The organism is Streptomyces sp. CB02980 (genome assembly GCF_014451325.2).
GTDB lineage: Bacteria > Actinomycetota > Actinomycetes > Streptomycetales > Streptomycetaceae > Streptomyces.
The window spans coordinates 113,193-170,863 of sequence record NZ_JACSCH020000003.1 but is presented as its reverse complement, the minus strand read 5'-3'; the positions used below and the strand labels follow the sequence as shown (position 1 = coordinate 170,863).

Genomic DNA, 57,671 nt, shown 5'->3' with positions numbered 1-57,671 from the left:
GCCCTTCACCCGGTCGGTGTCCAGGTCGCAGTTGGTGACGAGCGCCCCGTAGAAGGGGATGCACAGCTGACCGCCGTGGGTGTGCCCGGCGAGGAGCAGCTCGTACCCGTCGCCCGTGAAGGCGTCGAGCGCGCGCAGGTACGGGGCGTGGACCACGCCCACCGAGAAGTCGGCCGACTCGTCGGGGCCGCCGGCCACCCGCTCGTACCGGTCGCGCTTGATGTGCGGGTCGTCGAGGCCGGTGAACGCGAGGTCCGCCTGCGGGAGCTTGAGCCGGCCGCGGGTGTTGGTGAGGTTCACCCAGCCGGCCGCGTCGAAGCCGTCCTTGATGTCCTCCCACGGGTTGTGGACGGCGTCGACGACCGGCTTGTTGCCGTTGAGGCCGTGCCGGCCCTGCGCCCTCTCAAGGAGGTAGCGGCCGGGGTTGCGGAGCCGGGGCCCGTAGTAGTCGTTGGAGCCGAAGACGTACACGCCCGGGAACTCCATCAGCGGGCCGAGCGCGTCCAGGACCTCCGGTACCGCCTCCGGGTCGGAGAGGTTGTCGCCGGTGTTGACGACGAAGTCCGGGCGGAGCCCGGCGAGGGACTGGAGCCAGGCGCGCTTCTTGCGCTGGCCGCTCACCATGTGGATGTCGGAGACCTGAAGGACCCGCAGATCGGCCATGCCGGGCGGGAGCACCGGGACCGTCACACGGCGGAGCCGGAACGAGCGGGCCTCGAAGCCCGCCGCGTAGACGATTCCCGCGGCTGCCGTCGCCGTGAGGCCTGCCGTGATCTTCAGGGGGATGCCGTACCGTGCGCGCATCCCCCCATCGTCGCAGACCCTCCGGGCGTAAATGCGCGGGCGGGTGGGGCGCCACACCTGCCACACTTGACCCCATGACCACGCTGAAGGCGAAGCTCCAGGCCGACCTCAACGCCGCGATCCGGGAGCGCGACGAACTGCGCTCCTCGACCCTGCGGCTGACCATCACCGCGATCACCAAGGAGGAGGTCGCGGGCAAGACCAAGCGCGAACTCTCCGACGACGAGGTGCAGAAGGTGATCGCCAAGGAGGCGAAGAAGCGCCGCGAGGCCGCGGAGGCCTTCACCCAGGGCGGTCGCCTGGAGTCGGCCGAGCGGGAGAAGGCGGAGGGGATCCTCCTCGACGCGTACCTGCCGAAGCAGCTCAGCGACGAGGAGATCGACGGGATCGTCGCGGCGGCCGTCGCGGAGGCGAAGGCGGCGGGCGCCGAGGGCCCGCGCGCCATGGGCGCCGTCATGAAGATCGTGAACCCGAAGGTGGCCGGCCAGGCTGACGGCGGCCGCGTCGCCGCCTCCGTGAAGAAGCTTCTCGCGGGCTGACCTCCGGGAGTCGCGGCAGGCGGTACGAGGAAGGGCGCCCCACCGAGGTGGGGCGCCCTTCCCGTTGCCCGGGTGACGTCAGGGTTGTCGCCTGCGCGACGTCAGCGGTTTCCGCGGCCGCCGTTGCCGTTCCCGCCGCCCAGCAGGTCCGGCGGGATCGTGATGGGCGGGAACGTGTTGTTCGGGGGCTTGGCGCCGCCCGGCTTGCCGTCGCCCGGCTTACGGGGCTTGTTCGGCTTGTTCGGGCCCTCGTCACCCTCCTCCGGGTCCTTGGGCTTCTGGGCCCGCGGTACGGAGATGGGGGCGAAGCCCGGCGTCTCGGAGGCGTTGAGGGCCCCGGTCATCGCGATCTTCCAGATGGGGCCGGGGAGGCAGCCGCCACAGACCTTGTCGTAGTACTCGCCGCCGATGGTGATGCGGTACATCGACTGCTTCTCGCCGACGTCGTCACCGACCCAGACGGCGGTGGAGAGGTTCGGGGTGTAGCCGACGAACCAGGCGTCCTTGCGGTCGTTGGTCGTACCGGTCTTGCCCGCGTTGTCGCGGTCGCTGAGGCCGGCCTTGGTGCCCGTGCCGTCCTCGACGACGCCCTTCAGCATCTGGTTGATCAGGTCGGAGGTGCGCTCGCTCATCGCGCGGGTGCACTTGGTGTCCGGCACGTTGAGCTTGTCGCCGTTGGCGGCCTTGACGGACTCGATGGCGATCGGGGTGCAGTGCATGCCGCGGTTGGCGAAGGTCGCGTAGACGGTCGCCATGTCGAGCGGGGTGCTCTCCACACTGCCGAGGGTGGCCGAGGGGCTCTGCTTGATGGGCTTGCCCAGCTCGCGCTCGTAGCCGACGTTCTTCGCCATCGTCAGCGTCTCGCACAGGCCGGCCATCTGCTCCAGCTTGGCGAAGTACGTGTTGATGGACTTACCGAGGGCGCTGGTCATGTCGTACATGCCCTTCTCCGACGTGACCTCGTTGTTCACCTCCCAGTTCGCGTACCCCGCCGGCTTGCCGTCGCAACGGGTGTAGTCGCTCTCCGGGATGTTGATCTGCGCCGGGGTGTCGAAGCTCTGGGCGGGGCTCAGGCCCTTCTCGAGCGCCGCCGCGGCCGTGATCGGCTTGAAGGTCGAGCCGACCTGGAAGCCGTACGTCGTGCCGCCCATCTTGCTGCCGACGGCGAGGTTCAGCGTCGTCTGGTGCTGCTTCTGGTCCAGGCCGTACGGGCGGGACTGGCCCATCGAGAGGATCTTGCCGGTGCCGGGCTGGACCTGCACGACCGAGGCGGCGACCGGGTCGTCCTTGTTGATCTTCGCGACGGCGGCCTCGTTGGCGGCGGCCTGCGCGCGCGGGTCGAGCGTGGTCTTGACGGTGAGACCGCCCAGGTTCCACAGCTTCGTCCGCTCCTCGGCGCTCTTGCCGAAGACCGGGTCGCTGAGGATCGTCTTGCGGACGTAGTCGCAGAAGAAGCCGGCGCCGTCGACGGCGGTGATGCAGCCGTTCTTCGGGGTCTTGACCTTCAGCTTGAGCGGAGAGGCCTTCGCCTTGTCCGCCTCGGCCTGGCTGATGTCCTTCACGTCGGCCATCCGCTGGAGGACCACGTTGCGGCGCTTGGTGGCTTCCTGGATGTCGTTGATCGGGTCGTAGCGGCTGGGCGACTGGACGAGACCGGCCATCATCGCCGCCTCGCCGAGGCTCAGGTCGGCGGCGTGCTTGGAGAAGTACCGCTGGGAGGCGGCCTCGATGCCGTACGCCTGCTGCCCGAAGAACGTGATGTTGAGGTAGTTCTCCAGGATCTTCTTCTTGCCCAGCTCCTCCTCGACCTGGATCGCGTACTTCAGCTCGCGGACCTTGCGGCCGATGGTCTGCTGGGTGGCCTGCGCGACCTTCTCGGGGTCGTCACCGGCCTCCTCGACGAAGACGTTCTTCACGTACTGCTGGGTGAGGGTGGACGCGCCCTGCGAGACCCCGCCCGACTGCGCGTTGCGGTTGATCGCGCGCAGCACGCCCTTGAGGTCGATCGCCCCGTGCTCGTAGAAGCGGCCGTCCTCGATCGCGACGATCGCCTTCTGCATGTACGGGGAGATCTTGTCGAGCGGGACGACCGTCCGGTCCCGCGAGTACACCGTGGCGATCAGACCGCCCTCGGAGTCGAGGATCTTGGTGCGCTGACTCAGCGGTGGGGTCTTCAGGTTGGAGGGGATCTCGTCGAACCCCTCCACCGTGCCCTTCGCGGCCAGGCCCAGTGCGCCGGCCGCGGGCAGGGCGATGCCCGCCAGCACGGCTCCCGCGAGCACACTGACACCGAGGAACTTGGCGGCCTGCTGGGTCCCGGTCAGACCACCGCCGGAGCGCTTCTTTGCCATGGGGGCAGCCTACGTTCTCATTCGCCGGACACACGTATATGCCTTGGCCTAAGCTGCTCCCAACTGTCACAGCAGTGTGGTCTGGCATCAAGACCCGGGTGTGACTTCGGCATGAATCCCCGTGACCCCGAAGCATGGGGACCTCGTGTCCGATTCCGGCTCATGCGTCACACGGTGCCCGAAGTGGCACCGTCGAAGAAGGGCGTATCCAGGTGATATGTCCGCTATCACACGCATGTCCTTCGATCACTCCCCTGGGTGATCTGACGCGCACGCATAGTCCGTTCGGGCCATCCAAGATTGGGCCCGAAGGGGGTGTTGCGCTGTGCCCACCTTCCGTAACGTCCCAACTGGCAGCGGTGAATATGCCGCTGCCGCCGTGGGGGAGCCTCGATTCGGGAGAGGACGGCGCCGGTATGGGCTGGGTAGCTGACTGGAGTGCGCAGGCGGCCTGCCGCACTACCGATCCGGATGAACTTTTCGTACAGGGAGCGGCACAGAACAGGGCAAAGGCGGTGTGCACCGGATGCCCGGTGCGGACCGAGTGCCTCGCCGACGCCCTCGACAACCGCGTGGAGTTCGGCGTGTGGGGCGGCATGACGGAGCGCGAGCGCCGCGCCCTGCTGCGCCGCAGGCCGACCGTCACCTCGTGGCGCCGGCTCCTTGAGACCGCGCGCACGGAGTACGAGCGGGGAGCGGGCCTGCTGCCCGTGGCGATCGAGGACGACGCGACGTACGAGGCGTACGCCGCGGTCGGCTAGGCCCGGCGGACCGGGCCTCGACGGGTCGGCCTCGAGTGGCCGGGCCCGACAGGACGGCCTCGAGTGGCCGGGCCGCGACGGGTCGGCCTTGAGGGGTCTGGCCTCGACAGGGGTCCGTAGGACGAGGGTTACCGCCCGGCCGTGAGCCGGTCGCCGATGGCCCGCAGCCCGGCGAGGTCGTGCACATCGCCGGGCAGGGCCGCCACTTCGGTCACCGCCACCTCGGGGTGAAGCGCGGTGAAGCGGTCACGCGTGCGCTGCTCACGCGCGAGCACCCGCATGCGCTCGGCATGCAGGCGCAGAAGTCCCGCGGTGAGATGTCGTACGTCGTCTGTGTCGTCTCCGTGCTCTGTGTCGTCTCCAGCTGATTCCTGTGCCGGGTCGGCTGTGGGGGCAGCCTGGGGTACGGGAGGTGCGGTGGTGGCGGCGGTGGCGAGGTCTGACGGCTCGGGCTCGGTGGCCGGGGAGCCACTTCGCTCAGTCTTCCCGGCCCCCTGATCCACAATGCGCCCCTCGTCAAGATTTTCCGCCGCGGCCCGCGCCCGCTCGGCCGAAAGCCGGGCGGCGGCGCTGCCATGCACGCGGTTGAGGACGAGACCCGCCAGCGGCATCTCCTCGGCGGCCAGCCGCTCCACGAAGTACGCGGCCTCCCGCAGCGCGTCCCGCTCCGGCGTGGCCACCACGAGGAACGCCGTGCCCGGGGCCTGGAGCAGCTTGTACGTGGCGTCGGCGCGGGTCCGGAACCCGCCGAACATCGTGTCCATCGCCGCGACGAACGTCTGCACGTCCTTGAGGAACTGACCCCCCAGCAGCTTGCCGAGGGTCCCCGTCATCATCGACATGCCGACGTTCAGGAACTTCATCCCGGCCCGGCCGCCCACCTTCGCCGGCGCCATGAGCAGCTTGATGAACTTCCCGTCGAGGAACGACCCGAGCCGCTTCGGCGCGTCCAGGAAGTCCAGCGCGGAGCGGGACGGCGGGGTGTCCACGACGATCAGGTCCCACTCGTCGCGCGCCCGGAGCTGCCCCAGCTTCTCCATCGCCATGTACTCCTGCGTACCGGCGAATCCGGCCGAAAGAGACTGGTAGAAGGGGTTCTCCAGGATCGCCCGCGCCCGGTCGGGCTCCGCGTGCGCCTCGACGATCTCGTCGAAGGTCCGCTTCATGTCCAGCATCATCGCGTGCAGTTCGCCGCCGTCGGAGCCCTTGATTCCGTCGACCTTGCGCGGGGTGTTGTCGAGGGAGTCGATGCCCATCGACTGGGCGAGACGGCGGGCCGGGTCGATGGTGAGGACGACGACCCGGCGGCCGCGCTCCGCCGCCCGCACGCCGAGCGCCGCCGCCGTCGTCGTCTTGCCGACCCCGCCCGCGCCGCAGCAGACGATGATGCGGGTGCCGAGGTCGTCGATCAGCGGGTCGAGTTCGAGCACGGGAACGGCGTCGAGCCCGTGCGCCTCGGAGTCCACGTCGAGGCCGTCGCGGGCCCGGTCCACGTCGAGGCCGTCGCGGGCCCGGTCCGCGTCGAGGCCGTCGGGGGCCCGGTCCGTGGCGCGACCGTCCGGGGCCGGGGCCGTGCCGCGGCCCGGGGACTTCTCCGTCACGCGCCCACCCCTTGCTTCCGCAGTTCCTTCGCCAGCCGGTAGAGCCCCGCGATGTCCGCCCCGTCCCCCAGGAACGGGAGCTCGTACGAGGGGACGCCGATGTCGTCGAGGACCGCCCGCTGCGCCCGCTCCAGCTCCACCCGCCGGGCGTGCTCGGACGCCTGGTCGAGGAGCGGCTCGACGAGCGTCGTACCGCCCGCGACGCCCACGGAGGCCAGCGTCCTGGCGATCGCGTCCCGGTGGTCGCCGGAGGCGGCCCGTACCGCCGCCTCGTCGAGGACGTGCGGCCGGACCATGTTCACCACGACCCGCCCCACCGGCAGTTCGGCCGCGCGGAGCTCCGCGATGCCGTCCGCGGTCTCCTGGACCGGCATCTCCTCCAGGAGGGTCACCAGGTGCACGGCCGTCTCGGGGGACTTGAGGACCCGCATGACGGCCTGTGCCTGGTTGTGTATGGGGCCGATCCTCGCCAGGCCGGCCACCTCGTCGTTGACGTTGAGGAAGCGGGTGATGCGGCCGGTGGGCGGCGCGTCCATGACCACGTGGTCGTAGGTGTGGCCGCCGTGCTTCTCGCGCCGACGGACCGCCTCGCACGCCTTGCCGGTCAGCAGGACGTCCCGTACGCCCGGCGCTATCGTCGTCGCGAAGTCGATCGCGCCGAGCTTCTTCAGGGCCCGCCCCGCGGTGCCCAGTTTGTAGAACATCTGGAGGTAGTCGAGGAGCGCGCGCTCGGCGTCGATCGCCAGCGCGTACACCTCCCCGCCGCCCGGGGCGACGGCGATCTTGCGTTCCTCGTACGGAAGGGCCTCCGTCTCGAAGAGCTGTGCGATGCCCTGTCTGCCTTCGACCTCGACGAGAAGGGTGCGCTTGCCCTCCGTCGCGAGGGCGAGCGCGAGGGCGGCGGCGACCGTCGTCTTACCGGTACCGCCCTTGCCGCTGACGACCTGGAGCCTGCTCACGCTGTCGAGCCTAACCACTGGCGGCCGCGCCCAATCAGGAGGCCGCCCGGAGAAGCCCCCCGGGGGGCGGCTTCAGGGCAGCCTCGGAGAGCCGCCCCGCGTCAGCGGATACAGTCGGGCCCATGACCAAGTGGGAGTACGTCACGGTGCCGCTTCTGGTGCACGCGACCAAGCAGATTCTGGACACCTGGGGCGAGGACGGCTGGGAGCTCGTCCAGGTCGTGCCCGGGCCGAACAACCCCGAGCAGCTCGTGGCCTACCTGAAGCGGGCCAAGTCGTGAGCGGGGCCGTCGAGGCGAAGCTCGCCGAACTCGGCCTGACCCTGCCCGCCGTGGTGCCGCCGCTGGCCGCCTATCAGCCGGCCGTGCAGTCGGGCGTCTACGTCTACACCTCGGGCCAGCTCCCGATGGTGGGCGGCGAACTCCAGCTGACCGGCAAGGTCGGCGCCGAGGTCACCGCCGAGGAGGCCAAGAAGCTCGCCGCCACCTGCGCGCTGAACGCCCTCGCGGCCGTGAAGTCGGTCGCCGGTGACCTCGACCGGATCAAGCGGGTCGTGAAGGTCGTCGGCTTCGTCGCCTCCGCCTCCGACTTCACCGGGCAGCCGGGCGTCATCAACGGCGCCAGCGAGCTGCTGGGCGCGGTCCTCGGCGACAAGGGCGTGCACGCGCGCAGCGCCGTCGGCGTGACCGTGCTGCCGCTCGACGCCCCGGTCGAGGTCGAGGTCCAGGTCGAGCTCGTCGAGGCCTGAGCCGAGGCCCGACCCTCCGTCGTACGACCTTCCGTACGACTCGGCTGTACGACCTTCCGTACGACTCGGCTATACGACCTTCCGTACGACTCCGCCGTGCGGCCTTCCGTACGCGCCACAGAGCCGGTTCTTCCGCGCGGGCCCGCAAGGGTCCACGCGGCGAGAACCGGCTCTCGTGCATTCAAGTACTTGCGCATAGCATCCGGCCATGTCGAATGGTCAGTGGTACCCGCCCGAGTGGCCCGACCGCATCCGCGCCCTCGCCGCCGGTGAGCTCACCCCGGTGACCCCGCGCCGCGCCGCCACCGTCCTGTTGCTGAGGGACGGGGCCGCCGGGCCCGACGTCCACATGCTGCGCCGCCGCGCCTCGATGGCCTTCGCGGGCGGCGCGTACGCCTACCCCGGCGGCGGGGTCGACCCGCGCGACGAGCACCCGGTGCGCTGGGCGGGGCCTTCGCTGGAGACCTGGGCGGCCCGGCTCGGCCTCGACGACCCCGCGCAGGCCCAGGCCGTGGTCTGCGCCGCCGTACGCGAGACGTACGAGGAGGCGGGCGTCCTGCTCGCCGGGGAGACCGAGGACGCGGTCGTCGGCGACACGACGGGCGCGGACTGGGAGCGGGACCGGGAGGCGCTCGTCGCCCGCGAGCTGTCCTTCGCCGACTTCCTGGACCGGCGCGGGCTCGTCGTCCGCTCCGACCTGCTCGGCGCCTGGGCCCGCTGGATCACGCCGGAGTTCGAGCAGCGCCGGTACGACACCTGGTTCTTCGTGGCCGCCCTGCCGGCCGGGCAGCGCACCCGCAACGCCTCCACGGAGGCCGACCGGACCGTCTGGATCCGCCCGGCGGAGGCCGCGGCCGGCTACGACCGGGGCGAGCTGACGATGATGCCGCCGACGATCTCGACCCTGCGCACCCTGGAGCCGTACGGCACGGCCGCCGAGGCCCTCGCGGGGGCGCGGGAGCAGGACATGACCCCCGTGCTGGCGCAGGCGCGCCTGGACGGCGACGAGCTGGTCCTGAGCTGGCCGGGCCACGAGGAGTTCACCAAGATCATCCCGATGGGAGGCGACCGATGAGCGACGCCGCCGCCCTGCCGGGCCAGCCGCGCGGACTCGTGACCTCCGGTCCCGCGACCGACCGTGCCGTGAACGTCCTCGCGCCGAACCCGTCCGCGATGACCCTCGACGGCACGAACACCTGGCTGCTCTCCGAGCCCGGCTCCGACCTCGCCGTCGTCGTCGACCCGGGGCCGCTCGACGAGAGCCATCTGCGCCATGTGATCGACACCGCCGAGAAGCTCGGCAAGCGGGTCGCGCTCACGCTGCTGACCCACGGACACCCGGACCACGCCGAGGGCGCCGGGCTCTTCGCCGAGCTGACCGGGACGGCCGTACGGGCCCTCGACCCGGCGCTGCGGCTCGGCGACGAGGGGCTCGGCGCGGGGGACGTGGTGGCCGTCGGCGGTCTGGAGCTGCGGGTCGTCCCGACGCCCGGCCACACCTCCGACTCGCTCTCCTTCCACCTGCCGGCCGACCGGGCCGTCCTGACGGGCGACACGATCCTGGGGCGCGGGACGACGATGGTGGCCCATCCGGACGGGCGCCTCGGCGACTACCTGGACTCGCTGCGGCGGCTGCGCTCGCTCACCGTCGACGACGGGGTGCACACGGTCCTGCCGGGGCACGGACCGGTCCTGGAGGACGCGCAGGGGGCCGTGGAGTTCTATCTGGCGCACCGGGCGAGCCGGCTGGCCCAGGTGGAGACGGCGGTCGAGAGCGGCCACCGGACGGCCGCGGAGGTCGTCGCCCAGGTGTACGCGGACGTGGACCGCTCGCTGTGGCCGGCGGCCGAGCTGTCCGTACGGGCGCAGCTGGAGTACCTGAGGGAGCGCGGTCTGGTCTGAGTCGTGGGGCGGAGTCGTCACGATCCGGAACCGAGCGGGACCCCCGGCGCGTCGGTCGTCTTGACCTGTGCTTTACGCTCCGCTTACTTCTGGCCGTAGCTTTCGGGGGGAACGCCCGTGTTCGTCATCGCCATCCTGCTGGTCATAGCCGCAGTGGTGCTCTTTTTCGTCGGCCGAGCCAACGACTCCAAGGGGCTGAAGTTCGGCGCCCTCGGCGCGGTCCTGGCCGGCGTGTTCTCGCTCATCGTGAGCATGACGTACGTGATCAGCGCGTACGAGGTCGGTGTGCCGGTCGCCTTCGGCAAGGTCGGCTCGCCCATGACCTCCGGCATGCACGTGAAGTCGCCCTTCACCGACGTCACGACCTTCTCGACCCGCCCGGTCGACCTCAACCTCTCCGACAAGGACGTGGTCGAGGTCCGCTCCTCGCAGGGCGGTGTCATGTACGTCGAGGTGACGGTGAAGTGGGCCGTCGTCCCGACCAAGGCCGTGGAGCTCTACAAGCTCGCGGGCAGCGAGGACTCCATCCAGCAGCGCCTCGTCTACCCCGACAGCCGGGAGATCGTCCGTAACGTCTTCGCCCGCTACAGCAGCGAGCAGGGGTACGCCTCCGACCGCGAGAAGATCAACGCCGAGATCGGCGTCCTGATCAAGGAGCGCCTGGTCCCGCGCGGGATCGACGTGACCACGGTCAACCTGCGCAACGTGAAGCCCTCGGACGCGCTCCAGGGCCAGATCGACCGCAAGATCCAGCAGCAGCAGGCCACCGAGCGCGCCACCGAGGCCGCCCGGACGGCCAAGGCCGAGGCCGACCGGCGCCGGATCGAGGCGGAGGGCATCGCCCGCGCCAACAAGATCCTCAACGACTCGCTGACGGACCGGGTCCTGATGAACCAGTGCATCGACGCGTTCAAGGAGGCCGCGGCGAAGAACCCGATCTACACCGTGCCCTGCGCGAACGGCTCCTCGGCGCCGGTGATCGTGGACGGCTCGAAGCGCTGACGGCGAGCCCGTAGGCGTACGAGAAAGGGCCGCCCCGGCCTGTCGGCCGGGGCGGCCCTTTCTCGTACGAGGATGCTTACCGCTCGCTCGCGTACGGGGATGCCTACCGCGAGCGCTTCGCGAGGCGCTCCACGTCCAGCAGGATCACGGCGCGGGCCTCCAGGCGCAGCCAGCCGCGCTGGGCGAAGTCGGCGAGCGCCTTGTTGACCGTCTCGCGGGAGGCGCCGACCAGCTGGGCCAGCTCCTCCTGGGTGAGGTCGTGGACGACGTGGATGCCCTCCTCCGACTGCACGCCGAAGCGGCGCGACAGGTCGAGGAGCGCGCGGGCGACACGGCCCGGGACGTCGGAGAAGACCAGGTCGGACATCTGGTCGTTGGTCTTGCGCAGCCGGCGGGCGACGGCGCGCAGCAGCGCGGTGGCCACCTCGGGGCGGGCGTTCAGCCAGGGCTGGAGGTCGCCGTGGCCCAGGCCGAGCAGCTTGACCTCGGTCAGCGCGGTCGCGGTGGCGGTGCGCGGGCCCGGGTCGAAGAGCGACAGCTCGCCGATCAGCTCGCCGGGGCCGAGGACGGCCAGCATGTTCTCCCGGCCGTCGGGGGAGGTGCGGTGCAGCTTCACCTTGCCCTCGGTGACCACGTACAGGCGGTCGCCGGGGTCGCCCTCGTGGAAGAGCGCGTCGCCACGGGCGAGCGTCGCCTCACTCATCGAGGCGCGCAGCTCGGCAGCCTGCTCGTCATCGAGCGCCGCGAAGAGCGGGGCGCGCCGCAGAACGTCGTCCACGAGTTCTCTCCATACTGTCGACCTGCTCAGGGACCTGCGTCCCATGATGCCGGACGTACAAAACCGTGCGATCAATCACAACAAGTTTGACGTACCGAGTCGCTCGTCCGTACGTCAGGGGCCCGATTGGGCGCTGATCGGCCATGCCCGGGGCGGATGTCGGTGGTGGCCCCTAGGCTGGCCGGGTGTCCAACTCGCCGGTGAGAGCGCAGGCCAAGGGGGCTGAAAGAGTGTCGGCCGAAGGTAATTCCGCTGTGGGCGAACACGGCGTGTCGAAACGGGCGAAAGCCGCAAATCGGAAGCCCGCCGAGCCGGTGGAGCCCGCGAACTCCGCCAAAGCGGCCAAGGCTGCCAAGCCCGTGAAGCCCATGAAGGCCACCGAGCCCGTGAAGGCCGTGAAGCCCGCGAAGGCCACCAAGCCCGCGAAGGCCACCAAGCCCGCGAAGCCCGCCAGGCCCGCGAAGCCCGAGTCGCGGCTCGCGATGGTCCGCCGGGCCCGCAGGATCAACCGCGAGCTCGCCGAGGTCTTCCCGTACGCCCATCCGGAGCTCGACTTCCGCAACCCCTTCGAGCTGCTCGTCGCCACGGTCCTCTCGGCGCAGACCACCGACCTCCGGGTCAACCAGACCACCCCGGCCCTCTTCGCGAAGTACCCCACGCCCGAGGACCTCGCCGCCGCCGTGCCCGAGGAGGTCGAGGAGCTCATCCGCCCCACCGGCTTCTTCCGCGCCAAGACCAAGTCGATCATGGGTCTCGCGGCCGCCCTCCGGGACGACTTCGGCGGCGAGGTCCCCGGCCGCCTCGAAGACCTCGTCAAGCTCCCCGGCGTCGGCCGCAAGACCGCCTTCGTCGTCCTGGGCAACGCCTTCGGGGTCCCCGGCATCACCGTCGACACCCATTTCATGCGGCTCGTCCGGCGCTGGCGGTGGACCGAGTCCGACGACCCCGTGAAGATCGAGGCCGAGGTCGCCACGATCTTCCCGAAGAGCGAGTGGACGATGCTCTCGCACCGGGTGATCTTCCACGGCCGCCGCATCTGCCACGCCCGCAAGCCGGCCTGCGGCGCCTGCCCGATCACCCACCTCTGCCCGTCGTACGGGGAGGGCGAGACCGACCCCGAGAAGGCGAAGAAGCTGCTCAAGTACGAGATGGGCGGCTTCCCCGGCCAGCGGCTCGACCCGCCGCCCGGCTACCCGGGCCGCCCGGCGCCCCCACTCGGCGCGAGCGGCGGCTGAGACCTGTTCCCCGGACACCCGCAAGAGCTCCAGAGGGAACGAACCCGTACATCGATCGCGTTGTGAAACTCGGGGGTGCCTATGACGCGCACTGACGAAGAGATCCACGGGCCCGGCACCGGCGGGCTGCTCAGCAGGGACGGCCTGCCCGACTGGCTCGGGCCCGTCGTCCGGGCCGCCCGCACGGTCGAGCCCGAGCAGCTGAGCCGCTTCCTGCCGCCCGCGAGCGGCGCCGGGCGGCAGTCCGCCGTCCTCGTCCTCTTCGGCGAGGGCGACCGCGGCCCCGAGCTGCTGCTCATGGAGCGGGCCGGCAGCCTCCGCTCGCACGCGGGACAGCCCTCCTTCCCCGGCGGCGCCCTCGACCCCGAGGACGGCGAACCGTCGGACGGCGGGCTGCTGCGCGCCGCCCTGCGCGAGGCCCAGGAGGAGACCGGGCTCGACCCGGCCGGCGTCCAGCTCTTCGCCGTCCTTCCCCAGCTCTACATCCCGGTCAGCGGCTTCGTCGTCACCCCGGTCCTCGGCTGGTGGCGCGCCCCCAGCCCCGTCGGGGTCGTCGACCCCGGTGAGACCGCCCGGGTCTTCACCGTGCCCGTGGCAGATCTCACGGATCCGGCGAACCGCGCGACCGCGGTCCATCCGAGCGGCCACCAGGGCCCCGCATTCCTGGTCGCATCCGCTCTGGTCTGGGGTTTTACAGCCGGAGTGATCGACAGACTGCTGCATTTCTCCGGCTGGGAACGCCCCTGGGACCGGTCCAAGCAGGTCCCGCTCGACTGGCGCTCATGACAGGCTGAACCCCGGCGGACTGGCTGATCCCCGGCGACCGGAAACGAATCTGCGAGGCAATTGACGGTGAACGTGCTGGACATCTTGTTGCTGCTCGCCGCCGTCTGGTTCGCGATCATCGGTTACCGCCAGGGTTTCGTGGTCGGCATCCTGTCGGTGATCGGCTTCCTCGGCGGCGGCCTCGTCGCCGTACTGCTGCTGCCGATCCTCTGGGACCAGCTCACCGACAACAGCGAGGTCTCCACCACGGCGACGGTCGTCTTCGTGATGGTGGTCATCGTCTGCGCCTCCGTCGGCCAGGCCTTCACCACCCACCTGGGCAACAAGCTGCGCCGCCACATCACCTGGTCGCCCGCCCGCGCCCTCGACGCCACCGGCGGCGCCCTGGTCAACGTCGTCGCGATGCTGCTCGTGGCCTGGCTGATCGGCTCGGGCCTCGCCCGCACCACCATGCCCACCCTGGGCAAGGAGGTACGGAACTCCAAGGTGCTGCTCGGCGTCGAGCAGGTGATGCCCGATCAGGCGTCCCGCTGGTTCGACGACTTCAGCTCCACCCTGGCCCGCAGCGGCTTCCCGCCGGTCTTCAGCCCCTTCGCCAACGAGCCGATCACCCCGGTCATGCCCCCCGACCCGGCGCTCGCCCAGAGTCCGGTCGCCGCCCGCGCCCAGCGCTCCATCGTGAAGGTCGTCGGCACCGCGCAGAGCTGCGGCAAGGTCCTCGAAGGCACCGGATTCGTCTTCGCCGACCGCCGCATCATGACCAACGCCCACGTCGTCGGCGGCGTCGACGAGCCGACCGTCCAGATAGGCGGCGAGGGCAGGCTCTACGACGCCAAGGTCGTCCTCTACGACTGGCAGCGCGACATCGCCGTCCTGGACGTGCCGGACCTCAGGGCCACGCCGCTGACCTTCACCGACGAGGACGCCCGCAGCGGCGACAGCGCGATCGTCGCCGGATTCCCGGAGAACGGCTCGTACGACGTGCGCTCGGCGCGTGTGCGCGGCCGTATCAACGCGGACGGACCCGACATCTACCGCCGGGGCGAGGTGCGCAGGGACGTGTACTCGCTGTACACGACGGTCCGCCAGGGCAACTCCGGCGGCCCGCTCCTCACCGTCGACGGCGAGGTGTCCGGCGTGATCTTCGCCCGCTCCCTCGACGACGTGAACACCGGCTACGCCCTGACCGTCGACGAGATCCGCGAGGACATCGAGCTCGGCAGGACCGCGAACCAGCAGGTCGACACCCAGGCCTGCGCGCTGTAGGCCCGCTGCGACCCCCGCAACGGGCGCCCGGCCGCTGGTGGCGACGGGCGCCCGCGGCGCTTCAGGGTGCTGTCGGAGGTGCTGTTACGGGGTGTCGCGGGGATGCCTGAGCCGGGCCGAGACCCAGCGGGCCCGGCGGCGGAGGATGCGCGAGATCCCCACCCCCCGCGCGGCGTGCGCACCGCCCGGGTCCGGCGGTCCGACCCCCTCGCGGGAGCCCTGCCCGGCGGCCGAGCGGCGGTTGCGTGCTGTCGTGTCACCGTAGTCGTGCGTCCAGCCCATACCTCGACGTCTGCCCGTGGCCCAAGGTCGGTAACCGCCCGGGGGCCCGCCAATCGGAGTATGCGCGAGGCACATGGCCGTTCGAAGGAAGTCTGTACGCACCGGAGCGGCCAGAGGGACCGTCAGCGCTCGGCCGGGGACCGTCAGCGGTCGGGCTCGGGGTCCTTCAGCCAGTTGACGAGCTCCGTCGAGAAGGCCACCGGGTCCTCCTCGTGCGGGAAGTGACCGAGCCCGTCGAAGAGCCGCCAGCGGTACGGCGCCTCCACGTACTCGCCCGATCCCGCGGCGCTGCGGGTCCGCATCACCGGGTCGAGGGAGCCGTGCAGATGCAGGGTCGGCACCCGCACCGGCCGCTTCATGCGCCGGTTGAACTGGATGCCGTCCGGGCGGGCCAGCGACCGCACCATCCAGCGGTACGGCTCGATCGAGCAGTGCGCCGTCGACGGGATCAGCATCGCCCGCCGGTACACCTCGATCGCCTGCTCCTCGGAGGCGCGGACGGGCTGCGGCCCCGACCAGTCCCGGATCAGCTCGCCCACCAGCGCCGCGTCGTCCGCGACGAGCTGACGCTCCGGCAGCCACGGCCGCTGGAAGCCCCAGATGTGCGAACCGGCCCGCGACTGGGCGAAGTCGGAGAGCATCGCCGAACGCCAGCGGCGCGGGTGCGGCATCGAGGAGACCACGAGCCGGCGCACCAGCTTGGGCCGCATGACGGCCGCCGTCCAGGCGAGGTAGCCGCCCAGGTCGTGCCCGACGAGCGCCGCGTCCGGCTCGCCCAGCGAGCGGATCACGCCGGTGACGTCGAGGGCCAGGTTGGCGGGGTCGTAACCCCGGGGGGTGCGGTCGCTGCCGCCGACCCCGCGCAGGTCCATCGCGACGGCCCGGAACCCGGCCTCGGCGAGCAGGGGCAGCTGATGGCGCCAGGTCCACCAGAACTGCGGGAAGCCGTGCAGGAGCAGCACCAGCGGGCCGTCGCCCATCTCGGCGATGTGGAAGCGGGCGCCGTTGGCGGCCACGTCGCGATGGGTCCACGGCCCGTCGAGCCGGACGGGCCCGCCGTTGCTGCTCTCGGGGAGGGTCATACGGACGAGCGTGCCACAGTGGGGGCCTTGTCCAGCGCCTTGTCCAGTGCCTTGGCGGGCTCCGGACGCGGGTGCGGCTTGACGGTGGAGATCACCGCGGCCGTCTGCTTGGCCGAGGCGATGGACTTCTCCGGCGGCTTGACCTTCTTGAACTTGGCGTACGCGATCACGCCGAGCAGCACCGCGAGCAGCACGTTCGCCGCGAAGGAGAGCAGGAAGCACCAGACGAGGTTCCAGCCCCCGTTGCCGTTGTGCCCGCCGGTCCAGGTGTTGATGGCGTACGCGAGCGCGAAGCTCAGCATCGGGAGCGAGAACAGCAGCACGACCGCGGCCGTGATGCCGGCCGCGCTCCCGATCACACCGCGCTTGACGTCCTGCCTGATCTCGGCCTTGGCCAGGGCGAGCTCGTCGTGCACCAGTGCGGACATCTCGGCGGTCGCCGAGGCGACCAGCTGGCCGAGGCTGCGCTCGGTGCCGTCGTACGGGTCGCTCATCGCTGCTCCCTCTTCTCTTCTGCGGTCCGAGTTCTCTTCTACGCGGTCCGACTCAGATCATGCCGGACGGTCGGCCCCGTCGCGCGGTGCCCCCGCCAGTTGGGCGCGCTCACGGTGTTCCGCGGCCTTCTTCTCGTAGATCTCGGCCATCCGAAGGTGGTACGCCGGGTCGTGCTCCTCGTAGATGTCGGGGATGCCGTCCTGGTCGTCGTCGCGCTCCTCGTCGGAGACGAGGGCCTGGTACCTGCGGACGCGCAGCTTCAGCAGGACCGAGGCGAGGACGGCCGCGATGAGCGAGCCCATGAGGACCGCGGCCTTCACCTCGTCGGTGAGGGCCTCGTCCCCGGCGAAGGCGAGCTCGCCGATGAGCAGCGACACGGTGAAGCCGATGCCGGCGAGGGTGGCGACGGCGAAGACGTCCGGCCAGGTCAGGTCGGGGTTGAGCTCCGCACGGGTGAAGCGGGCGGCGAGCCAGGTGCCGCCGAAGATGCCGACGGCCTTGCCGACGACGAGACCGAGGACGACGCCGAGGGTGACGGGCTGGGTGAAGACGTCGTGGATCGCGCCGCCGGAGATGCTCACCCCGGCCGAGAAGAGCGCGAACAGCGGGACGGCGAGGCCGGCCGAGAGCGGGCGGACGAGGTGCTCGATGTGCTCGCCGGGGGAGTGCTTCTCGCCCTCCCGGGTGGTGCAGCGGAGCATCAGGCCCATGGCGACACCGGCGATGGTGGCGTGGACGCCGCTGTTGTACATCAGGCCCCAGATGACCAGGGCCAGCGGGACGTACACGTACCAGCCGCGGACCTCCTTGCGGAGCAGCAGCCAGAAGAGGAGGAGTCCGGCGAAGGCGCCGCCGAGCGCGGCGAAGTTCAGGTCGCTGGTGAAGAAGATCGCGATGATCAGGATCGCGAAGAGGTCGTCGACGACGGCGAGGGTGAGCAGGAAGGCGCGCAGCGCGGAGGGCAGCGAGGTGCCGATCACGGCGAGGACGGCGAGCGCGAAGGCGATGTCCGTGGCGGTGGGGACGGCCCAGCCGTCCATCGAACCGTTGCCGACGGTGTTGACCAGGACGTAGACGAGGGCGGGCGCGGCCATGCCGCAGAGCGCGGCGATGACGGGGAGCGCGGCGGCCTTGGGGTCGCGCAGTTCGCCCGCGACGAGTTCGCGCTTGAGCTCGATGCCGGCGACGAAGAAGAAGATCGCGAGGAGGCCGTCGGCCGCCCAGTGCTGGATCGAGAGGTCGAGGCCGAGGGCGGCGGGTCCTATGTGGAAGTCGCTGACGGACTCGTAGCTGCCGCTCAGGGTGTTGGCCCAGATGAGGGCGGCGACGGCGGCGACGAGGAGCAGGACACCACCGACGGTCTCGGCGCGCAGGGCGTTGGTGAGGTACTGGCGCTCGGGCAGGGGGAGACGGCCGAGGAACTTGCGGTCGGTGGGTGCGGGCGCGGCCACGTGGGAAAACCTCCGGTCGGGTGGGCAGGACTGAGCACATGCCGACCAGACTTCCCGGCGCACCTAGGTTTTCTTGTCGCGTCGTTGACGCGATCCTTACTTTACCTAACGAGCGTGGGTTGGGTCCGGCGAGATTCACTTTAGGGATTTCTGCGGCTTTCGTCCCTTCGGAGAAGGTCAAGCGAAACGCCCGCCCCACTGGCTCGGGGCGGGCGTTTCGCTTCGTACGGGCGTGGAGCCCGCGTCGTACGGGCCGGGCTCAGTCCTCGCTGGAGGCGGACGGCAGCTGGGTCTGGATGAGCGACATGACCGAGGAGTCGGTCAGCGTCGTGACGTCGCCCAGCTCGCGGTTCTCCGCCACGTCGCGCAGCAGACGGCGCATGATCTTGCCCGAGCGGGTCTTCGGCAGCTCCGCCACCGGCAGGACGCGCTTCGGCTTGGCGATCGGGCCGAGGGTCGCGCCGACGTGGTTGCGCAGCTCGGCGACCAGGTTCTCGTCCTCGCTGGCCGTACCGCGCAGGATGACGAAGGCGACGATCGCCTGACCGGTGGTCTCGTCGGCGGCGCCGACGACGGCCGCCTCGGCGACGGCCGGGTGCGAGACGAGGGCCGACTCGACCTCGGTGGTCGAGATGTTGTGACCGGAGACGAGCATGACGTCGTCGACCCGGCCGAGCAGCCAGATGTCGCCGTCCTCGTCCCTCTTCGCCCCGTCACCGGCGAAGTACTTGCCCTCGAAGCGGGACCAGTACGTGTCGATGTAGCGCTGGTCGTCGCCCCAGATGGTGCGGAGCATCGACGGCCACGGCTCGGTGAGGACCAGGTAGCCACCGCCGCCGTTCGGCACCTCGTTGGCCTCGTCGTCGACGACGGTCGCGCCGATGCCCGGCAGCGGTCGCTGGGCGGAGCCCGGCTTGGTCTCGGTGACGCCCGGCAGCGGCGAGATCATCATCGCGCCGGTCTCGGTCTGCCACCAGGTGTCCACGATCGGGGTCTTGCCCGCGCCGATGTGCTCGCGGTACCAGACCCAGGCCTCGGGGTTGATCGGCTCGCCGACCGAACCGAGCACCCGGAGGCTCGACAGGTCGAACTTGGCGGGGATGTCGTCGCCCCACTTCATGAACGTGCGGATCGCGGTCGGCGCCGTGTAGAGGATCGTGACGCCGTACTTCTGCACGATCTCCCAGAACCGCCCCTGGTGCGGGGTGTCCGGGGTGCCCTCGTACATCACCTGCGTCGCGCCGTTGGCCAGCGGGCCGTACACGATGTACGAGTGCCCGGTGACCCAGCCGATGTCGGCGGTGCACCAGTAGACGTCCGTCTCCGGCTTGAGGTCGAAGACGGCGTGATGGGTGTACGCGGCCTGGGTGAGGTAGCCGCCGGAGGTGTGCAGGATGCCCTTCGGCTTCCCCGTGGTGCCCGAGGTGTAGAGGATGAAGAGCGGGTGCTCCGCCTCGAAGGCCTCCGGGGTGTGCTCGGCGGACTGGCGGGCGACGATGTCGTCCCACCACACGTCGCGGCCCTCGGTGAACGCGGTGTCCTGGCCCGTACGGCGGACCACGAGGACGTGCTCGACCTGCGGGCACTTGGCGACGGCCTCGTCGATGGCCGGCTTGAGGGCGCTCGGCTTGCCGCGGCGGTAGCCGCCGTCGGCGGTGACGACCAGCTTGGCGTCGGCGTCCTGGATGCGGGAGGCCACGGCGTCGGCCGAGAAGCCGCCGAAGACCACCGAGTGGGCGGCGCCGACGCGGGCGCAGGCCAGCATCGTGATGGCCGCCTCGGGGATCATCGGCAGGTAGACGGCGACGCGGTCGCCCTTGCGGACACCCAGCTCGGTCAGGGCGTTGGCCGCCTTGGAGACCTCGTCCTTGAGCTCGGCGTAGGTGATCGAGCGGCTGTCGCCCGGCTCGCCCTCGAAGTGGATGGCGACCCGGTCGCCGTGGCCGGCCTCCACGTGCCGGTCGACGCAGTTGTACGCGACGTTCAGCTCGCCGTCCGCGAACCACTTGGCGAACGGCGGGTTCGACCAGTCGAGGGTCTCGGTCGGCTCGGTGGCCCAGGTCAGGCGCTTGGCCTGCTCGGCCCAGAAGCCCAGCCTGTCCGCCTTGGCCTGCTCGTACGCCTCCGCCGTCACGTTGGCGTGCGCGGCCAGCTCGGCGGGCGGCGAAAATCGACGCTCTTCCCGAAGCAGATTGGCCAGGCTTTCGTTGCTCACGACATCTCCCTTTCCCAGGGCGTCCTCTGTGCGTATGTGTCCCGTGTCATAGCTCATCAGTCGGAGGCCCGGGTGACAAGAGCCTCCAGGCAATTGGTTTAGACCTGTGAGTCGTATGGCGTGCGGGGGCCCCTTCCCCCGAGCGGTGGGAGAAGGGGCCACACAGTCTCACGGACCGGGGGAGCGGAAGGTTCAGGACGCGCTGCCCCGTCCCTGATCAGGACGCTCTCGCCGCTTCCAGGGGCTCCGTCGGCATGACCTGGGTGAAGACGTCGTCGTACGAGTGCACCTCGTCCGTCCCGGAGAGGAGGTACGCCTGCGCCTCGCCCACATGGAAGTACACGCCGTGCAGCGAGAGCGTGCCCTCGGCGAGCCGCCGCGCCACCGGCTCGTACGCCCGCAGGTGCTCCAACTGCTGGACCACGTTGGTCAGACAGAGCTGCTCGACCGCGTCCGCCGGAAGCCGCCCGGAGATCCGGGCCCAGGCGTGTCTCCGGCTCACCATCCGCTCCAGGCTGGGCCGGCCGTGGCGCAGCCAGCGGCGGAGCGGGGTCGGCGGGTCGTCCGGCCCGGCGTTGAGCAGGGCCTGCATCGCGCCGCAGCCCGAATGGCCGCAGACGGTGATCGACTCGACCCGCAGCACCTCCACCGCGTATTCGATCGCCGCCGCCACCGAGTCGTCGCCGCTCTCCTCGCCGGGCAGGGGGACGAGGTTCCCGACGTTCCGCACGGTGAACAGGTCGCCGGGGCCGCTCGACGTGATCATGCTGGTGACGAGGCGGGAGTCGGCGCAGGTCAGGAAGAGCTGCGAGGGGGTCTGGCCCTCCCGGGCGAGCCGCGCGAGCTCGTCCCGGACCAGCGGGGCCGTGTTCCGCTGGAACTTGCCGATGCCGCTGGCCAGCTTCAGACCCGTCGTACGAGGGGTCTCCACGGCCTCGTCGGGCCGCTCGTCTGGCTGCTCACCGCACTGGTGGTTGTGCCACGGGGTCCAGGGCCGGCAGCAGGTGTGCGCGGCGGCGGCCGAGGGGGTGGGCTCGGCGATCCTCGTCCCGGAGGGGCCGGTCGTCTCGACCGTCCCGCCGTGGGCGAGGTGTCCCGCGGTCCAGTCGCTGAGCGTCTCGTAGGCGGCGTGGTCCATGAAGGAGCCGTCGAGCTCGACCACCACGTCGGAGCCGTGCGGCAGTTGGTGCAGGGCACGGCTCAGCCGGGGCACGGCGAGGAAGGTCAGCTGGCCCCGGACGTGCAGCAGCTGGCGCCCGTCCCGCTCCTCGCGGGTGATCCGGGTCCGGGCGAGCCGGTGCAGGGCGACGGCGATGGCCACGCCGATGCCGAGGGCGACGCCCTCCAGGATGCCGAAGAGGACGACGCCGGACAGCGTCACCGCGTAGACGACGACCTCGCGGTGCCGGGTGACGGTACGGATGTGGGTGATGCTGACCATCTGGATGCCGACCACCATGACCAGGGCGGCGAGCGCGGGCAGCGGGATCAGGTCGAGCACAGGCACGAGCAGCAGGGCCGCGAGCACGATCCACAGGCCGTGCAGCATCGTGGAGGCGCGGCTCACCGCGCCCGCCGAGACGTTGGCGACGCTGCGGACCGCGACGCCGGCCACCGGCAGGCCGCCGAGCGCCCCGGAGACCACGTTGGCGGCGCCCTGACCGGCGAGTTCGCGGTCGAGGGCGGAGCGCGGGACGCCCCGGCCGCCGTCCGGGCGGGCGGCGACCAGCTTGTCGACCGCGACGGCGGACAGCAGCGACTGCACGCTGGTGACCAGGGTGATCGTCAGCACCCCGGCCATGATGCCGAGTGCCGGGCCCTCGGGCAGACCGGGCAGGGCGTGACTGCTCCAGGAGGGCAGGTCGACGCGCGGGACGGTGAGCCCGGCGAACGCCGCGACCGCCGTCGCGCCGATCACCGCGACGAGCGCTGCCGGGACCTTGCGTACGAGCTTCCCGGCCCGGCCGGGCAGCCGGGGCCAGCACAGCAGCACGGCCACGGTGAGGGCGCTGATGCCGAGCGCCGCCGGGTGGATGTGCGCCAACTGGGCGGGCAGGCCGAGGACGTTGTCGACGGCGGAGCTCTGCGGGGTACTGCCGAGCACGATGTGGAGCTGGGCGAGGGCGATGGTGACGCCGATGCCGGCGAGCATGCCGTGCACGATCGCGGGCGAGACGGCGAGCGCCGAGCGGGCCACCCGGATTGCGGAGAGCCCGAGTTGGACGAGCCCGGCGAGCACGGTGATGGCGCAGGTGGTGCGCCAGCCGTACAGCTGGATGAGCTCGGCGGTCACCACGGTGAGGCCGGCGGCGGGACCGCTCACCTGGAGCGGGGAGCCGCCGAACCGGCCGGCGACCAGACCGCCGACGGCGGCGGCGACCAGGCCGGACTGGAGCGGGGCTCCGGTGGCGAGCGCGATGCCGAGCGAGAGCGGCAGCGCGATCAGGAAGACGGCGACGGACGCCGACAGATCGGCGCCGGCGATACGGAAGCGGCGTGGCGGCTCCGGCGGGCTGTGGGGCCGTTGGACGCGGGGCCGGTTGGTTGTGCGGGCAGGGGTGCAGAGGGTCATTCCCGTCTCCTCCGGGGCGGCGCGGTCGCGGTTCGTGCGGGACGAACGTGGGGGCTCGCGGCCGTGGGTCACGGCGTGCAGCGGCGGGATGCATGGCGGCGGCAAGGCGGGATTCCCGCCGGGGCGAGTATCAACGCTCGGTAAATGGATCGTAATGGAGAGTAAAGACTCCGGCATTATTTTCGGGGCAAACAGGGCAATGATTCACCGGTTCCGGTGAAGGGTGAGCGGATTGCCGCTTGTCGTTTCATCACTCCGGCTGTCGCGGTGCGACGTTGACGCCGCTCGCACGGAACCGAGGAGAGGTGCGCGGATGACACCCGCCGGGAGAAGGACCACTGCCCAGAGGAAGGCGCTCGCCGCCGGTGCCCTCGCCGTCGCCCTGATCGGCGGCCTCGCCGGCTGCTCGGGCTCCGACGGCACCGCCACGAAGAGCGCGCCGGGCGGTGCGGGCGCCAAGAAGGCACCGGCCGCCGCCCCGCCGAACGCGGTCCGCCTGATCGGCGACGGCTCCACCGCCTTCACCGGCGCCCAGCCCCACCAGCCCGTCTGGCAGCGCCTCAAGCCGGGCGAGACCCCGCCGCAGTTCGTCGTCTTCTCGTGGGACGGCGCCGGCGAGGACAGCCAGAAGCTCTTCTCCCACTTCCGCAAGGTCGGCAAGAAGTACGACGCCACCATGACGTACTTCCTCAGCGGCGTGTACCTGCTGCCCGAGGAGAAGCGGGAGCTCTACGACCCGCCGCAGCACAGCGCCGGGCGCTCCGACATCGGCTTCAACGACACCGAGGGCATCCGTGCCACCGTCCGCGAACTGCGCGGCGCGTGGCAGGAGGGCAACGAGATCGGCACCCACTTCAACGGGCACTTCTGCGGGGCCGAGGGCGGTGTCGGCACCTGGTCCGTCGAGGAGTGGAAGAGCGAGATCAAGCAGGCCAAGTCCTTCGTCAAGAACTGGAAGACCAACTCGGGGCTGCGCGCCGAGCAGCCGCTGCCCTTCGACTACGACAAGGAACTCGTCGGCGCCCGCACCCCCTGCCTCGAAGGCCGGACGAACTTCGTCCAGGCGGCGGCGCAGCTGGGCTTCCGCTACGACACGAGCGGCGTCAACGACCACATCTGGCCCAAGAAGGACCTGGGCCTGTGGGACCTGTCGCTCCAGCTCGTGCCGGTCCCGGGCCGCGCCTTCCAGACGCTGTCCATGGACTACAACTTCATGGTCAACCAGTCCCCGGGCACGACCCAGGGCAACCCCTCCCAGCGTGAGTACTGGGGCGACCAGATGCGGGACGGCCTGGTGCAGGCCTTCGAGCGCTCCTACCGGGGCAACCGCGCGCCGCTCGTCATCGGCAACCACTTCGAGTCCTGGAACGGTGGCGTGTACATGCGGGCCATCGAGGAGACCATCGCCACGGTCTGCGTCCAGAAGGACGTGAAGTGCGTGTCCTTCCGGCAGCTCGCCGACTGGCTCGACGCCCAGGACCCCGACGTCATCGCCAAGATGCGCACGCTGAAGGTCGGCGAGGCCCCGTCGGCCGGCTGGAAGGCCTTCCTCTCCCCCCAGCCGGCAACCGCCCCGGCCGCCCCGGCGGCGGCAGGTGCCACGGCCCCGGCGGCCGCCCGCCCCACCGACGGACGTCAAGCAGGCTGAACGGCACCGAGGCCGGCGCCGCGTCGGGCTCCGTCCGCCGTCGTGGTGGCTGGTGCGGTCAGCCGAGCCGCGCGGTCATCGGCTCGCCGAGTACGAAGTCGGGGTCGACCTGCGCAGCCAGGTCGGCCCCGGGCCCCTTCTTTCTGCTCCCCTTGCGCCGCTCGGCGCCGGGGCGCCTTGCGGGCTTCGTGGCGCTGCGTCGGACTCCGTCCGCCGTCGTGGTGGCTGGTGCGGTCAGCCGAGCCGCGCGGTCATCGGCTCGCCGAGTACGAAGTCGGGGTCGACCTGCGCAGCCAGGTCGGCCCCGGTTTTGGCGTTGCCCCAGCTCTCCGCGTTGCGCAGGTGGAAGTGGACCATCTGGCGTGTGTAGCGGTCCCAGTCGCGGTCGGCGTACGAGTCGTCCGCCGCGTCCTGGAGGGCCTGGAGCGACATGCGGTTCTCCGCCTCCAGGAGCTCGAAGCGGGGCGGACGGCCCTTCTCCATCGCGCGGACCCAGTCCGAGTGGCCCACCGTCACGAGCAGGTCGTCCCCGACCTCCGCGCGCAGGAAGTCCAGGTCGTCCTGGCCCTGCACCTTGTTGCCGACGACCTTCAGCGCGACGCCGAAGTCCCGCGCGTACTCCTTGTACTGGCGGTAGACCGAGACGCCCTTGCGGGTCGGCTCGGCGACCAGGAACGTCATGTCGAAGCGGGTGAAGAGGCCGGAGGCGAAGGAGTCCGAGCCGGCGGTCATGTCGACCACCACGTACTCGTCGGCGCCGTCGACCAGGTGGTTCAGGCAGAGCTCCACCGCGCCGACCTTCGAGTGGTAGCAGGACACCCCGAGGTCCGACTCCGTGAAGGGACCGGTCGCCATCAGACGGATCTCGCCGTCGTCGAGCGGCACCGTCCGCGCGCAGGCCTCGTAGACCGGGTTCTCCTCGTGCACCCGCAGCAGCCGTGAACCCTCCCCGGGCGGCGTCGTCTTGATCATCGTGTCCGCGGAGACGATCCGCGGGTTGCTGCCCCGCAGGTACTCCTTGATCAGCGGCAGATGCGCGCCCATCGCGGGCATCGCGGCGGCGTCCGCGTCGGGCAGGCCGAGCGCGGCACCCAGGTGCTGGTTGATGTCGGCGTCGACGGCTACGACCGGGGCTTCGTTGGCGGCGAGGTGGCGGATGAAGAGCGAGGACAGCGTGGTCTTGCCGCTGCCGCCCTTCCCCACGAAAGCGATCTTCATGTTCACCTAGGGTAGTGGTATGAACGCGCCGCGTGGTCGTGATGCGTGAAGAAGACCACTCCATCGTGGGGCGGGCCGCCGGGGCGCGTAGCCTCCCTACTTATGAGTACGCACGCCTCTGACCCCTTGGCCGCCCTCGGCTCCCTGCCGGGCGTCGCCGACGCGGTGGACTCCGTACGCAAGGCCGTCGACCGGGTCTACGGCCACCGTGTGATGCGCCGTCGCAGCAACGAGATCTCCTCCGAGGCGGCCCTGCGCGGGGCGCGCGGCTCGGCCGCGCTGTCCGGCGCCGACTGGGCCCTGGAAGAGGTCCGCCGCCGCACCGACTTCAGCTCCGACGCCGAGGCCCGCACGGTCGGCGCCGCGCTGCGGCTCGGCGCCGAGGCCGGGCAGCTGCTCTCCATCTGGCGCCAGTCGCCGCTGCGGGTCCTCGCCCGGCTCCACCTGGTCGCCGCGGGCGACCCGGGCGCATCGGTGGGCCGGCCCCGGCTGGACGGCGAGGGGGTCGACGAACCGCTGGTCACGGCCCCGCTGCCGACGCCCGCCGAGGTCGGCGGACGACTCGACGGGCTGGCGGAGCTGATCGTCGCGGGCGGCGAGGCCCCCGCGCTGGTGACGGCCGCCGTGGTCCACGGCGAGCTGCTCGCGCTGCGCCCGTTCACCTCGTACAACGGCCTGGTCGCACGGGCCGCGGAGCGGATCGCGCTGGTCGGCAGTGGCCTCGACCCCAAGGCGATCTGCCCGGCGGAGGTCGGTCACGCGGAGCAGGGACGGGCCGCGTACGTCGCCGCGTTCGAGGGGTATCTGTCGGGGACCCCGGAGGGTGTGGGCGGCTGGATCGCGCACTGCGGGCGCTCGGTGGAACTCGGTGTCCGCGAGTCGACGGCCGTGTGCGAGGCCCTCCAGCGCGGCGCGGCCTGAACCGGCGCGGCGCGGCCTGAACCGGCGCGGCGCGGACGGCGGCGCGGGTCCGGATCCCGGCCTCGGACGGACGGCCGCGCGGTCCGAATCCCGGTCCTGACAAAACGAGTCCGGGCCCCTCGCGGGGGCCCGGAACGGGTTGCGGCGGCACCAGTTCTGGTACCGCCGCTGGCACGTCTACCCAGTTACCATGCGTCCTCGAATATGTGCCCATCAGGCCGGGAACTTTGCCCGTGGCCTGGTGCGGCTGGCCCGTAATCGACGGGTCGACGTCGCGTGGGTGCTCGGTTTCTGTGCTAGGTCCGTGGGGCCTTCATGCTCAACAGGTGATCCTCTCGGATGTCCTCGGTCTCGCGGGCCTGATTCCTTTCTACTCCTGTCGGGGTAGAAGCGAAAGTGCTGGCTCCACTTCTCTGCTCATTGCTCAAATTCGGGCAAAGTCATCCGCGAGCCGATGGGCGAGCGCGGCCTGCCGACGCCGGGCGGCGTACCAGACGAGTCCGGCCCCCACGGCCGCCGCGCCCACCGCCGCCGCGGCGACGAGCGTGGGCCGGGGCGGCATACGGAATTCGGGCAGCCGCTGCTTGAGCCGCACCGGCTTCTCGAAGGCGAGAACCGGCCATTCCCGCGCCACGGCCTCGCGGCGCAGTGCCCGGTCCGGATTGACCGCGTACGGGTGGCCGACGGCCTCCAGCATGGGGATGTCGGTCGCCGAGTCGCTGTACGCGTAGCAGCGCGAGAGGTCGTAGCCCTCGGACTTCGCGAGCTCCCGGACGGCCTCGGCCTTCGTCGGCCCGTAGGCGTAGTACTCCACCTCACCGGTGAAGCAGCCGTCCTCGCCGACCACCATCCGGGTGGCGACGACCCGGTCGGCGCCGAGCATCTCGCCGATCGGCTCGACGACCTCGGCGCCGGAGGTCGAGACGATCACGACGTCGCGTCCGGCGGCGTGGTGCTCCTCGATGAGGGAGGCGGCCTCGTCGTAGATGATCGGGTCGATCAGGTCGTGAAGGGTCTCGGCGACGAGCTCCTTCACCTGGGCCACGTTCCAGCCTTTGCAGAGCGCGGAAAGATATTCACGCATCCGCTCCATCTGGTCGTGATCGGCCCCACCTGCCAGGAAGACGAACTGGATGTAGGCCGTCCGCAGGGCGGCGCGGCGGCTGATCAGTCCGCCCCGGTAGAAGGACTTGCTGAAGGTCAGCGTCGAGGACTTCGCAATGACCGTCTTGTCCAGGTCAAAGAAGGCGGCTGTGCGCGGCAAGGAGTGGTTTTCCACAAGCCTGAGCATAGGTGCCCGCCATTCGGCGTACGCTGGGGCGCGTGGGTTTGCCTGAGAAGGCTCTCGGGTACACCATGGAAGTCACGGATCGTTCGCGACCGTGCTAACCCGGTCCGGCTCCTCCCCCCCCCCGAGTCGGCCGGAGAGACGACCCCAGCTCTCCCCCCCGGCTGGGGTCGTCGCATGTCCGGAGCCGTTTTGGCGCTGTGGGACATCGTCCGCCTCCTTCCTTCCGGCCGTCGGCCACGCATCGTCCCGCGCTCCGCCGGGCCCTCGATTCATCACTCACAGTAACCGGCAGGATGCGTTCCGGGCAGCCCCCGGAGGAGTGGCGAAGATATTCACAGGGCTTCGGATATCCCCAGTTTTTCGGCAGGATCCCCAGGATTTCCGGTTCGGCCCCACGGTGATTCCTGTCGCGAAGTTCGCGAACGGCAGGAATCGCGAGATGGGGTGTGTGTCATGGAGGCGTCCAGGACTTCCGGGGTCAGGGGTACGAGGCGGACCTCGGTGTCGAGCGGGGCGGATCGGGCCCCGGTGCCGAGTGGTCCGGACGGACCCGGCGCCCAAGAGCAGCGCCGCACGGGGCCGTTGATCGTCACCGAGGACCTCGGACTGCTCGACGACCTCCTGCGGCTGTGCGCCGCGGCCGGGGTCGAACCCGAGGTGCACCACCGGGTGCCGGAGCGGCGGGCGAGCTGGACCGACCCACCGCTCGTCCTGGTCGGCGACGACGCCGCGGCGCGATGCCGGGGAGCGGCGCGCCGCCCGGGGACCGTCCTCGTCGGGCGCGACCGGGACGACTCGGGGGTGTGGCGGCTCGCCGTCGAGATCGGGGCCGAGTGCGTCCTGCGGCTGCCGGACGCCGAGGGCCTCCTCGTCGACCGCATCGCCGACGCGGCCGAGGGCGTGGGCCGGCAGGCCCTGACCGTCGGGGTCGTCGGCGGCCGAGGCGGCGCGGGCGCCTCCACCCTGGCCTGTGGTCTCGCGCTGGCCGCCGCGCGAGCCGGGCGGCGCACCCTGCTCGTCGACGGCGACCCCCTGGGCGGGGGACTCGACGTGTTGCTCGGCGGCGAGCGCGAGGAGGGCAGACGATGGCCCGACTTCGCGGCCTCGAAGGGCCGGCTCGCCGGTGGCGCCCTGGAGGAGTCCCTGCCGTCCGTGCGGGGCGTCCGGGTGCTCAGCTGGGGCAGGGAGCCCGCGGCGTCGGTGCCGGCCGAGGCCGTGCGGTCCGTGCTCGCGGCGGCCCGCCGCCGGGGCGGGGTCGTCGTGGTGGACCTGCCGCGCGCGGCCGACTCGGCGGCCGTCGAGGCCCTGGCCCAGCTCGACCTCGGACTGCTCGTCGTGCCGGGCGAGTTGAGGGCCGTCGCGGCCGCGCACCGGGTGGCGTCGACCCTCTCCATGGGCGTGCGCGACCTGCGGGCCGTGGTCCGCGGACCGTACGCGGCCGGGCTGGACGAGCGATGGGTCGCCGACGCGCTGCGGCTGCCGCTCGCCGGTGAACTCCCTTACGACCCGGGGATCGTGGCCGACCAGGACGCGGGCGTGCCGCCGGGCGCCGAGCCCCGTGGTCCCCTCGGCCGGTTCTGCGACGCCTTCTGGGAGTGCGCCCTCGCCCCTGGCGGTGCGGCGTGACCGGCGGCGCGGGGCTGCTCGACGCGGTGCGGCAGCGGCTCGCGGCAAGCGGGTCCGAGCCCACCCCGGCGCGGGTCGCGGCGGCGCTGAGGGCGCAGGGGCGGCTGCTCGGCGACACGGAAGTGTTGGGTGTGGCCGAGGAGTTGAGGTGCGAGCTGATCGGCACCGGGCCGCTCGAACCGCTGCTCGCCGACCCGGCCGTCACCGACGTCCTGGTCTCGGCACCCGACCGGGTGTGGGTGGACCGGGGCGCCGGCCTCGAGCGGGCCCCGGTGTCCTTCACCGACGCCGCCGCCGTGCGCAGGCTCGCGCAACGGCTTGCGGCGGTGGCCGGACGCAGGCTCGACGACGCCAGGCCCTGGGTGGACGCGCGACTGCCCGACGGCACCCGGATGCACGCGGTGCTGCCACCGGTGGCGGTCGGCTCGACCTGTCTGTCGCTCCGGGTGGTCCGCCCGCGCGCCTTCACCCTGGAGGAGCTGGCGGCGGCGGGCACGGTGCCGCCGGGCGGCGCCCCCATCCTGCGCGCACTCATCGACGCCCGGGTGTCCTACCTGGTCAGCGGCGGCACCGGGACGGGGAAGACCACACTGCTCGCCTCCCTGCTCGGCCTGGTGGGGGAGCGGGAGCGGATCGTCCTCGCCGAGGACTCGGCGGAGCTGCGGCCCGACCATCCGCACGTGGTGCGTCTGGAGGCACGGCCCGCGAACCAGGAGGGCGCCGGACTCGTGACCCTGCGGGACCTGGTCCGGCAGGCGCTGCGGATGCGGCCGGACCGGCTGGTGGTCGGCGAGGTCCGGGGCGGTGAGGCGGTCGATCTGCTCGCCGCTCTCAACACCGGCCATGAAGGCGGCTCGGGCACGGTCCACGCCAACACCGCGGCGGACGTGCCGGCGCGTCTCGAAGCCCTGGGGACGGCGGCCGGGCTCGACCGGGCCGCCCTGCACAGCCAGTTGGGGGCCGGTCTGTCGGTGGTGCTCCATCTGGCGCGGGACCGGGACGGGCGTCGGCGGATCGCCGAGGCGCACGTCCTGGAGCGGGACCGGGACGGCCTGGTGCGGACGGTTCCCGCGCTGCGGTGGGGCGCGGCCGGGTTCGTGCGGGAGCGGGGCTGGGAGCGGCTGAGGTCGCTGATCGGAGGGGGAGCGTGAGCACGACGGGGGTGTCCGTACGGGACGTGGCCCAGGCGGCGTTGGCGGTCTGCGCGGTCGTGGCGTTGTGGGAGGCGGTCGAGCGGAGGCGCGTCACGGGCCGGGCGCGGATGGTGCTCGCCGGTGGGGACGCCGGGCTCCCCGGGACTCTCGGTGGCCCCGTGGTGTGGTCGGCGGCGGCGGCGCGCTGGTGGGCCGTGCTGCGGGGGCGGCGGGCCTGGCTGTGTCTGCCGGTGGCGGGAGTCGTCGCGGTGCTCGGTGAGTCGCCGCTTCCGCTGGTGTTGGGGGTGGTCGCGGTGCCGGTCGTCGGGCGGCGGCTGCGGGAGGCCGGTCGCCGGAGGGAACGCGAGGCGCGGGCCGAGCGCGTGGTGGCCCTGTGCGGGGCCGTCGTGGGGGAGTTGAGGGCCGGTTGGCAGCCCGCGCAGGCCCTGTCCTTCGGGGCCCGTGAGACGGGCGCGCTCGGCGACGAGGAGGCGGCGGTGCTCGCGGCGGCCCGGTTCGGCGGGAACGTGCCGGAGGCCCTGCGGAGAGCGGCCGGGCAGGACGGCGCCGACGGGCTCGCGGGGATGGCGGCGTGCTGGCAGGTGGCCGTGGACGGCGGCGCGGGCCTGGCCGCCGGCCTCGACCGGCTCGAAGCGGCTCTGCGGGACCACCGCGAGCAGCGCGAGCGGTTGCGCGCCGAACTCGCCGGGGCCTGGGCGACGGTGGCCGTCCTCGCGGTGCTGCCGCTCGCCGGTGTCGCCCTCGGAGCGGCTCTGGGCGCGGACCCGCTGCGGGTGCTGCTGCACACACCGGCGGGCCTGGGCTGCCTCGTCGTGGGCGGGGCTCTGGAGGCGGCCGGGCTGTGGTGGGCCGCGCGGATCGTCCGAGGAGGGGAGCGGGCGTGAGGGGGGCCGTGCAGGTGGCAGCGGTGGCGGCCGCGGCGATCGTCTGGTGCGAGCAGGGAGTGCGGGAGCTGGTGTGCGGGCGGAGGGCGCGCGGGATGCGGCGGAGGCTGCGAGACCTGCTGCCGGCCCCCGCCCCCGCCCCGGACCCTCGACCGCGGAGGATTCGGTCCGGGCTGCCGCGGTGGGCGGGGCACTGGGTGGCGCCCTTCGGGGCGGCCGGGCTCGGCTGGGTGCTGTTCGGGGTGTTCGGCGGTCTGATCGCCGCCGTTCTGGTTGTCGCGGCCGTCAGACGTGGAGCGGCGAGCAGGTCCGCCGCGCCGGCGGACACGGAGGACGACGCAGTGCGGCATCTTCCGCTGGCCGCGGATCTGTTGGCGGCCTGCGCCTCGGCCGGAGCCGGGCCCGGGGAGGCGGCGGAGGCCGTCGGGCGGTCCCTCGGCGGCCCCCTGGGCGAGCGACTGACCCGTACGGCGGCCGAACTGAGGCTCGGCGGCGAACCGGCCGAGGTGTGGCGGAGGTTCGGCGCGATACCGGGCGCCTCGGGCCTTGCACGCTGCATGGAACGGGCCGGCTCCTCGGGGGCACCCGCGGCGGAGGCCGTCGCCCGGCACGCGGCCGCGCTGCGGTCGGCCCGCGCCCGGACGGCGGCGGCCGGGGCGCGCCGGGCGCAGGTCCTGATCAGCGGGCCCGTGGGGCTCTGCTTCCTGCCGGCCTTCCTGGCGGTGGGAGTGGCCCCGGTGGTGATCGGTCTGGCGACGGGACTTCTGGACGGATGAACGGCATGACACGACGAGAACGACGGATCGAGGAGGTCGGCATGGGAGTCAAGGCGGCGATGGGCGACTGGTGGCGGGCGCGGCGGGAGGCGGCGCGCCGGGACGAGGGGATGACCACGTCCGAGTACGCGGTGGGGACGATCGCGGCGGCGGGGTTCGCCGCGGTCCTGTACAAGATCGTGACCAGCGGGACGGTCTCGGGAGCGCTGGAGTCGATGATCGGGAAGGCTCTCGATGCGCCGTTCTGACCGGGGTTTCGTGACCGTGGAGGCGGCACTGGTGCTGCCCGTCCTCGCCCTCTTCACGGTCACCCTGCTCTGGGCGCTGGCGGCGGCCGCCGCGCAGATCCGCTGTGTGGACGCGGCGCGGGCCGGGGCGCGGGTCGCGGCCCGCGCCGAGCCCGTGGCCTCCGCCGAGTCGGCCGCGCGGGCCGCCGCGCCAGAGGGCGCCCGGGTCGCGGTGACGCGGTCGGGGGAGCTGTGGCGGGTGACGGTGGAGGCCCCGGCCCCGGGCCCCCGGGGCATGGGGCTGACCCTGCGGGCGGAGGCCGCCGCGCTCGCGGAGGACGCGACGATCGGCGGCCCGGCACCGGGCGCCCCGGAGAAGGGAAGCCCGCCGTGACGGCCGACGCGCGCGGCCGGGACCGGGGTGCGGCGACCGTGTGGGCGGCGTTCGCGGCCTGTGCGCTGTGCGTGGTGTTCGGGGCGGTGCTCGCGCTCGGGCAGGCGGTGGCGGCCAGGCACCGGGCCGGCGGGGCGGCCGATCTGGCGGCGCTCGCCGCCGCCGACCGGGCGCTGTGGGGCGAGGCCGAGGCCTGTGCCGCCGCCGCCCGGGTGGCCGCCGCGCAGGGCGCCGAGCTGGTGGGCTGCGCGGTGCGGGGCGAGCTCGCGGAGGTGACCGCCCGGGTCGCACGCGGCCCCTACCGGCCGGAGGTCAGGTCCCGGGCGGGCCCTCAGGCCCCTCCGCCGGCGGCGTCTCGGGTGCCTCGGGCGTCTCACGTGTCTGCGGGGGCTCCGGAGCCTCTCGGAGGATCTCCGTGAGGAGGCGGACCGCGCCGCGCTTGTGGAGGGGGTCGTTGCCGTTGCCGCACTTCGGGGACTGGATGCAGGACGGGCAGCCCGCCTCGCACTCGCAGGAGGCGATGGCCTCCCGGGTGGCCGTCAGCCAGGCACGGGCCGTGTGGAAGGCGCGCTCGGCGAAGCCCGCGCCGCCCGGGTGGCCGTCGTACACGAAGACGGTGGGCAGCAGGGTGTCCGGGTGGAGCGGTACGGAGACTCCGCCGATGTCCCAGCGGTCGCAGGTGGCGAAGAGCGGCAGCATGCCGATGGAGGCGTGCTCGGCCGCGTGCAGGGCGCCCCCGAGGATCTCCGGGGTGATCCGGGCGGCGTCGAGCTGGTCCTCGGTGACCGTCCACCACACGGCCCGGGTGCGCAGGGTGCGGGGCGGCAGGTCGAGCTTGGTCTCGCCCAGCACCTCGCCCGTGATCAGGCGGCGGCGCAGGAAGGAGACGACCTGGTTGGTGACCTCGACGGAGCCGTAGCAGAGGCGGCCGGCTCCCCAGGGGATCTCGGTCTCGGTGTCCAGGACGGCGATGGAGGTGGTGTCGCGGGCAGTGGTGGAGTACGGCGGGACGGCCTCCTCCACGAGTGCCACGGAGTCCTTCAGGTCGAGCTCCCGCACCAGGTAGGTGCGGCCCTGGTGGAGGTGGACGGCGCCCTCGTGGACGGCCGCGTGGGAGGCGGCCTCGTCGACCGTGCCGAGCAGCCGGCCGGTGCCGGCCTCCACGATCCGGACGGGGCTGCCGCCACCGCCCCGGATGTCCGTGAGGTCGGCGGCCCGCTCGCGGCGGGTCCAGTACCAGCCGGTGGAGCGGCGGCGCAGCAGGCCGGCGCCTTCCAGCTGGGGCAGCAGGTCGGGGACGGCCGGGCCGAACAGGGCCAGGTCGGCCTCGGTCAGCGGGAGCTCCGCGGCGGCGGCGCACAGATGGGGGGCGAGGACGTACGGGTTGTCCGGGTCGAGGACGGTCGACTCGACCGGCTGGTCGAAGATCGCCTCCGGGTGGTGGACCAGGAAGGTGTCCAGCGGGTCGTCGCGGGCGATCAGGATCGCCAGGGCGCCCTCCCCCGAACGGCCGGCGCGGCCCGCCTGCTGCCACAGGGAGGCCCGGGTGCCCGGGTAGCCGGCGATCAGGACCGCGTCCAGGCCCGAGACGTCCACGCCCAGCTCCAGGGCGGTCGTGGCGGCCAGGCCGAGGAGCTCGCCGGAGTGCAGGGCCCGCTCCAGGGCCCGGCGCTCCTCGGGGAGGTAGCCGCCGCGATAGGCGGCGACCCGCCGGGCGAGGGCGCGGTCGGTCTCGGCGAGGCGTTCCTGGGCGATCACCGAGATCAGCTCGGCGCCGCGCCGGGAGCGTACGAACGCGACCGAGCGGACGCCCTGGCGGGTCAGGTCGGTCAGCAGGTCCGCGGTCTCCGCCGTGGCGGTGCGGCGCACGGGCGCTCCGCGCTCACCGTGCAGCTCGGTCAGCGGCGGCTCCCACAGGGCGAAGACCAGCTCGCCGCGCGGGGAGGCGTCGTCGGAGACCTCGGTGACCGGCAGGCCGGTGAGACGGCCGGCGGCGAGGGCCGGTTCGGCCGAGGTGGCGGAGGCGAGGAGGAAGACCGGCTCGGAGCCGTACCGGGCGCAGATCCGGCGTAGTCGCCGCAGCACCTGGGCGACATGGGAGCCGAAGACGCCCCGGTAGGTGTGGCACTCGTCGATCACGACGTAGCGCAGGGAGCGCAGGAAGGAGGCCCACCTGGGGTGGGAGGGGAGTATGCCCCGGTGCAGCATGTCGGGGTTGGTCAGCACGTGGTTCGCGTACTGGCGGACCCACTCGCGTTCCTCGACGGGCGTGTCGCCGTCGTAGACGGCGGGGCGGATCCGGTTGCCGAGCGGGGCGGCCAGTTCCCGGACGGCGCGCCGCTGGTCGGCGGCGAGGGCCTTGGTGGGCGAGAGGTACAGGGCGGTGGTCCCGCGACCGTTCGGGGCCTCCGAGCCGTCCAGGAGGGTGCTCAGGACCGGGGCGAGGTAGGCGAGCGACTTGCCCGAGGCGGTGCCGGTGGCGATCACCACGTTCTCGCCGTCCAGGGCGTGCTCGGCGGCCTCCGCCTGGTGTGCCCAGGGGTGCTCGATCCCGGCCGCCTCGATCGCCGCGATCACCTCCGGACGGATGCGATGCGGCCAGACGGCATGACGACCCTCCCGGGCGGGCATGTGCTCCGTATGAGTGATGCGCGCGGTCCGGCTCTCGCCCGACGAGAGTCGGTCGAGGATCATGCCGGGGGAGGGGCGGCTGCCCGTGTCTCCGGCGGGTCGACGGGGGCGCTGATTCTTGGCCATCGGCACCGAGTGTGTCACTGCCATGACGGACAATGCTTCCAAGGCGTCGTGCATGGCTGCTGGTAAGTGATTGAATGCCATCGCGGCTGGCGATCAGTTCCCTGACTCCGCCCGGGAGACCCAGTGGGGACGATCGTTCGATAGCAAGGTGCTGGAGGATCCGTGGACCTGTCCCTGTCGACTCGCAATGTGTCCGGCGCTGGTGGTGACCGTACGGTCGTCGAGGTCGGTGGCGAGATTGATGTGTATACCGCGCCCAAGCTGCGCGAGCAGTTGGTCGAGTTGGTGAACGACGGCAGCTACCACCTGGTTGTCGATATGGAGGGCGTGGACTTCCTCGACTCCACCGGCCTCGGTGTGCTCGTCGGCGGCCTGAAGCGCGTTCGTGCCCATGAGGGCTCGCTGCGTCTGGTCTGCAACCAGGAGCGCATTCTGAAGATTTTCCGGATCACGGGTCTCACCAAGGTGTTCCCGATCCACACCTCGGTCGACGAGGCCGTCAACGCCGTCGACTGAGCCCAGGGGGTTCGTATGGCCACCGTTGAACTCCGCTTCAGCGCTCAGCCCGAGCACGTCCGTACGGCCCGCCTGGTGGCGGCCGCGGTCGCGCGCCGGGCCGGGGTGGACGAGGCGGTCCTCGACGAGGTGCGGCTCGCCGTCGGCGAGGCGTGTTCGCGTGCCGTCGGGCTGCACCGCAGCAACGACGTGACGACGCCCATCAGGGTCGTGCTGACCGAGGAGGAGAAGACGTTCTCCATCGAGGTCGGCGACGAGGTCCCGGGTGCCGGGGTCGCGGCGGCCGATGCCGCCGGTGTCCCCGGCGCGCGGGCCGCGGCCCCGGCCGAGGAATTCGACGACGCCGACGGTGAGGACGAGATGGGGCTCGCGGTGATCCGTGGGCTCGTCGACGATGTCGAGGTGAGCGCCGGCGAGGACGGCGGCACCATCCGGATGAGCTGGCCGGTGAGCTCGGCCGACGTCCTGTCCTGACCCGAACGGAGCCACGAAGAGCAACGAGAAGAGGCCCTGCCCCGCAGGGCCTCTTCTCGTTGCGCGGAAACCGGCCGCCGTCCGACCCCCCGCCCCCGACCCCGCCCCGCGGACACCCGCCCCCGACGCGGCCCACCGAACCAGTCCGCCCCGAAACCCGCCCCCTGATTGGTGCATCCGCGCGGGGGTTTCCGGCATCCCCGTACGTGCCGGTTTGTCTCCCTATGATCCGTCCCCATGTACCCCACATCTCTCGCCGCGGCGGTGCTCACGAGCGGGAACCGGACGATCGTGTACGTCGTCGGCGCCGTCGCCCTCGCCGCGCTGGTCGTCGCGCGGCTCCTCGTCCGCCAGGTGCTCAGGGCCGGTGAGGGCACCGAGAGGATGAGGGAGATCGCCGCCGCCGTGCAGGAGGGGGCCAACGCCTACCTCGCGCGGCAGCTGCGGACCCTCGCCGTCTTCGCGGTCGTCGTGTTCTTCCTGCTGATGCTGCTGCCCGCCGACAACTGGTCGCAGCGCGCCGGACGCTCCCTGTTCTTCCTGGTCGGGGCGCTTTTCTCGGTGGTCACCGGGTACATCGGCATGCGGCTCGCCGTACGGGCGAATGTGCGGGTCGCCGCCGCCGCCCGGGAGGCCACCCCGACCGAGGGCGAACCCGAGAAGAACCTGACGGAGGTGGCCCACCGGGCCACCCGGATCGCGTTCCGTACCGGCGGGGTCGTCGGCATGTGCACGGTGGGCCTCGGACTGCTCGGGGCCGTGTGCGTCGTGCTCGTCTACGCCGCCGACGCGCCCAAGGTCCTGGAGGGATTCGGACTCGGCGCCGCGCTCATCGCCATGTTCATGCGCGTGGGCGGCGGCATCTTCACCAAGGCCGCCGACGTCGGCGCCGACCTGGTCGGCAAGCTCGAGCAGGGCATCCCGGAGGACGACCCGCGCAACGCGGCCACCATCGCCGACAACGTGGGCGACAACGTCGGCGACTGCGCGGGCATGGCGGCCGACCTCTTCGAGTCGTACGCCGTCACCCTGGTCGCCGCGCTCATCCTCGGCATGGCGGCCTTCGGCGACTACGGCCTGGCGTTTCCCCTGATCGTGCCCGCGATCGGCGTGATCACCGCGGTGATCGGCATCTTCGCCGTCTCCCCGCGGAGCTCCGACCGCGGCGGGATGAGCGCGATCAACCGCGGATTCCTCGTCTCCGCCGTGATCTCGCTCGCCGGAGTCGCCGTCGCCGCCTTCGTGTACCTGCCCTCCTCCTACGCCGAGCTCGAGGGCGTCACCGAGCCGGGCATCCACGACCACGCCGGTGATCCCCGGGTCCTCGCGCTGGTCGCCGTCGCCCTCGGCATCGTCCTCGCCGCGCTCATCCAGCAGCTCACCGGCTACTTCACGGAGACCAGCCGCCGGCCGGTCAGGGACGTGGGCAAGTCCTCGCTCACCGGCCCCGCGACCGTCGTCCTCGCGGGCGTGGCCCTGGGCATGGAGTCCGCCGTCTACACGGCGCTCCTGATCGGCCTCACCGTGTACGGGGCGTTCCTGCTCGGCGGTTCCTCGATCATGCTCGCGCTGTTCGCGGTCGCACTCGCCGGTACGGGCCTGCTCACCACCGTCGGCGTGATCGTCGCCATGGACACCTTCGGCCCGGTCGCCGACAACGCCCAGGGCATCGCGGAGATGTCCGGGGACGTGCGGGGAGCGGGAGCCCAGGTCCTCACCGATCTGGACGCCGTCGGCAACACGACGAAGGCCATCACCAAGGGCATCGCCATCGCGACCGCCGTCCTCGCGGCCGCGGCGCTGTTCGGCTCGTACCGGGACGCCATCGCCACCTCGGTCGCCGAGGTCGGCGCGAAGGCGAACGAGCTGACCCTCTCGATGGACATCTCCCAGCCCAACAACCTCTTCGGCCTGATCCTCGGCGCGGCGGTCGTGTTCCTCTTCTCGGGGCTCGCGATCAACGCCGTGTCCCGGTCGGCGGGATCGGTGGTCTACGAGGTGCGGCGGCAGTTCCGCGAGCACCCCGGGATCATGAACTTCACCGAGAAGCCCGAGTACGGACGGGTCGTCGACATCTGCACCAAGGACGCGCTGCGCGAACTCGCCACGCCCGGGCTGCTCGCGGTGATGGCCCCGATCGCGGTCGGCTTCGGGCTCGGCGTCGGCGCGCTCGGCGCGTACCTCGCCGGCGCGATCGGCACGGGCGCCCTGATGGCCGTCTTCCTCGCCAACTCCGGTGGCGCCTGGGACAACGCGAAGAAGCTGGTCGAGGACGGGAACCACGGCGGCAAGGGCAGCGAGGCGCACGAGGCGACCGTCATCGGGGACACGGTCGGCGACCCGTTCAAGGACACGGCGGGGCCGGCGATCAACCCGCTCCTGAAGGTGATGAACCTGGTCGCGCTGCTCATCGCCCCGGCGGTCGTGCGGTTCAGCTACGGGGGCGACGCCAGCGCCGGGCTCCGGGCGGCGGTCGCGGGGGTCGCGCTGATCGTCGTCATCGCCGCCGTACGGGTCTCCAAGAGGCGTTCCGTGACGGTGTCCTGACGTGACGTCCGGACGGGTTCCGCGCGTGACGTCCGTACCGGCTCCGTACGTGGTGTCCGTCTCATTCCCGGGCGCGTCGGGGTCGCGTGAGAGGTCTCTCCCTTGGGTCAAAAGACTGCAATACGGGGTGAATCGGTCGCACGAAAGGTGGAAGTAGCCCGTTCGGCGTGTATGTTCCGGGGCCGAGAGCCTTGGAAGGGACCGATCCGGTGAACAAGAAGCTTGCGGCCGCACTGTCCGGCGGCGCGGTACTCGTGCTCGCGCTGTCCGGTTGCAGCGACGACGAGGGCAACAAGGTGGACGACTGGGCGAAGACGTTCTGCGACCAGGCCAAGCCCCAGATCCAGAAGCGGGCCGACGCCCACCAGATCATCATCTCGACGGCCGCCGACAGCAAGCCCGCCGAGATCCAGGCGGCCGACTCGAAGGCGTTCCAGGACATCGCGGACGCCGACCGGGCGATGGCCAAGGCCGTCGAGAGCGCCGGCGCCCCGCCCGTCGAGAACGGCGAGAAGGTCCAGCAGGACGCGATCAAGGAGCTCAACGCGACCGCGTTGGCCTACGAGGGCCTCAAGAAGCAGGTCGACGCGCTGGACCCGACGAACCAGCAGAAGTTCGCGGACGGCCTCCAGGGTGTCGCCGACGGTCTGACCAAGATCGAGAAGATGGACCAGAACGCCCTGTCCAAGCTGGAGGAGGGCGAGCTGGGCCAGGCGATGGCCAAGCAGCCCGGCTGCCAGAAGCCCACGGCCTCGACCCCGCCGAAGGCCGGCGGCTCGGCGTCCCCGAAGCCCGGCTCCACCGCCTCCGGCTCCGCCGACAAGGGCTCGGACTCCTCGGACTCGCCCGACTCCTCCGAGCCCAAGGGGAAGGCCTCGACGAAGCCGGCCAAGAAGACCTCGTCGGCCAAGACCGAGGAGTAGTCCCGCCCGGGGCATCCCGCTCGGGCCGTCCGGTCAGGGCCGTCCGGCCAGGCCGTCCGGCTCGGGCCATCCCGCCCGGGGTGCCCCGCCCGGACCCGGTGGCAGCGGCGATCCGCCATGTGCCGCCGGGGCGACGGCCGTCCTCGGCCGGGTCCGTCGATGCCCGCCGCCGGGTCGGCTGCCCGGTTGTCGGTGGCGGCGGTCACAATGGAGCGGTGAGTACGACCAGCCTGCCTCCCCGCCTCCCGGTGCCCGCGCACGCCGCCCGTCTGCGCGAGACGCTGCTCGCCGCCGACTTCACCGCCGACGGACTCCTCGACCTGCTCGGCGCCCCGGCCTACGCCGCGCTCGCGCGCAGCGAGACCGTGCCCGCGCTGCGCGCCACCCGCGGTGACTCCCCGGTGGAGACCCTCGTCCGGCTCTTCCTGCTCCAGCAGGGCGTCGGGCACGAGCGGGCCGCCGCCGCGCTCCCGCTCGACGAGGCCCTCACCGACGGCTGGGTGGTCCGCGAGGACGACACCGTCTCCGCCACGGTCGACATCCGGCCGTACGGCGGGCCCGACGGCGAGGACTGGTTCATCGTCTCCGACCTGGGCTGCGCCGTCGGCGGAGCCGGCGGGATCGGGAAGAAGGACGAAGGGGTCGTCCTCGGCGTCGGCGGTGCCTCCACCACCCTCGCCGGGATCACGGTCCGTACGCCGGTGTCCTCCGCGCTCGACCTCGGCACCGGCTCCGGCATCCAGGCGCTGCACGCCGCCCAGCACGCCACCCTGGTCACGGCCACCGACCTCAACCCGCGCGCCCTGGACTTCACGCGGCTCACCCTCGCGCTCTCCGGGGCCCGGGAGGCCGAGTTGCTGACCGGCTCGCTCTTCGAGCCGGTCGACGGGGACAGGTACGACCTGATCGTCTCCAACCCGCCGTTCGTGATCTCCCCCGGCGCCCGGCTCACCTACCGGGACGGCGGGATGGGCGGCGACGACCTGTGCCGCACGCTCGTGCAGCAGGCGGGAGACCGGCTCAACGACGGCGGATACGCCCAGTTCCTCGCCAACTGGCAGCACGTCGAGGGCGAGGAGTGGCAGGACCGGCTGCGGTCCTGGGTGCCCGCGGGCTGCGACGCCTGGATCGTGCAGCGCGAGGTCCAGGACATCACCCAGTACGCCGAGCTGTGGCTGCGCGACAGCGGTGACCACCGCGGCGACCCGGAGGCGTACGGCGAGGCGTACGGGCGCTGGCTCGACGAGTTCGAGGCCCGCAAGACGCGCGCGGTGGGCTTCGGCTGGATCACGATCCGGCGGAACGAGGCCGTGGCGTCCGGCGCCGTCGAGCCGTCGATCGTGGCCGAGGAGTGGCCGCACCCCGTCGAGCAGCCGCTCGGCCCCACCGTCCTCGCCCACTTCGAGCGCCAGGACTATCTCCGCTCCCACGACGACGCGGCCCTCCTCGCCGACCGGTTCGCGCTCGCGCCCGAGGTCGTGCAGGAGCAGGTCGGACTCCCCGGCGCCGAGGACCCGGAGCACGTCGTGCTCCGGCAGAACCGGGGCATGCGCCGTGCCACCCGGGTCGATCACGTCGGCGCCGGGTTCGCCGGGGTCTGCGACGGCACCCTCAGCGCGGGCCGCATCCTCGACGCGATCGGGCAGCTGATGGGCGAGGACCCGGTGATACTGCGGGACCGCACCCCGCAGGCGATCCGGCTGCTCGTGGAGGAGGGCTTCCTGCTGCCCGTCGGGGACGGGGACGGCGCGCCGGCCGCGGGAGGGGACGGCGCTTGATACGGATCGAGCTGGACGAGGTCTCGCTCGGGTCGACCCGGATCGCGATCAGCCCGCTGCGGGACGCGTTCTGCTCGATGCACCTCGCGCTGCCGCGCCGCCACCCCTCCTGGCCGTACCAGGAGTGGGTCGGGCAGGCACGGGAGGTGTGGCGCGAGGACGACCGGCTCCGGCCGCTGTGGGACCTGTTCGCCGACGGACGGTACGTGGTCTCCGACTTCCTGCTGCCCCGGCCGTTCGGCACGGTCCACGTCCACGAGGAGCTCGCCGCGCTGCGGGCCACCGACCCGGAGTTCGTCCGCGCCCAGGTGGCCGTCTGCTACCCCGGCATGGCCGACGCGCCCTTCGTGCAGCCCTATCTGAAGGACCCGGAGGCCGCTTGCGCGGCGCTCGCCGACGCGTACGCGGCCTACTGGGAGGGCGCGATCGAGCCGTACTGGCCGACGATGCGACGGCTCGTCGAGGACGAAGTGCTCGTCCGGGCCAGGACGTTCGCGACCGAGGGCGTCGACGCGCTGTTCACCGGCCTGGAGGCCCGGGGACGGTGGCAGCCGCCCGTACTCGAACTGACCAAGCACATCGACGCGGAGTACGCGCCGGGCGAGCGGCGTCTCGTCCTCGTGCCGCTGGTCTTCGCCGAGGGCTGCCGGCTGTACTCGACGGACGACCCCGAGGTGTTCGCGCTCAGCTTCCAGGCCCGGGGCGCCGGCGCCCTGCGCGAACCGCCCGAGCCCGTCGCCGAGGACCGGCTCGGGCTGATGCTCGGCCGCGGCCGGGCGGCGGTCCTGCGCGAGCTGGGCGGGCCGCTGACCACGGCGGGCCTCGCCGACCGCCTCGGCCTCGCGCCCAGCACGGTCTCCGAGCACCTGTCGGTGCTCGCGGAGGCGGGTGTCGTGACCCGCCACCGGGTCGGACGCTCGGTGTACTACCAGCTGACGGACACCGGCCGTTCGCTGCTGGCGCTGCTCGCCGGGGAGGGCGTCCTCGCGGCCGTGGCCTGAAGCCAGGCCGGTCCTACGACAGGCCGGCCCGACGCGAAGCCGTGGCCCGACGGCCGGCCGTGGCCTGACGATTCGGGGCGTTCCGAATCGATGGCCGCGCCCCTCCCCGGGCTCCTACCGTCCGGCGCATGCTCGCAATCGAGGCGGACGCGCTGCGCCGCACCTTCACCGGCAGGACCGGGTGGCCGAAGTCCCGGCGGACCGAGACCGAGGCCGTCCGCGGCGTCACGTTCGACGTGGCGCCCGGGGAGCTGTTCGGGCTCCTCGGGCCCAACGGCGCCGGGAAGACCACCACCATCAAGATGCTCAACACCCTGCTCCTGCCGACCTCCGGCACGGCCCGGGTGTTCGGCCACGACGTCGCCCGCGACCCCGTCGCCGTACGCCGCAGGATCGGGTACGTCTTCGGCGGCGACCGGGGCCTGTACGACCGGCTCTCCGCGCTCGACAACCTCCGCTACTTCGCCGAGCTGTACGCCGTCCCCGCCCGCGAGCAGAAGCGCCGCATCGCCGAACTCCTGGACCTGGTGGGGCTCCTGGGCCGGGAGAAGGAGCGCGTCGAGGGCTACTCGCGCGGCATGCGGCAGCGCCTCCACATCGCCCGCGGGCTGCTCCACCGCCCCGACGTCCTCTTCCTCGACGAGCCGTCCATCGGCGTCGACCCCGTCGCCGCCCGCGACCTTCGCCGCACGGTCGCCGACCTGGCCGCCGCCGGGACGACCGTCCTGCTCACCACCCACTACATGGCCGAGGCGGACGAGCTCTGCGACCGGATCGCCGTCATCGCGGGCGGCCGGATCCGCGCCCTCGGCACCCCCGACAGCCTCAAGTCCCGCGTACGGGACCGGGATGTGCTGGAGATCGAGGCGTACGGAGTCGACGACGAGCGGCTCGACAGGCTGCGGCGGGTGCCGGGCGTGCGGGGCGTGTCCGCCGAGGACCGGGGCGCGCTGCAGACCGTGACCGTGCAGACCGGACGGGGGGCCGCCGAACTCCACGGACCGGTCCTCGCCGCGCTCGACGGCGTACGGATCGGCCGGGTCACCAGCCGCGAACCGTCCCTGGAGGACGCCTACATCGCGATCGTGGAGGACACGGCGGGCGCCGCGAAGGAGGTGACGCCGGTATGAGCGGCCGTACCGTCGACCCGCGGCGCGTCCCGCGGCTGATCCTCGTCGGAGTCCGTACGCACGTCTCGTACATGTCGCGCTCCCCGATCGAGATCACCTTCGCCGTGCTCGTCCCCCTCGTCTACGCGACCCTCGCCGTCTATCTGTTCCGCGCCGCGGGGGACCCCGACCGGCTGCTGACCGCCTCCGTCGGGGCCGGACTCATGGGCATCTGGGGCTCGGTGCTCTTCGGTTCGGGCGGCGCGGTGCAGAACCAGCGCTGGCTCGGCACCCTGGAGACCCTCGTCGTCGCGCCGACGCCGCTCGCGCTCGTCCTGCTCCCGATCACCCTGGCGACCGCCGTCATCGGCACGTACGCGATGGGCGCGACCGTCCTGTGGGGCGTCCTGCTCTTCGACGTGCCCCTGGACTTCGCGCACCCGCTGCTCTTCCTGATCGCGGTACCGGTCTGCGTCCTCGCGCTCGGCATGACCGGGCTGCTGCTCGCCGCCACGTTCGTCCTGCTGCGCAACGCCAACGCGCTCGCCAACCCGCTCGACACCCCCGTCTGGCTGCTCTCCGGGCTGCTCGTGCCCGTCACCGTGCTGCCCGCCTGGACCCATCCGGTCTCCTGGGCCCTGCCCACGACCTGGGGCGCGCGGGCCGTGCACGCGGCGACCTCAGGCGGCGACGTGCTCACCCCGCTGGCGGCCGCCGCCGCGCTCGGCGCCGGGTACGCCCTGGCCGCCGTCCTCGTCCTCGGGCGGGTGGAGCGCCGGGCGCGCGCCGCCGCGACCCTCGCCCTCACGTGAGACCGACGAGCACCCGCACCCGGCCGACGGCCCGTCACCCGCCCGACGAGAACCCCCACCCGACCGACGGCCCGTCACCCGACCGACGAGCACCCGCACCCGGCCGACGGCCCGTCACCCGACCGACGAGAACCCTCACCCGACCTTCGAGAGGCACGACAACCATGTTCCGTTTCCTCGGCACCGCGCGGCTCGTCGTCGTCGGCGGGGCGATCTCCTACCGGGCCCTCTTCAACTGGACGACCCCGCCGATGTTCATCGGAACCCTGCTGGTCGGGCCGCTTCTCCAGGTCTTCTTCTTCGTCTTTCTGGGGCGTGAACTGGGGGTCGCCGACGACCGTTTCCACCTCGTGGGGAACGCCGTCCTCGCGGCTTCCGCCTCCTGCGTGTACGGCGGCACGATGGCCGTCGCCAACGAGCGCCGGTACGGCACGCTCGGCGCGGTCCTGCTCTCGCCCCGGCACCGGGTCCCGCTGTGGATCGGGCGCGCCCTGCCGTACGTGCTCAACGGGCTGTTCGTCAGCGCCTTCGTGCTCACCGCCGCCTCGCTCGTCCTCGGGCTGCCCGTGCCGGCCGGGGCGCTGCCCGGTCTCGGCCTCGTCCTGCTCGTCGCGGCCGGCGCCTGCTCGGCGTTCGGGCTCGCGCTCGGCGCGCTCGGACTCCGCTTCCGGGATGTGTTCCTGGTGTCGAACGTGGCCAGTTCCGTACTGCTCCTGCTGACCGGCGCGGCCGTACCGCGGGAGACGCTGCCGGAGTGGATGCGGGCCGCCGGTGAGCTGCTGCCGCTCACGCACGCGGCGGACGCGGCGCGCGGGCTGACCGCCGGCGGCGGTCTCGACGGCGCGCTGCTCGGGGCCGAGCTCGCCGTGGGCGCCGGCTGGGGGCTACTCGCCGTCGTCCTGCTCGGTGTCTTCGAGCGGGGCAGCCGCCGCCGGGCCACCCTCGACACGATGTGACAGAAGAGACGGGCAAGCCGGCCGAGCCGGGCGAGAACTGCGAGAAGTGACGAGTGGGTCACTACCGGCCATCTTCGTGAAACCGTACGGGATGCTCCGCGTCGTTCACCCGGAATTCGCACCTACGACGCCGGGAGGTGTCAGCCTCGGCGGCGGGAGACCAACACCGCACGTGAACGGAACGGGGTACGGGCATGGAGAGCGGGCCGGCGATCTTCGCGGGGGCGGCGTTCACGCTGTTCGGAGGCGCGCTGCTGCTGTGGACCACCGTGCGGACACTGCACCGTGAGCCCGTCGCCCACGGGGTCGCCCCGCGGGCCGCCGTCGCGCTGACGAGCCTCTTCGGCCTCGCCTCCCTCGCCCTCGGCATCTGGTGCTTCGGCCGCGTCTGACGCCTCCCCGACCCCCTCCCGACCCCTTCCCCGAGCCCTTTCTGATCCTTCCCCGAGCCCCTCCCGATCCTTTCGCGCCCCGCCCGACCGGGAGTCCGGGCGGCAGGAATGCCAGGACTCGGGTTACCGTTCGAGTGGCCGTTGCGGGCTTTCGCCGTTTGACACGGGGGCGGGTTGTACCGTCACACTCCGCAGCGACGGGAGCGTCACCGTCCGTGCCGCTGCCGTGCGTGCCAGCGCCGTACGTGCCAGAGAGTGTCGATCCGGAGAGAAGAGCGAAGTTGTCCCCGACCAGCGAAGCCGCACACGGCGGCCGCCGACTCGTCATCGTCGAGTCGCCTGCCAAGGCGAAGACGATCAAGGGCTACCTCGGCCCCGGCTACGTCGTCGAGGCGAGCGTCGGGCACATCCGAGACCTCCCCAGCGGCGCCGCCGAGGTGCCCGAGAAGTACACCGGTGAGGTGCGCCGCCTCGGCGTCGACGTCGAGCACGACTTCCAGCCCATCTATGTCGTCAATGCCGACAAGAAGGCGCAGGTCAGGAAGCTCAAGGAGCTCCTCGCCGAATCCGACGAGCTCTTCCTCGCCACCGATGAGGACCGCGAGGGCGAGGCCATCGCGTGGCACCTCCAGGAAGTCCTGAAGCCCAAGGTCCCGGTCCACCGGATGGTCTTCCACGAGATCACCAAGGACGCGATCCGCGAGGCCGTCGCCAACCCGCGCGAGCTGAACCAGCGCATGGTCGACGCCCAGGAGACCCGCCGAATCCTCGACCGCCTCTACGGCTACGAGGTCTCGCCGGTCCTGTGGAAGAAGGTCATGCCGAAGCTGTCGGCGGGCCGCGTCCAGTCGGTGGCCACCCGCCTCGTCGTCGAGCGGGAGCGCGAGCGCATCGCCTTCCGTTCCGCCGAGTACTGGGACCTCACCGGCACCTTCGCCACCGGCCGCACCGGTGACTCCTCCGACCCTTCGCAGCTGGTCGCGCGCCTCGCGGCGGTCGACGGCAAGCGGGTCGCGCAGGGCCGTGACTTCGGTGCCGACGGCCGGCTGAAGAGCGAGAGCGTCCTCCACCTGGACGAGACGAACGCCCGCGCCCTGGCCGCCGCGCTCGCCGACACCGCGTTCGCGGTGCGCTCGGTCGAGTCGAAGCCGTACCGCCGCTCCCCGTACGCCCCCTTCCGCACCACCACCCTCCAGCAGGAGGCGAGCCGCAAGCTGGGCTTCGGTGCGAAGGCGACCATGCAGGTGGCGCAGAAGCTGTACGAAAACGGCTTCATCACCTACATGCGTACGGACTCCACGATCCTCTCCGACACCGCCGTCTCGGCGGCGCGGGCGCAGGTCACGCAGCTCTACGGCGCCGACTACCTGCCGGAGAAGCCGCGCGTCTACGCGGGCAAGGTCAAGAACGCGCAGGAGGCGCACGAGGCGATTCGCCCTTCGGGTGATCGTTTCCGCACCCCGGCGGAGACCGGTCTGACCGGCGACCAGTTCCGGCTGTACGAGCTCATCTGGAAGCGGACCGTCGCCTCCCAGATGAAGGACGCCACCGGAAACTCGGTCACCGTGAAGATCGGCGGCCGGGCCGCCGACGGCCGTGACGCCGAGTTCAGCGCCTCCGGCAAGACGATCACCTTCCACGGCTTCATGAAGGCGTACGTCGAAGGCGCCGACGACCCGAACGCGGAGCTCGACGACCGCGAGCGGCGCCTGCCGCAGGTCGCCCAGGGCGACGCGCTGACCGCCGACGAGATCACCGTGGACGGCCACGCGACCAAGCCGCCGGCCCGCTACACCGAGGCCTCGCTGGTCAAGGAGCTGGAAGAGCGCGAGATCGGCCGCCCGTCGACGTACGCGTCGATCATCGGCACGATCCTCGACCGCGGCTACGTCTTCAAGAAGGGCACGGCCCTCGTGCCGTCCTTCCTGAGCTTCGCCGTCGTCAACCTCCTGGAGACGCACTTCGGGCGGCTCGTCGACTACGACTTCACCGCCCGGATGGAGGACGACCTCGACCGCATCGCCCGCGGCGAGGCCAAGTCCGTGCCGTGGCTGAAGCGCTTCTACTTCGGTGAGACCGAGGGCGGTACGGCCGCCGCCGGCGGTGCGGCGGACGCCGGCAACGGCGACGGGGACCACCTCGGCGGCCTCAAGGAGCTCGTCACCGACCTCGGCGCGATCGACGCGCGGGAGATCTCGTCCTTCCCCGTCGGCAACGACATCGTGCTCCGCGTCGGCCGCTACGGCCCGTACGTCGAGCGCGGCGAGAAGGAGGCCGAGGGCCACCAGCGCGCCGACGTCCCCGAGGAACTCGCACCCGACGAGCTGACCGTCGAGCTCGCCGAGGAGCTGCTCGCCAAGCCGAGCGGCGACTTCGAGCTGGGCGCCGACCCGGTCAGCGGCAACCAGATCGTCGCGAAGGACGGCCGCTACGGCCCGTACGTCACGGAGATCCTGCCCGAGGGCACCCCGAAGACCGGCAAGAACGCGGTGAAGCCGCGCACGGCCTCCCTCTTCAAGTCGATGTCCCTCGACACCGTCACCCTGGAGGACGCGCTCCGGCTGATGTCCCTGCCCAGGGTCGTCGGCGCGGACGCCGAGGGCGTCGAGATCACCGCGCAGAACGGCCGTTACGGCCCGTACCTGAAGAAGGGCACGGACTCGCGGTCGCTCACCGAGGAGGATCAGCTCTTCTCGATCACCCTCGAAGAGGCGCTCGCGATCTACGCCCAGCCGAAGCAGCGGGGCCGGGCCGCGGCCAAGCCGCCGCTGAAGGAGCTGGGCACCGACCCGGTCAGCGAGAAGCCCGTGGTCGTCAAGGACGGGCGCTTCGGCCCGTACGTGACGGACGGCGAGACCAACGCCACCCTGCGGACCGACGACAGCGTGGAGACGATCACGCCGGAGCGCGGTTACGAGCTGCTCGCGGAGAAGCGGGCCAAGGGACCGGCGAAGAAGACCGCCAAGAAGGCCCCGGCCAAGAAGGCGACCACCGCGAAGAAGACCGCGACGAAGGCCGCGGCGAAGAAGACCACGACGGCCGCGAAGAAGACGGCCGCGAAGAAGACGACGACGGCCAAGAAGACGACCGCCGCGAAGAAGACGGCGGCGGCGAAGCCGGAGTAGTCGAACCGGGAACGAACGGTTCCGACGGGGGTGGAGGCAGCTGCCTCCACCCCCGTCCTCCGTTCTCCTGTTCGTCCTGTCACAGGCTCGTCCGGATGTTCGGGCGGAGGCCGCGGGGAGCAAGGCCGTCCGGATAGGGTGGACGGATGACGCGAGCAGAGCAGCCAGACCGCCTCGGCGATTCCGACGCCGCACTCGTCGCGGATTCCAGGGAGCGTGCCGTACGCGCCCTCTTGCGCCATCAGCCGCTGCGCAGGTTGTGGAGCGCCCACTTCGTCGGCAGCACCGGCGACGCGCTCGCCCTGCTCGTGCTCGTCCTCCTCGGCCTCCAGGCCGCCGTGACCGAGGGCGCGCTCGGCGGGGGTGAACGGGGCGCCGCGTTCGCCGTGGCCGCCGTCGTGGGCGCCCGGCTGCTCGCCTCGGTCCTCTTCGGAGCCGTCCTTCTCGGCCCGCTGACCGCGCTCACCGGACCCGGCGGCATGCTCGACCGGCGCTGGACCATGATCGGCGCCGACGGCGTCCGGATCGCGCTGCTCGTCATCGCACCGCTGTGGATCGACTGGACCCCCGGCAGCGCCCTCTGGTACCTGCTCGGCACCGTCTTCGTCACCGGTGCGGCCGAGCGGCTCTGGACGATCAGCCGCGAGGGCGCCGCGCCCGCGCTGCTGCCCGCCCCGCCGATCGAGGGCGGGGCCGTACGACCGCTGCCCGACCACCTCGGTTCGCTGCGCCGGCTCTCCCAGCGCACCGCCTTCCTCGCCGTCCCCGCCGCGGCCGCCGTCCTGCTCGTCGCCACCCTGATCGGCAACCTGCTCGGCGCCGGAATCGACTGGTTCTCACTGCACCAGGCCGCCCTCGGCTCGTACGTCGCCGCCGGTCTGTTCGCCGCCTCCGTCACCGTCCTGTACGCGATGGCGCTGCCCGGCGGGGACACCCCCCGGCCCCGCTCGCCCCTGGAGGGGCTGCGCCGGCCGACCGAGAAGGGCGCCGACAAGGGCGCCGAGGGGAGCGTCGAGAAGGGCCGTACCGGAGCCCTCTCGCTGCTCGTCCTGACCTGCGCCACCGTCGCCGGAGCCATCGCCGCGGCCGCGTCCGTCGCCGTACTCCACGCCTACGACCTGGGCGGCGGGCCCGTCACGTACGCGCTGCTCGTCCTCGCCCTCAGCGGCGCCACCGCCGTCGGCATCCGCACCGCCCGTTCGGTCCTGCCCGTCCTGTCCCGGCGCCGGCTGCTCGCGCTCGCGACCGCCGTCACCGGGGTCGCGCTGATCGCGATGGGCCTGGTGCCGGACACGGCGACCGTGCTGCTCCTCTCCGTCCTCGCCGGATACGCCGCCGGAGTCGCCGCGAACATCGGGCACACCCTCGTCGACCAGGAGACCGAGGAGCCCCGCAGGGCCCGCACCACCGAGCACCTCCAGGCCACCGCCCGCGTCGGCATGGCGATCGGCGCGCTCGCCGCGCCGCTGCTCGCGGCCGCGATCGGACCGCACCGGCTCGCCTCCGACTCGGGGACCTTCCTCTTCGAGCACGGCGGCGCCGCCTTCACGCTCGCCCTGATCGGCGCCCTGCTGCTGCCGGTCGCCGCGCTCGTCCTCGCGAAGACCGACGACCGGGCGGGCGTCCCGCTCCGCCGCGACCTGCGCGACGCGCTGCGCGGCTCCGACCCGGTGCAGGCGCCCTCCCCTACCGGCTTCTTCATCGCCCTGGAGGGCGGCGACGGCGCCGGCAAGTCCACCCAGGTCCAGGCGCTCGCCGAGTGGATCCGGGCCAAGGGCCACGAGGTCGTCGTCACCCGCGAGCCCGGCGCCACCCCGATCGGCAAGCGCCTCCGCTCGATCCTCCTCGACGTGTCGTCGGCCGGGCTCTCGAACCGCGCCGAGGCCCTGCTGTACGCGGCCGACCGCGCCGAGCACGTCGACTCCCTGGTCCGGCCGGCTCTGGAGCGGGGCGCGATCGTCCTCTCCGACCGGTACATCGACTCGTCCGTCGCCTACCAGGGCGCGGGCCGCGACCTCTCCCCGACCGAGATCGCCCGTATCTCGCGCTGGGCGACCGACGGGCTCGTCCCGCACCTGACCGTGGTCCTCGACGTCTCCCCGGAGACCGCGAGGGAACGGTTCACCGAGGCGCCCGACCGCCTGGAGTCCGAGCCGCCGGAGTTCCACGCGCGCGTACGGGCCGGATTCCTCGCCCTCGCGGCCGCCGACCCCAGCCGCTACCTCGTCGTCGACGCCGGGCAGGAGCCCGAGGCCGTCACCACCGTCGTACGCCACCGGCTCGACCGGATGCTGCCGCTCTCCGAGGCCGAGGTGAAGGCCGTCGAGGAGGCCCGCCGGAAGGCCGAGGAGGAGGCGCGCCGCCGCGCCGAGGAGGAAGCCGCCCGCAAGGCCGAGGAGGAGCGACTGGAGCGCGAGCGCCAGGAGCAGCTCGCCAAGCTCCGCGCCGAGGAGGAGGAGCGCAAGCGGCGCGAGGAGGAAGAGGCGCGCCGCCTGGAGGCCGAGCGTCAGGCGGAGGAGGCCCGGCGCAAGGCCGAGGAGGCCCGCCTCGCGGCCGAGGAGGAGCGCAGGCGCCTCGCGGCCGAGGAGAAGGCCCGCAAGGAGGAAGAGGAGCGGCTCCGCAAGGAGGCCGAGGAGGAGGCCCGGCTGCGGGCCGAGGCGGAGGAACGCCGCCTGGAGAAGCAGCGCAAGGCGGAGGAGGCCCTGCTCCGCGCCGAGGAGGCCCGCCGGATGGCCGAGGCCGCGGCTGCCGCGAAGGCGGCGGAGGAGGCCGCGGCGAAGGCTGCCGCCGAGAAGACCGCGGCCGAGGCGGTGGCCAAGGCCGCGGCGGAGCGCGCCGCGGCCGAGCGTGCCGCCGCGGAAGCCGCCGCCGCCCTCCGTGCGGAGGCGGCCAAGGCCACCGCCGAACGGGCCGCCGCCGAGAAGAAGGCGGCGGCGGAGGCGAAGGCCGCCGCCGACGCGAAGGCCGCGCGGGAGAGGGCCGAGGCGGAGGCGAACGCCGCCGCCGAGCGGGCCGCGCGTGCCGCCGAGGCCGCGGCCGTCGAGCTCTCGGCCAACGAGGTCACCCAGGCGACCCCGATCGTGAAGCCGGATCCGCGGATCGCGAAGCCGAGCACGACGCAGGCGCGGACGTCGGGCGGGGCGCGGGCCGGAACGTCCGCCGGTGCGCGGGAAGCGAAGCCGGCCGCCGAGCCGGCCGCGCCGACCGTCTCGCCCGAAGAGGTCACCGTCGCCACACCGATCGTGAGGATCACGAAGCCGGAGGCGGAGACGAGCGTCCTGCCCCGGATCGGCGAGGAGCGCGCCGCCGATGAGACCGCCGTCCTGCCTCCCGTACGGGACACCGAGTCGACCGCCGTGCTGCCTTCCGTCCGGGACATCCCGGCGTCCGACCCGGTCGACCGGGTGCCGCAGGGCATCTTCCGGGACGCCGGGCCCGCCCGGCAGCAGCCGCAGGGGGAGAACGACCGGACCCGCGAGCTGCCCCAGCTCGACGAGAACGGCCGGCCCCGCCGCCGCTCCGACTGGGCGGAGGAGACCCCGCTCGACGATCTGCCGACGCTCGCGGACGAGCTGTTCGGCCCGCACGACGACGAGGACGAGGGCCCGCGGCGCCGCCGCTGATCCTCTCCCCCCCCTGCTTGGGGGTGGAGCTAGCTCCACCCCCAACCGGGAAGCCAGCCCCATACCGCGCTGACCTGCACTTTTCTAGCGTTGTCGGCATGACGACGACTGCAGTGACGGAGAGCGGTGCCGCCCGCGCCCTGGATGCGGCCCTCGCCCTCGACGGGGTGGGCCGGACGCACGGGCGCGGGGCCCCCGCGCTCGACGGGGTGAGTCTGACCGTGCCGCGCGGCCGGTTCGTGGCCGTGATGGGCCCCTCGGGTTCCGGCAAGTCCACCCTGCTGCGGTGCGCCGCGGGACTCGAACGGCCGACGACCGGAACGGTACGGATCGGGGGCACGGACCTCGCCACGCTGAAGGCGGCCGGTCTCACCCGGCTCCGCCGCGACCGGATCGGCTTCGTCTTCCAGTCGCTGAACCTCGTCTCCGCCCTCGACGTGCGGGAGAACGTCACCCTGCCGCTGCTCCTCGCCGGAGCCCGGGAGGGCCGGGAGCTCGACGCCCGCGCCCTTGCCGGTCTCGCGGCCGTCGGCCTCGCGGACCGGGCCGGGGACAGGCCGGAGAACCTGTCCGGCGGCCAGCGCCAGCGGGTGGCCATCGCCCGCGCCCTGGTCAACGAACCCGAGGTCGTCTTCGCCGACGAGCCGACCGCCGCCCTCGACCCGGTCACGGCGGCCGGCGTCCTCGCCCTGCTGCGGCGCGCGGTCGACGAGCGGGGGACCACCGTCGTCCTCGTCACCCACGACCCGGTGGCGGCCGCCTGGACGGACGAGGCCGTGTTCCTCGACCGGGGCAGGCTCGCCGGGCGCCTCGACCGTCCGGACGAGCCGGGGGTACGGGAGATGCTGGGCGCGCACCTTCCGGGCGCGCACGCGGCGGGCGGGCCCTCGACGGGTGCTCACCCGGCGGGCGCGTACTCGACGGCGGGCGCACACGCCAGCCACCCGTTCCGGCGGATGGCGGTGGCCGGGTGAAGCCGCTCGGGAACCCCGCGGTCCGGCTGCTCGCCGCCCGCTCCCTGCGAGCGCACCGGAAGGCGTGGACGGCCGTGTTCGCCGCCGTCGCCGTCACCTCCGTGCTGCTCGGCGCCCTGGCCCTCGCCGCCGGCTCGGCGGGTCTCGGCCACGCGCGCGTGGAGCGGTACGCCGCCGCGTCCGTCGTCGTCGCCGGTGACCAGGAGGTCCGCTGGACGACGAAGCCGTGGGGGAGCGAGACGCAGACAGCGTCGGCCGGTCTGACCGAGCGGGTACGGATCCCGAGCGCGACCGTCGACGTGGTGCGGGCGGTCCCGGGGGTCCGGGCCGCGGTGCCGGACCACACCTTCGTCGTACGGGAGCCGGGCGCGGGCGGTCCCGCGGACCCGAAGGCGTACACCGGGCGGTCCTGGGAGGCGGCTCGGCTGGCCCCGTACCGGCTGGTCGACGGGCGCGCGCCGCGCGGCGCCGGAGAGGCCGTCATGGGCTCCGGTGCCGGGGCGCGGGTCGGGGACACCGTCGCCGGGCGGAGGGTCGTCGGCCTCGCCGACGGGCCCGCCGCGCTGTACGTCACGGCGGCCGAGGCGCGGAGGCTCGCCGGGCACCCAGGCTCGGTCGACGCCGTCGGCGTGATCGCCGAACCCGGCGTACCCGTGGACACCCTCCACGCGCGCGTGCGGGCGGCCCTGGACGAGGCCGGACTCAAGGACACCGCTTCGGGGCAGCCGCTCCGGGCGCTCACGGGCGACGGCCGGGGCGGTCCCGAGCACCTCGCCGCGGCGCCCGCGCGGATGGAGCTCCTCCAGCTCCTCGCGGCCGTCTCGGGGACCGTCGTCCTCGTCGCCGTACTCGTGCTCGCCTCGCTCGTCGCGCAGGCGCTCCAGCAGCGGACCGGTGAGCGGGAGTTGCTGCTCTCGGTCGGCGCGACGGCCCGTCAGGTCCGGGCGGCGGCCGGCCGGGAGGTGACCCGGGTGGCGGGGCTCGCGGCGCTGTGCGGCGCGGTCGCGGCGGTGCCGGTGTTCCTCGGGCTGTGGTCGGCGCTGCGGGCCCGTACCGGCGTCGTCCCCGAGGGTCTCGAACTCCCCTCCCCGCCCTGGCTGTTCGCCGCCTCCCTCGTGATCGCCGCCGTGGTCGTGGGGATCACCCGGCTCGTCGTCCTCTTCGCCGCCCGGCAGCCCGGGCGCCCGGGGAAGGGCGGCGTGCGGCGGGTCGTCGGGATCGCGCTGATCCTGCTGGGCGTGGCGTCGGCCGTCACCGCCACGGCCCAGGGCGGCGAGGCCGCCGGCGCCGCCGCCGGGGCGGCCACGGTGACGCTGGTCGCCGGGTGCGCGGTGCTCGGCCCCTGGATCGCCGGTGCCGCGATGAAAGTCCTGGACCTGCCCTTCCGCCGGCTCGGCGGCGCGCCCGGACGGCTGACCGCCGCCGGTGCGAGCGCCCACTCGCGGCGCCTCGGGGCGGCGCTCGTACCGGTCGTCCTCGTCACCGCCTTCGCGCTCGTGCAGCTTTCCGCGGGCACGACGATGGGGCGGGCCGCCGACGAGCAGGCGCGGGTGGCGACGACCGCGGACCTCGCGCTCAGCGGCACGACGGCGGAGCGGGTGAGGCGGCTGCCGGGGGTCGACGCGGCCACGGACGTCCTGCGCTCGACGGTCGTCCTGGCCCGCACGGAGGCCGGTGCGCCGCGCCTCGACCGGCTTCCGGTGCTCGGCGTGGACGCGGCGGGCCTGGCGGGCACGCTCGACCCCGGGGTCGTCGCGGGTGACCTGGCCGGACTCGCCCGTACGGGCACGGTCGCGGTCGGCTCGGACATGGCCGACTCGCTGGACGTGCGTCCCGGTTCGACGGTGGAACTGCGGCTCGGGGACGGCACACCGAAGAGGCTTCGGGTGGTGGCGGTCTACGAACGCTCGCTCGCGCTCGGCGAGTTCCTGCTTCCGAAGGCCGAACTGGCCCCGCACATGAGCGATCCGCACCCCGCGCGCGTACTGGCGTCCACGGCGAAGGCGGCCGCGGGTTCCTCCGCGGTGCCCGAGCAGGTGAGTCCGCCGGGCGCCGAACTCAACGGCATCGTCTCGGCCGTGATCGTCTCCGCGATCGGCGGCCTCACGCTCCTCTCCGTCCTCAGCACCCTCACCCTCATCGGCGCGGGACGACGCGGCGAACTCCACCTCCTCGGCCAGGTGGGCGCGTCGGCCGGTCAGCTGCGCCGGATGCTCGGCCTGGAGGCGGGGTTCCTGACCGCCACGGGCCTGCTCGTCGGCGTCGTGGTGGCCGCGCTGCCGCTGACCGCCTTCGCCTGGTCGCTCACGGGCGGGCTGCCGTACCTGCCGCCCGAGCAGGCGGCACTGATCGCCGGCACGGTGGTGGTCACGGTGGTGGCGGGTGTGTTCCTGCCCTCGCGGCGACAGCGGGCCTGACTCAGGCGTCGAGGTAGGCGAGGACGGCGAGGACCCGGCGGTGGCCGCCGCTGTCGCTCGGCGGCAGGCCGAGCTTCAGGAAGACATTGCCGATGTGCTTGTGCACGGCCCGTTCGGTGACCACCATCGAGCGGGCGATCGTGCCGTTGTCGTGCCCCTGCGCCATCAGTTCGAGGACCTCGCGTTCCCGGGGCGTGAGGGAGTCCAGCGGGTCGTCGCGGCGGCGGGAGAGCAGCTCGGTGACGACCTCCGGGTCCAGGGCCGTACCACCGGCGGCGACCCGTTCCAGGGCGTCCAGGAACTCGTCCACCCGGCCCACTCGGTCCTTCAGGAGGTAGCCGACGCCCCGCGCGCCGCCGCCCAGGAGTTCGGCGGCGTACGTCTCCTCCACGTACTGGGAGAGCACGAGCACCGGAAGGTCCGGCAGCTCCTCGCGGGCCGCGAGCGCCGCCCGCAGCCCCTCGTCGCGGAAGCCGGGCGGCATCCGTACGTCGAGGACGGCCACGTCCGGGCGGTGCTCAAGGAGCAGCGGCAGGACCTCGGGGCCGGTGGCCGCGACCCCGGCGACCTCATGGCCGGACGAGGTCAGCAGCAGCACGAGACCCTCCCGCAGGAGGACGTTGTCCTCGGCGATCACCACACGCACGGAAGCTCCACTTCGATCACGGTCGGGCCCCCTTCGGGGCTGGTCAGTCGTACGGTGCCGTCGAGCGCGGCGACCCGGCGGCGCATGCCGACGAGCCCGGAGCCGCCGCTCTCCCCGGCCTCGGCGCCGCCCCGGCCCTCGTCCGCCACGCGCGCGCGGAGAGCGGTCGGTTCGCGGGTGAGGGCGACGGAGGCGCGGATGGCGCCGCTGTGCTTGGCGGCGTTGGTGAGGGCCTCGGCGATCACGAAGTAGGCGGCGGCCTCGACGGCGGCCGGGGCGCGGGGTGCGGTCGCGCGGGCGGCGTCGACGTGCTCCGGCCGTTCGCCGGGGGTGTGGGGGGCGTCGAGCTTCTCCGGCCGGTCGCCGGGGGCGTGGTCGGCCAGGCCCGTCACGGACACCTCCACCTCCAGGCCGCTGCTCGCGGCGAGGGCACGTACCGCCCCGGTCAGGCCCCGGTCCGTGAGGATCGGCGGGTGGATGCCGCGCACCACGTGCCGCAGTTCGGCCAGCGCCTCCTCGGCCTGCGTCTGCGCGTCGTCGAGGAGCTTCCGCGCGGCCACGGGATCGGAGTCGTACGCCCGCTTGGCCAGGCCGATCCGCATGGAGAGCGCCACGAGACGGGCCTGCGTGCCGTCGTGCAGATCGCGTTCGAT

49 protein-coding genes (2 of these 49 cut by a window edge) are annotated in these 57,671 nt (G+C 72.7%); 33 read left to right on the top strand and 16 right to left on the bottom strand.

The genetic code is table 11. The features are described 5' to 3' along the window. Positions 1-804, bottom strand: the 5' portion of a protein-coding gene (locus E0F75_RS07650) for a metallophosphoesterase (RefSeq protein ID WP_187621753.1). Its footprint begins 135 nt before the window's first position; 804 of the gene's 939 nt are visible here — the first part of the coding sequence; its start codon is at positions 802-804; its stop codon lies off the left edge, out of view. A 74-nt stretch (positions 805-878) separates the two neighbouring features. Here E0F75_RS07650 and E0F75_RS07645 point away from each other — a divergent pair, with 74 nt between their 5' ends. Then, positions 879-1,343: a GatB/YqeY domain-containing protein gene (locus E0F75_RS07645; protein ID WP_187621752.1), complete on the top strand. Its 465-nt coding sequence runs from the start codon at positions 879-881 to the stop codon at positions 1,341-1,343. 101 nt (positions 1,344-1,444) lie between these two features. Here the strand turns inward: E0F75_RS07645 and E0F75_RS07640 are convergent, their stop codons facing one another. Further along, a complete protein-coding gene (locus tag E0F75_RS07640; protein ID WP_187621751.1) occupies positions 1,445-3,694 on the bottom strand; it encodes a transglycosylase domain-containing protein in 2,250 nt (749 codons plus the stop codon). Positions 3,695-4,110: 416 nt separating this feature from the next. Here E0F75_RS07640 and E0F75_RS07635 point away from each other — a divergent pair, with 416 nt between their 5' ends. Continuing rightward, positions 4,111-4,455: a WhiB family transcriptional regulator gene (locus tag E0F75_RS07635; protein WP_015034550.1), complete on the top strand. Its 345-nt coding sequence runs from the start codon at positions 4,111-4,113 to the stop codon at positions 4,453-4,455. A gap of 128 nt (positions 4,456-4,583) precedes the next feature. On the opposite strand, the gene E0F75_RS07630 is transcribed toward E0F75_RS07635, so the two are convergent. Both E0F75_RS07630 and E0F75_RS07625 read right to left on the bottom strand, forming a co-directional pair. Continuing rightward, positions 4,584-5,921, bottom strand: a complete 1,338-nt coding sequence (locus E0F75_RS07630; protein WP_187622146.1) for an ArsA family ATPase — start codon at positions 5,919-5,921, stop codon at positions 4,584-4,586. Between the two features lie 131 nt (positions 5,922-6,052). Beyond that, positions 6,053-7,015, bottom strand: coding sequence for an ArsA-related P-loop ATPase (locus E0F75_RS07625; protein WP_187621750.1), 963 nt, complete (start codon positions 7,013-7,015; stop codon positions 6,053-6,055). A 122-nt stretch (positions 7,016-7,137) separates the two neighbouring features. Here E0F75_RS07625 and E0F75_RS07620 point away from each other — a divergent pair, with 122 nt between their 5' ends. The 5 genes from E0F75_RS07620 (at position 7,138) to E0F75_RS07600 (ending at position 10,667) form a co-directional block, all read left to right on the top strand. After that, positions 7,138-7,296: a DUF4177 domain-containing protein gene (locus E0F75_RS07620; protein WP_015034547.1), complete on the top strand. Its 159-nt coding sequence runs from the start codon at positions 7,138-7,140 to the stop codon at positions 7,294-7,296. After that, positions 7,293-7,763, top strand: coding sequence for a RidA family protein (locus E0F75_RS07615; protein WP_187621749.1), 471 nt, complete (start codon positions 7,293-7,295; stop codon positions 7,761-7,763). The genes E0F75_RS07620 and E0F75_RS07615 overlap by 4 nt, the downstream gene beginning before the upstream one ends. Before the next feature lie 208 nt (positions 7,764-7,971). Beyond that, positions 7,972-8,838, top strand: a complete 867-nt coding sequence (locus E0F75_RS07610) for an NUDIX hydrolase (RefSeq protein WP_187621748.1) — start codon at positions 7,972-7,974, stop codon at positions 8,836-8,838. Further along, complete coding sequence (locus E0F75_RS07605) at positions 8,835-9,665, top strand: MBL fold metallo-hydrolase (protein ID WP_187621747.1); 831 nt, start codon at positions 8,835-8,837, stop codon at positions 9,663-9,665. Before E0F75_RS07610 ends, E0F75_RS07605 begins: the two co-directional genes overlap by 4 nt. A 117-nt stretch (positions 9,666-9,782) precedes the next feature. After that, positions 9,783-10,667: a prohibitin family protein gene (locus tag E0F75_RS07600; RefSeq protein ID WP_187621746.1), complete on the top strand. Its 885-nt coding sequence runs from the start codon at positions 9,783-9,785 to the stop codon at positions 10,665-10,667. Between the two features lie 103 nt (positions 10,668-10,770). Here E0F75_RS07600 and E0F75_RS07595 read toward each other — a convergent pair whose 3' ends face one another. Beyond that, positions 10,771-11,445, bottom strand: coding sequence for a Crp/Fnr family transcriptional regulator (locus E0F75_RS07595; protein ID WP_015034542.1), 675 nt, complete (start codon positions 11,443-11,445; stop codon positions 10,771-10,773). 185 nt (positions 11,446-11,630) lie between these two features. Between E0F75_RS07595 and nth the strand changes: the two genes are divergently transcribed. From nth to E0F75_RS07580, 3 genes are all read left to right on the top strand, one after another. After that, positions 11,631-12,680: an endonuclease III gene (nth, locus tag E0F75_RS07590; RefSeq protein WP_229312580.1), complete on the top strand. Its 1,050-nt coding sequence runs from the start codon at positions 11,631-11,633 to the stop codon at positions 12,678-12,680. An 81-nt stretch (positions 12,681-12,761) separates the two neighbouring features. Further along, entirely contained in the window at positions 12,762-13,466 is a 705-nt protein-coding gene (locus E0F75_RS07585) for a CoA pyrophosphatase (RefSeq protein WP_187621744.1), read from the top strand. Positions 13,467-13,532: 66 nt separating this feature from the next. Continuing rightward, positions 13,533-14,732, top strand: coding sequence for a MarP family serine protease (locus E0F75_RS07580; protein ID WP_187621743.1), 1,200 nt, complete (start codon positions 13,533-13,535; stop codon positions 14,730-14,732). Between the two features lie 84 nt (positions 14,733-14,816). Here the strand turns inward: E0F75_RS07580 and E0F75_RS07575 are convergent, their stop codons facing one another. The 6 genes from E0F75_RS07575 to E0F75_RS07550 form a co-directional block, all read right to left on the bottom strand. Beyond that, positions 14,817-15,014 (bottom strand): hypothetical protein, encoded by a 198-nt coding sequence (locus tag E0F75_RS07575; protein ID WP_229312579.1) that lies wholly within the window; start codon positions 15,012-15,014, stop codon positions 14,817-14,819. A 143-nt stretch (positions 15,015-15,157) separates the two neighbouring features. Next, on the bottom strand, positions 15,158-16,096 hold the full coding sequence (locus E0F75_RS07570; RefSeq protein WP_187621742.1) for an alpha/beta fold hydrolase: 939 nt from the start codon (positions 16,094-16,096) through the stop codon (positions 15,158-15,160). Continuing rightward, positions 16,093-16,590, bottom strand: coding sequence for a phage holin family protein (locus E0F75_RS07565; protein ID WP_187621741.1), 498 nt, complete (start codon positions 16,588-16,590; stop codon positions 16,093-16,095). The genes E0F75_RS07570 and E0F75_RS07565 overlap by 4 nt, the downstream gene beginning before the upstream one ends. 57 nt (positions 16,591-16,647) lie before the next feature. Further along, positions 16,648-18,042 (bottom strand): Na+/H+ antiporter NhaA, encoded by a 1,395-nt coding sequence (gene nhaA / locus E0F75_RS07560; protein ID WP_187621740.1) that lies wholly within the window; start codon positions 18,040-18,042, stop codon positions 16,648-16,650. A 259-nt stretch (positions 18,043-18,301) separates the two neighbouring features. Continuing rightward, the gene (gene acs / locus E0F75_RS07555; RefSeq protein ID WP_187621739.1) at positions 18,302-20,257 is read right to left on the bottom strand and encodes an acetate--CoA ligase; all 1,956 of its coding nucleotides are present in this window, start codon (positions 20,255-20,257) and stop codon (positions 18,302-18,304) included. 217 nt (positions 20,258-20,474) lie between these two features. Next, entirely contained in the window at positions 20,475-22,829 is a 2,355-nt protein-coding gene (locus E0F75_RS07550) for a bifunctional SulP family inorganic anion transporter/carbonic anhydrase (protein ID WP_187621738.1), read from the bottom strand. 313 nt (positions 22,830-23,142) lie between these two features. Between E0F75_RS07550 and E0F75_RS07545 the strand changes: the two genes are divergently transcribed. Further along, complete coding sequence (locus E0F75_RS07545; RefSeq protein ID WP_187621737.1) at positions 23,143-24,477, top strand: hypothetical protein; 1,335 nt, start codon at positions 23,143-23,145, stop codon at positions 24,475-24,477. Between the two features lie 234 nt (positions 24,478-24,711). Here E0F75_RS07545 and E0F75_RS07540 read toward each other — a convergent pair whose 3' ends face one another. Next, positions 24,712-25,695 (bottom strand): ATP-binding protein, encoded by a 984-nt coding sequence (locus tag E0F75_RS07540; protein ID WP_187621736.1) that lies wholly within the window; start codon positions 25,693-25,695, stop codon positions 24,712-24,714. Between the two features lie 102 nt (positions 25,696-25,797). Between E0F75_RS07540 and E0F75_RS07535 the strand changes: the two genes are divergently transcribed. Then, complete coding sequence (locus E0F75_RS07535; RefSeq protein ID WP_187621735.1) at positions 25,798-26,616, top strand: oxidoreductase; 819 nt, start codon at positions 25,798-25,800, stop codon at positions 26,614-26,616. 424 nt (positions 26,617-27,040) lie between these two features. Here the strand turns inward: E0F75_RS07535 and E0F75_RS07530 are convergent, their stop codons facing one another. Next, on the bottom strand, positions 27,041-27,907 hold the full coding sequence (locus tag E0F75_RS07530; protein WP_187621734.1) for an HAD family phosphatase: 867 nt from the start codon (positions 27,905-27,907) through the stop codon (positions 27,041-27,043). A gap of 453 nt (positions 27,908-28,360) precedes the next feature. Here E0F75_RS07530 and ssd point away from each other — a divergent pair, with 453 nt between their 5' ends. The 7 genes from ssd to E0F75_RS07495 are packed head-to-tail and all read left to right on the top strand — an operon-like array spanning position 28,361 to position 33,387. Next, the gene (gene ssd / locus E0F75_RS07525) at positions 28,361-29,533 is read left to right on the top strand and encodes a septum site-determining protein Ssd (RefSeq protein ID WP_229312578.1); all 1,173 of its coding nucleotides are present in this window, start codon (positions 28,361-28,363) and stop codon (positions 29,531-29,533) included. Beyond that, positions 29,530-30,684 carry a TadA family conjugal transfer-associated ATPase gene (locus tag E0F75_RS07520; protein WP_187621732.1) on the top strand — a complete coding sequence of 385 codons (1,155 nt, stop codon included), beginning with the start codon at positions 29,530-29,532 and terminating at the stop codon, positions 30,682-30,684. Before ssd ends, E0F75_RS07520 begins: the two co-directional genes overlap by 4 nt. Continuing rightward, entirely contained in the window at positions 30,681-31,571 is an 891-nt protein-coding gene (locus E0F75_RS07515) for a type II secretion system F family protein (protein WP_374115379.1), read from the top strand. Before E0F75_RS07520 ends, E0F75_RS07515 begins: the two co-directional genes overlap by 4 nt. Then, complete coding sequence (locus E0F75_RS07510; RefSeq protein ID WP_229312577.1) at positions 31,568-32,347, top strand: type II secretion system F family protein; 780 nt, start codon at positions 31,568-31,570, stop codon at positions 32,345-32,347. Before E0F75_RS07515 ends, E0F75_RS07510 begins: the two co-directional genes overlap by 4 nt. Positions 32,348-32,352: 5 nt before the next feature. Next, the gene (locus E0F75_RS07505; RefSeq protein WP_374115377.1) at positions 32,353-32,595 is read left to right on the top strand and encodes a DUF4244 domain-containing protein; all 243 of its coding nucleotides are present in this window, start codon (positions 32,353-32,355) and stop codon (positions 32,593-32,595) included. Then, positions 32,582-32,968 carry a TadE family type IV pilus minor pilin gene (locus E0F75_RS07500; RefSeq protein WP_187621731.1) on the top strand — a complete coding sequence of 129 codons (387 nt, stop codon included), beginning with the start codon at positions 32,582-32,584 and terminating at the stop codon, positions 32,966-32,968. The genes E0F75_RS07505 and E0F75_RS07500 overlap by 14 nt, the downstream gene beginning before the upstream one ends. Next, on the top strand, positions 32,965-33,387 hold the full coding sequence (locus E0F75_RS07495; protein ID WP_229312576.1) for an Rv3654c family TadE-like protein: 423 nt from the start codon (positions 32,965-32,967) through the stop codon (positions 33,385-33,387). Before E0F75_RS07500 ends, E0F75_RS07495 begins: the two co-directional genes overlap by 4 nt. Here the strand turns inward: E0F75_RS07495 and E0F75_RS07490 are convergent. After that, positions 33,281-35,806 carry a DEAD/DEAH box helicase gene (locus tag E0F75_RS07490; RefSeq protein ID WP_187621730.1) on the bottom strand — a complete coding sequence of 842 codons (2,526 nt, stop codon included), beginning with the start codon at positions 35,804-35,806 and terminating at the stop codon, positions 33,281-33,283. The genes E0F75_RS07495 and E0F75_RS07490 overlap by 107 nt on opposite strands. Positions 35,807-35,887: 81 nt before the next feature. On the opposite strand from E0F75_RS07490, the gene E0F75_RS07485 reads away from it, so the two are divergent. The 14 genes from E0F75_RS07485 (at position 35,888) to E0F75_RS07420 (ending at position 56,372) form a co-directional block, all read left to right on the top strand. Then, positions 35,888-36,241 (top strand): STAS domain-containing protein, encoded by a 354-nt coding sequence (locus tag E0F75_RS07485; RefSeq protein WP_015034520.1) that lies wholly within the window; start codon positions 35,888-35,890, stop codon positions 36,239-36,241. 15 nt (positions 36,242-36,256) lie between these two features. Further along, the gene (locus E0F75_RS07480; RefSeq protein WP_187621729.1) at positions 36,257-36,715 is read left to right on the top strand and encodes an ATP-binding protein; all 459 of its coding nucleotides are present in this window, start codon (positions 36,257-36,259) and stop codon (positions 36,713-36,715) included. Between the two features lie 237 nt (positions 36,716-36,952). Then, positions 36,953-39,262: a sodium-translocating pyrophosphatase gene (locus tag E0F75_RS07475; RefSeq protein ID WP_187621728.1), complete on the top strand. Its 2,310-nt coding sequence runs from the start codon at positions 36,953-36,955 to the stop codon at positions 39,260-39,262. A gap of 209 nt (positions 39,263-39,471) precedes the next feature. After that, entirely contained in the window at positions 39,472-40,185 is a 714-nt protein-coding gene (locus E0F75_RS07470; RefSeq protein ID WP_187621727.1) for a small secreted protein, read from the top strand. Between the two features lie 215 nt (positions 40,186-40,400). Further along, complete coding sequence (locus E0F75_RS07465; RefSeq protein WP_187621726.1) at positions 40,401-41,963, top strand: class I SAM-dependent methyltransferase; 1,563 nt, start codon at positions 40,401-40,403, stop codon at positions 41,961-41,963. Continuing rightward, entirely contained in the window at positions 41,960-42,964 is a 1,005-nt protein-coding gene (locus tag E0F75_RS07460; RefSeq protein WP_187621725.1) for a helix-turn-helix transcriptional regulator, read from the top strand. The genes E0F75_RS07465 and E0F75_RS07460 overlap by 4 nt, the downstream gene beginning before the upstream one ends. Before the next feature lie 128 nt (positions 42,965-43,092). Next, positions 43,093-44,094: an ABC transporter ATP-binding protein gene (locus tag E0F75_RS07455; protein ID WP_187621724.1), complete on the top strand. Its 1,002-nt coding sequence runs from the start codon at positions 43,093-43,095 to the stop codon at positions 44,092-44,094. Further along, positions 44,091-44,885 carry an ABC transporter permease gene (locus E0F75_RS07450; RefSeq protein WP_187621723.1) on the top strand — a complete coding sequence of 265 codons (795 nt, stop codon included), beginning with the start codon at positions 44,091-44,093 and terminating at the stop codon, positions 44,883-44,885. The genes E0F75_RS07455 and E0F75_RS07450 overlap by 4 nt, the downstream gene beginning before the upstream one ends. Positions 44,886-45,049: 164 nt before the next feature. Beyond that, the gene (locus E0F75_RS07445) at positions 45,050-45,841 is read left to right on the top strand and encodes an ABC transporter permease (protein ID WP_187621722.1); all 792 of its coding nucleotides are present in this window, start codon (positions 45,050-45,052) and stop codon (positions 45,839-45,841) included. A gap of 194 nt (positions 45,842-46,035) precedes the next feature. Next, the gene (locus tag E0F75_RS07440) at positions 46,036-46,233 is read left to right on the top strand and encodes a hypothetical protein (RefSeq protein WP_187621721.1); all 198 of its coding nucleotides are present in this window, start codon (positions 46,036-46,038) and stop codon (positions 46,231-46,233) included. Between the two features lie 281 nt (positions 46,234-46,514). Beyond that, positions 46,515-49,358: a type I DNA topoisomerase gene (gene topA, locus E0F75_RS07435; protein ID WP_187621720.1), complete on the top strand. Its 2,844-nt coding sequence runs from the start codon at positions 46,515-46,517 to the stop codon at positions 49,356-49,358. A 146-nt stretch (positions 49,359-49,504) separates the two neighbouring features. Further along, on the top strand, positions 49,505-52,981 hold the full coding sequence (gene tmk, locus E0F75_RS07430) for a dTMP kinase (protein ID WP_187621719.1): 3,477 nt from the start codon (positions 49,505-49,507) through the stop codon (positions 52,979-52,981). 98 nt (positions 52,982-53,079) lie between these two features. Then, on the top strand, positions 53,080-53,955 hold the full coding sequence (locus E0F75_RS07425; protein WP_229312575.1) for an ABC transporter ATP-binding protein: 876 nt from the start codon (positions 53,080-53,082) through the stop codon (positions 53,953-53,955). After that, positions 53,952-56,372, top strand: a complete 2,421-nt coding sequence (locus E0F75_RS07420; RefSeq protein ID WP_187621718.1) for an FtsX-like permease family protein — start codon at positions 53,952-53,954, stop codon at positions 56,370-56,372. The genes E0F75_RS07425 and E0F75_RS07420 overlap by 4 nt, the downstream gene beginning before the upstream one ends. Before the next feature lies 1 nt (position 56,373). Here E0F75_RS07420 and E0F75_RS07415 read toward each other — a convergent pair whose 3' ends face one another. Continuing rightward, positions 56,374-57,018 (bottom strand): response regulator transcription factor, encoded by a 645-nt coding sequence (locus E0F75_RS07415; RefSeq protein ID WP_187621717.1) that lies wholly within the window; start codon positions 57,016-57,018, stop codon positions 56,374-56,376. Next, on the bottom strand, positions 57,006-57,671 hold the 3' portion of the coding sequence (locus tag E0F75_RS07410; protein WP_187621716.1) for a sensor histidine kinase. Its footprint extends 594 nt past the window's final position; the window shows 666 of its 1,260 coding nt (coding positions 595-1,260); its start codon lies beyond the right edge, outside the window; it ends in the stop codon at positions 57,006-57,008. Before E0F75_RS07410 ends, E0F75_RS07415 begins: the two co-directional genes overlap by 13 nt.

Excerpts from the sequence above, each read along its gene's own strand:
- E0F75_RS07645 (WP_187621752.1), top strand. The coding sequence starts at position 879 with ATGACCACGCTGAAGGCGAAGCTCCAGGCCGACCTCAACGCCGCGATC.
- E0F75_RS07640 (WP_187621751.1), bottom strand. The coding sequence starts at position 3,694 with ATGGCAAAGAAGCGCTCCGGCGGTGGTCTGACCGGGACCCAGCAGGCC.
- E0F75_RS07635 (WP_015034550.1), top strand. The coding sequence starts at position 4,111 with ATGGGCTGGGTAGCTGACTGGAGTGCGCAGGCGGCCTGCCGCACTACC.
- E0F75_RS07620 (WP_015034547.1), top strand. The coding sequence starts at position 7,138 with ATGACCAAGTGGGAGTACGTCACGGTGCCGCTTCTGGTGCACGCGACC.
- E0F75_RS07610 (WP_187621748.1), top strand. The coding sequence starts at position 7,972 with ATGTCGAATGGTCAGTGGTACCCGCCCGAGTGGCCCGACCGCATCCGC.
- E0F75_RS07605 (WP_187621747.1), top strand. The coding sequence starts at position 8,835 with ATGAGCGACGCCGCCGCCCTGCCGGGCCAGCCGCGCGGACTCGTGACC.
- E0F75_RS07585 (WP_187621744.1), top strand. The coding sequence starts at position 12,762 with ATGACGCGCACTGACGAAGAGATCCACGGGCCCGGCACCGGCGGGCTG.
- E0F75_RS07575 (WP_229312579.1), bottom strand. The coding sequence starts at position 15,014 with ATGGGCTGGACGCACGACTACGGTGACACGACAGCACGCAACCGCCGC.
- E0F75_RS07570 (WP_187621742.1), bottom strand. The coding sequence starts at position 16,096 with ATGACCCTCCCCGAGAGCAGCAACGGCGGGCCCGTCCGGCTCGACGGG.
- E0F75_RS07565 (WP_187621741.1), bottom strand. The coding sequence starts at position 16,590 with ATGAGCGACCCGTACGACGGCACCGAGCGCAGCCTCGGCCAGCTGGTC.
- E0F75_RS07550 (WP_187621738.1), bottom strand. The coding sequence starts at position 22,829 with ATGACCCTCTGCACCCCTGCCCGCACAACCAACCGGCCCCGCGTCCAA.
- E0F75_RS07545 (WP_187621737.1), top strand. The coding sequence starts at position 23,143 with ATGACACCCGCCGGGAGAAGGACCACTGCCCAGAGGAAGGCGCTCGCC.
- E0F75_RS07540 (WP_187621736.1), bottom strand. The coding sequence starts at position 25,695 with ATGAAGATCGCTTTCGTGGGGAAGGGCGGCAGCGGCAAGACCACGCTG.
- E0F75_RS07535 (WP_187621735.1), top strand. The coding sequence starts at position 25,798 with ATGAGTACGCACGCCTCTGACCCCTTGGCCGCCCTCGGCTCCCTGCCG.
- E0F75_RS07530 (WP_187621734.1), bottom strand. The coding sequence starts at position 27,907 with ATGCTCAGGCTTGTGGAAAACCACTCCTTGCCGCGCACAGCCGCCTTC.
- ssd (WP_229312578.1), top strand. The coding sequence starts at position 28,361 with ATGGAGGCGTCCAGGACTTCCGGGGTCAGGGGTACGAGGCGGACCTCG.
- E0F75_RS07505 (WP_374115377.1), top strand. The coding sequence starts at position 32,353 with ATGACACGACGAGAACGACGGATCGAGGAGGTCGGCATGGGAGTCAAG.
- E0F75_RS07500 (WP_187621731.1), top strand. The coding sequence starts at position 32,582 with ATGCGCCGTTCTGACCGGGGTTTCGTGACCGTGGAGGCGGCACTGGTG.
- E0F75_RS07490 (WP_187621730.1), bottom strand. The coding sequence starts at position 35,806 with ATGGCATTCAATCACTTACCAGCAGCCATGCACGACGCCTTGGAAGCA.
- E0F75_RS07480 (WP_187621729.1), top strand. The coding sequence starts at position 36,257 with ATGGCCACCGTTGAACTCCGCTTCAGCGCTCAGCCCGAGCACGTCCGT.
- E0F75_RS07475 (WP_187621728.1), top strand. The coding sequence starts at position 36,953 with ATGTACCCCACATCTCTCGCCGCGGCGGTGCTCACGAGCGGGAACCGG.
- E0F75_RS07455 (WP_187621724.1), top strand. The coding sequence starts at position 43,093 with ATGCTCGCAATCGAGGCGGACGCGCTGCGCCGCACCTTCACCGGCAGG.
- E0F75_RS07450 (WP_187621723.1), top strand. The coding sequence starts at position 44,091 with ATGAGCGGCCGTACCGTCGACCCGCGGCGCGTCCCGCGGCTGATCCTC.
- E0F75_RS07445 (WP_187621722.1), top strand. The coding sequence starts at position 45,050 with ATGTTCCGTTTCCTCGGCACCGCGCGGCTCGTCGTCGTCGGCGGGGCG.
- E0F75_RS07440 (WP_187621721.1), top strand. The coding sequence starts at position 46,036 with ATGGAGAGCGGGCCGGCGATCTTCGCGGGGGCGGCGTTCACGCTGTTC.
- tmk (WP_187621719.1), top strand. The coding sequence starts at position 49,505 with ATGACGCGAGCAGAGCAGCCAGACCGCCTCGGCGATTCCGACGCCGCA.
- E0F75_RS07425 (WP_229312575.1), top strand. The coding sequence starts at position 53,080 with ATGACGACGACTGCAGTGACGGAGAGCGGTGCCGCCCGCGCCCTGGAT.